This window comes from Alcanivorax sp., from assembly GCF_040118815.1.
Taxonomy (GTDB): domain Bacteria; phylum Pseudomonadota; class Gammaproteobacteria; order Pseudomonadales; family Alcanivoracaceae; genus Alcanivorax.
This window is the reverse complement of record NZ_JBEDTC010000001.1, coordinates 402,325-457,375: the sequence shown is the minus strand read 5'-3', so window position 1 is coordinate 457,375 and position 55,051 is coordinate 402,325. Positions and strand designations below refer to the sequence as shown.

Below are 55,051 nucleotides of genomic sequence, written 5' to 3'. Positions count from 1 at the left end.
AGATACCTTCCTCGACACACTGATAAAGGCCGTACCGTAACCATGTCATCACTCAAAAGGTCGTTCGCAACAGCCCTGACAGGGGCCAGCCTGTCCCTACTACTGATCGGCTGCATCCCCACCGTCCAGCGCCTGTGGGATGCCCAACCCGTCAGTGGCACCATCATCGATGGCGATACCGGCGCGCCCGTCAACGGCGCCACTATCAGCCTGATCACCGCCCCCGAAGAAGCACAGGCGAACGCCCGCACCGCCACCAGCAACGCACAAGGCGAATTCACGCTGCCCGGCGCCTCCCACATCGGTTTCCACATGGCCATGCCGGCCAGCTACATGGCTTCGGAAAAATGGGTAATCAGCCACCCGAACTATCCGGATGCCGTGGCCGAAACCGTCACCATCGCGCCCCCTACCGGCGAGCAACCCCGGGAAATCACCGCACCGCTATTCGCCAACCTCAACACCACACCGGTGGAAGACTGCCCCTACTTCCACTACCAGCAACGCCTCGCTCAATGGGCACAGCAACATTTCAGCGAAGAAGCCCAGCGCCCCTTTCAGGACGCCCTGCTCACGCTCTGCCACGACCCCGAGCGCATAGAGGAAATTCTCGCCCCACAGGAACCCTGATTCCGCCAATGGGTCTGAGCTATACTGAACACTAACGAATGCCGGGGACGACCCCGGCATTCGCCGCCATCGCATCAATCACATAACGGGGACGCCCCCATGACAGGAGACACGTCATGGCATGGGCCCTGGTTATACTCGCAGGCATTATCGAAACCGGCTGGGCACTGGGTTTGAAGTCCAGTCACGGCTTCACCCGCCCGCTCCCTTCGCTACTAACCCTCATCGGCATGATCGCCAGCTTCTGGCTATTGGCCAAAGCCATGCAGACCTTGCCCGTGGGCACCGCCTACGCGGTATGGACCGGCATCGGCACTATCGGCACCGTGCTGCTGGGCATTGTGCTGTTTCAGGATGCGGTGAACGTGCCGCGATTACTGTGCCTGGGGCTGATTCTGGCCGGCATTGTGGGGCTGAAAATCTTCACCCCCTGAGGCCTCAACGGACAGGCAGGCGTGTTCCCGCTTCTGGTTCCCTGTACTATTGCCACTGAACCATGGCGGCCACGCCTCCCGTTTCTCTCACCACAGGTCCCGCATGCTCAATAACGACGTCCTCCGCCGCACCCGATATATCTTCGATTTCGACGACACTCGCATGATCGGCATCTTCGCCGAAGCCGGCGAAACCGTCACCCGGGAACAAATCAGTGACTGGCTGAAAAAGGACGACGACCCGGCCTTCCAGAAATGCACCGATCGCACCTTGGCCATTTTTCTCAACGGCCTGATCAATGCACTGCGCGGCAAGAAACCCGGGCAGCAACCGGAACCGGAAAGCCGCCTCACCAACAACATGATTTTCATGAAACTGAAAATCGCCTTAAATCTGCAGGCCGAAGGCGTACTGGAAGTGCTCGAACTGGCCAACTTCCACATAAGCAAGCACGAGCTCAGCGCCTTCTTCCGCAAACCCGGCCACAAGCACTACCGGGAATGCAAAGACCAGATTCTGCGTAATTTTCTTAAAGGATTGCAGATTCAGTACCGGGACGGGGAATGAGTGGCCGTTTAATGCCGAAAGCCTGACGCCTGACGCACAGGCCTCCGCCCCTAACGCACCGCTTTGATACCGCTCAATGTCTTGAAACACAGCTCTCTGGCGGTGCCGAGAAACTCCTGCACATAGGGCGTTTGTTCATCCTCCGCACGCACCGCTGCATAGAGCGTGCGCCACACCCCCTTCTCCCCCAGGCGCACGGTTTTCAGCAAGTCGTGTTCGGTGTATTCGGTGAGCGCCCAGTTCGGTAGCGCTGCCACACCCCGCCCTGCCGCCACCAACTGTGCGGTCATGGGGGTCAGCTCGGCAGTGCGGATGGTCGCAGGCTCGGCACCCGCCGGGTCCAGAAAAACGCTGAACACATCCAGGCGCTCGCGCTCTACCGGGTAGGTAATCAGGGTCTGGTCAGCGAAGTCTTCCGGGAGAATCCACTTTTGCGCCGCCAGAAGCGATTGCCGCGACACCGCCAGCACCAGCTCGTAGCGAAATAGAGGCACATAGAGCACCGCCTCGTTTTCCACCGGGTCGGAACTGATCACCATATCCAGATCCCCGCGCACCAAAGCCGGCAACGGCGCAAAACTGAAGGCGGCGGACAGGTCCAGCTCCACTTCCGGCCAGTGCTCGCGAAACGCATCCAGGGCCGGCATCAGCCACTGAAAACAGGAGTGGCACTCGATGGCAATGTGCAGCCGTCCGGTCTCCCCGGCGGCCAGGCGCTTCAGCTCTCGCTCTGCCTGCTGCACCCTGGGCAGCACGTCCTGCCCCAGCGCCAGCAACCGCACCCCGGCCGTGGTGAAGCGCACCGGACGAGAGCGCCGCACCACCAGTTCTACCCCCAGCCGATGTTCAAGATCTTTCAACTGATGGGACAGAGCCGACTGGGTAACGTGCAACCGTTCCGCCGCTTCCACCAGTGACCCAGCCTCATCAATTGCCCGCAGTGTAGCGAGATGTCGTAATTCCAGCATTTGATCCTCCAACGTTTCCCATTGTGGGAGCAGTGGTTCCACCGCGATCTGGCATTTTCCTGCGGGCCTGGCGGGTGTTGAGGATACCACCAAAGTGAGCACAGCTCATATAACAATGAAATAATACCAATTTTACTCATGATAAGCATTGAGCATAATGGCCGCATATCACGCTTCGTCGCGTTAGTTACCCAGCGCGACGCAAGCCATGACTCATTATTGACGCGGACGCCCTGGCACCATGAGCAATGAATTTAGCTTCAGCATCAAGCGCATTTGTTTCGATGAGGATTACCGTCCCTCCGACAGCACGCGGATTACCACCAACTTTGCCAACCTGGCGCGGGGTGAGCGACGCAAAGAAAATTTGCGCGACACCCTGACGATGATCAACAACCGATTTAATGCGCTGGCCCACTGGGACAACCCCAATGGCGATCGCTACGCCGTGCAGCACGACATCGTGTCCGTGAATATCGATATTGAAGGCAATGGCGAGACGTTCCCAACCATTGAAATATTGAAAACCACCATCTTTGACCGGCATACCAACAAGCACATAGAAGGCATTGTCGGGAACAATTTCTCCTCTTATCTGCGGGACTATGATTTCAGTATCGCCCTGCTGAACCATAATAAGGATCAGCCTCAATTCAGCATTCCCGATAACTTCGGCGATCTGCACGGCAAGCTATTCAAGCATTTCATTAACTCAAGCGCTTACCAGGAAAGCTTCAGCAAGTTACCCGTGATCTGTATCAGTGTATCGGACAGCAAGGTGTACACCCGCACGGAGAACCACCACCCGGTGCTGGGGTTTGAATACCTGCCCAATGAATCATCGTTAACCGAAAGTTACTTCAAGAAGATGGGCCTAAAGGTGCGCTATTTCATGCCGCCCCACAGCGTGGCACCGCTGGCCTTTTTCTTCTTTGGCGACCTGGTGAACGATTACACCAACCTGGAGCTAATCAGCACCATCAGTACCATGGAAACGTTCCAGAGAATTTATCGGCCTGAGATTTACAACGCTAATTCCGAGGCGGGCAACCGCTACCAGCCCAGCCTGAAGCACTCGGATTACTCACTTACCCGCATTCAATACGACCGGGGAGAACGTAGTCAGCTGGCCGTCAAACAAGGCAAATTCGCTGAACAGCATCTGATTGAGCCTTACCGAACAGTGCTGAATCAATGGTCTACGAATTACGGTTAACTCATATACGGCAGTACAAATAATGAAAAAATTGTTACCCACATCCACGGCAGGCAGCCTGCCCAAGCCCTCCTGGCTGGCCGAGCCCGAAACGCTCTGGTCCCCCTGGAAATTACAGGGCGAGGAGCTCACCGATGGCAAGCAGGATGCACTGCGGCTGAGCTTGCACGAACAACAGCTGGCCGGTATCGACATCGTCAGCGATGGCGAACAAACCCGCCAACACTTTGTTACCACCTTTATCGAGCACCTCAACGGGGTGGATTTCAAAAAGAAGGAGACGGTGAAAATTCGTGATCGCTACGATGCCAGCGTGCCCACGGTGGTAGGGGCGGTTAGCCGTCAGAAGCCGGTGTTTGTAGATGACGCGCGTTTTCTGCGTGAGCAAACCCGGCAGCCGATCAAATGGGCCCTACCCGGCCCCATGACCATGATCGATACCCTTTACGACGCCCATTACAAAAGCCGGGAAAAGCTGGCTTGGGAATTTGCCAGGATCCTCAACCAGGAAGCCAGAGAGCTGGAAGCGGCGGGCGTTGACATCATCCAGTTCGATGAGCCGGCCTTCAATGTCTTCTTTGATGAGGTGAACGACTGGGGCGTAGCCACGCTGGAAAAAGCCATTGAAGGGCTCAAGTGTGAGACCGCTGTGCATATCTGTTACGGCTACGGCATCAAAGCCAATACCGACTGGAAAAAGACGCTGGGCGCTGAGTGGCGGCAATATGAAGAAGCCTTCCCCAAGCTGCAGGCCTCGGCCATCGACATAGTCTCTCTGGAATGCCACAACTCCCATGTACCCATGGATCTGATCGAGCTGATTCGCGGCAAAAAGGTGATGGTGGGGGCCATTGATGTGGCGAGCCACACCATTGAAAGCCCCGAGGAAGTGGCCAACACGTTGCGCAAGGCACTGCAGTTCGTCGATGCCGACAAACTCTACCCATGCACCAACTGCGGCATGGCACCACTGCCCCGCCAGATCGCCAGAGGCAAACTACGTGCGTTGAGCGCGGGAGCCGAGATCGTTCGCAACGAACTTGCGTGAATCCCGGCGGGAGGGTCAGGCGCCGGGCGGCGCCGTCTCTTCCCGGGCTGGAGCGGCTGCCCTGCGCTGGCAAGGGCAAGACTACCCTGGCAACACAATGTGAGTGCCTGCTTCACCCGTTTGCGTTACCCCCTATTGCTGGAATCACTATGTCACTAATAACCAAGGCCATCGATCCTCTGGACTTTCGCAAAGCGCTCGGCCATTTCGCCTCCGGGCTCACTGTGATTACCTCGCACATTGATGACGAGCCCGTCGGCTTTACTTGTCAGTCGTTCTATAGCGTATCGACAACCCCGCCGCTAGTGTCCTTCAGCGTGAAGCGCGACTCTTTCAGCTACCCCAAGATCCGTCGTGCGGGCCGCTTCGCGGTGAACATTCTCTCTGACGAACAGACCGCGGTATCCAACATCTTTGCCCAACAGGGCGCGGACAAGTGGAAAGAGACCGACTGGACCACGTCTCCTCTGGGCAACCCTGTGTTTGGTCGCAGCCTGCACTGGCTAGACTGTGACATTCACGCCGAACACGAGGCAGGCGATCACCTGATCGTGATTGGGGAAGTGCGAGCGCTGAGCCTGCAGCAAGCAACCGCCACACAACCCCTGCTGTACTTCAAAGGACGATACTGCAACTTGGATGCCTCTATCAGCACCTGAGAGCCCTTCATCGCCGATTCATTCTTTCTTTCATCACATCGCCAACGGATGTGGCTTTCCAGGGATTTAGTATGGAATTTTTGCTTTATGTGGTTCTGGGTGCAGTGGCCGGGGTATTGGCCGGTCTGTTTGGCGTCGGCGGCGGCATCATCATCGTGCCGGTACTGGTCTTGAGCTTTACCGCCCAAGGCATCGACCCGCAAATATTGACCCACCTGGCTGTGGGTACGTCACTGGCCACCATCGTCTTCACGTCTATCAACTCGGTGATCGAGCATCACCGCAAAGGGGCGGTGCAATGGCCTATTTTTGCCTGGATGACCGTAGGCATACTGCTCGGTGCCGGGCTCGGCTCGTTGACAGCCTCCATGATCCAGGGGCCGCTGCTGCAAAAAATCATTGGCGTTTTTGCGATCGTTATTGCCATTCAAATGGCGCTCGACCTGAAGCCCAAGGCCAGCGGTGCTGTGCCTGGCAAGCTAGGGTTAACGGCCGCTGGCGGGGTAATCGGCTGGGCCTCAGCGATATTTGGCATCGGCGGCGGCACCCTGAATGTCCCTTTCCTCACTTGGCGCAGCCTGCCCATGCAACAGGCAGTGGCAACCTCGTCGGCTTGCGGGCTGCCCATCGCCGCTGCCAGCGCTTTGAGTTTCATGCTGATTGGCTGGAATCAGCCACAATTACCCGAATGGAGCCTGGGTTACGTGTATCTTCCTGCCATGGTGGGAATCGCGTTCACCAGTATGTTCTTTGCCCGTTTTGGCGCACGCATGGCACACAAGCTGTCGCCACGACTGCTAAAGCGTCTGTTCGCTCTGTTACTGCTGTGCGTGGGGGTAAGTTTTCTTGTTTGAGGCACGCTCCGGTCGACACAGGCTATGCTCCCGCTTCAATGACTTTCAACAACCGGTCCGGCCCTAGCTCCAGGGGCTTGGGTTCGCCGGGCAATTGCCAATGGCCGGCATGGCGTTCAGCCGGTTTACTGTCCATTAACGGCAAGCTGGTGAGGTCGGCCACCGCATCGCGGAACAGGTCCGTGCGATAGCACTGCGCGGCAAAGGTTTTGGTTTCTTCCAGCGAACACTGTCGCCAGCGCTGCATTTCCTGCAGCAGAAAGGCGGCGTCGGAACGCCAGGGAAAGTTGGCGTGAAAACCAGCAAACACATGGAAGTGATGGGCCGGAAACGGCTGCCCGGTCAGCCCGCCCGGCAAGCGCTGACTGAACGGCGCGCGAATGATCTCTTCCGGCACATCCAGCCACGCGGGATGGGCCAGTAGCGACAAACTCTCCACCCGATTTTCATCCGCATAGCAGGCTGCCTTATACAGCGCGCGCAGCAACGCGCGGTGAGTATCCGGGTTGCGTGCCACCCAGTCACGGGACACCGCCAGCACCTTCTCCGGGGCATTCTCCCAAATCTGATAGCCGGACAAAATACAGTGCCCGGCACCGGTCAACGCCGCCAAACTATTCCAGGGCTCGCCCACACAAAAGCCATCAATGTGGCCCATGCGCAGGTGATCCACCATTTGCGAAGGCGGCAGCACCACCAGTTTCACATCGCGGTCCGGGTCCAGCCCGGCCACACTCAACCAGTGGCGCAGTTGATAGGCATGGCAGGAAAACGGAAACACTACTGCGAGTACCAGCGGATTTTCCCCACTGGTGGCACGGGCGGCCACTAGCTTGTTCATGGCAGCGGCGATGTCGTTGGGCGTGGGCCCTTCCGAGAGCGCGCACAAACCCTGAAAAAGCATCGGCGAAACCGTCACGCCATTACCGTTCAGGCCCATGGAAAACGCGGTGGCGAGGGGCTTCTTGATGCAGCCCAGCCCCAGCGACGTGGACAACAGCATCGGCGCCAACATCGGCGCCGCGTCCACTTGCCCCACCAGCAACCGGTCGCGCAGGCTGGCCCAACTCCACTCTGGCTGCAGCTCCACATCCAGCCCTTCGGCGGCGAAGAACCCTGCTTCCAGGGCCACCGCCAACGGCAAGCTGTCTGTCAGCGGCATATAGCCGATACGCACTTTCATAAGGCTTGCTCCGTGGACACGAGACGACGAATGCTGGACGGCTGACGGCGAACACACCGGACGCCGTCTACGGTAGGTGCCCGGCTCACCGTCTTCTCCGGTGTCTCGATCAGGCTGCGCGCTTTCATCAATGGCATCACTCGTCGCATTTTGTCTCCAATTTTTTGCGTCAGGCTGCCGGCGTCCAGCATCTGGCGTTCTTCACCCTTGCGCCTTGAGCATTTCGGCATAATCCAGCACCGACTGGGCCACCTGGATCAGCGGCTGCCCGCTGTTCATGGCCTGGCGGCGCAGGGTGCTGTAGGCATCTTGTTCATTGAGCCGACGGCGCTGCATTAACAGCCCTTTGGCCCGCTCAATAACCTTTCGCTCGGCCAGCGCTTCGCGAGTCTGTTCCAGCTCTTCGCGCAGCGCCTGGTATTCCCGGAAACGGGCGGTGGCCACGCGCATCACGCCGCGCACCCTGGCCAGATCGGTTTCCCCGGCCACATAGGCACTGACGCCGGCACGCAGGGCCGCCACAATCAGATCTTCGTCGTCCTGGTTGCAGAACATGACCATGGGCCGCGGGATATCCCGCTGCACCAGTGCCATGCTCTCCAGGGTGTCCCGGTCCGGCGCGTCCATATCCACGATCACCACATCCGGGTTGCTGGAATGCACCTTCTCCGCCAGCCCGGCAGCACTGGTCAGACGACAGAGAATCTCGTGCCCTTCGTCGATCAGGGCACGCTCCAGAATCGCGGCGCGCGGTGGCTGGTCATCCACCAGCATGATTTTCAGGGCCATAGTGTCGGAAGCATCCAGGGATTGAGTGTTACTGGATTGGTTTGCAACGGTTGTGCCAGTCATTGGTCGTTTAACTCGCTGTTTTTGTTTGCCATTCCATTTTCACCACAACAGCCCCCGCAAAGCGCACCATAGCGGTGCACTCTACGGCGCCAAAACGGCGCTGCCGGGCCTACGCAGCTCAATAGTCCGCTGCATCCATCATGGTGCTGGCCAGCAGGGTGTAGGCCGCGGCCCAGGCCGATTCGGTTTCAGCATCAAAGGCATCCCCCAGGCCCTGATCCAGAGTCCAGAGCAAAGCCTGTCCCACCGTGTTGTAATCCTCTGGTTTGACGCCGTAACCCTTATGGCGCTCCCCCAGCTTCTGTACCGCAGGAACAATGCTGTCGAGCCGGTCGAGCCCCTTTACCGCCACCCCGATCATGCTCATCAGCTTCCTGCCCTGCTCTTCCATGTTGCCCTTGAAGAGCGGCTTCAGTGCCGGGTCCTGGCTAAACAAGCGCTGGTAGAACAGCGCGGCAGCCTGATCGGCAATGCCTTCCACTTGCTGCCAGCTATCCTGAACCCGCGAAATCTGTTCCGGTGTCATGCTATTTCTCCCTTTATCGGGTGAGTGCTTGCACGCGTCTGCGTGCAAGCGGTTGACTTACATCGGTACGCGAATCACCACGCCACCCATCACATCGCCCAGCTCGAAATCCGTTTTGGGAGAGTCCTTGTGGTTGTTATGACAAGCCGCGCACGGGGCGGCCACCGCCACATCCGGGTATACCGCCGTGTAGTAGGTCGTGTCGCCAAGAGCCTCGGTGCCGTAAAAGTTTTTGCCCGGGTTATCGACGATGTACTGCAACCCTTCTTTTTCCAGCTCTGTTTTGGGCGCATTTTGTGAATTGATGGGCCACAGTGACTGCAAGGAATAGGAAAAGTCACTGGATACCTCGGCCACCGCTTCCGCCCCGTAACGGAACATCTGCGCCGGCAGCGGTGCACCGTTCTCCAGGTCTTCCCAGTACTCATGGGGCTTGATGCTGTCGGCACCTGCCGGGCCCAATCGCCCGATGATCATCTTGGTGTAATTGGTGCGGTCTGCGTTCATCACTGCGAACAGGGAATCGGTATAGACCTGTGGATCGATACCGACGGCAGGTTTGCTTTCCTGGCCGCCCCCGCAGGCACTTAACAGTAGTGTGGCCACGGCTGTAGCGAACAACGTTCTTGAATATTGCATGGGTGTTACCTCCTCAGGTTCAGGAACCTCTGAATGAAAAGTCAGTATCAGTACGGTCCTCGCTTTCCTTCCCGGGCCTTGTCTCGTTCCACGGCCATATCCACCGATGGCACATGGTGTTCGGGTTTGCCCTGAAAGTTCTTTTCCACCAGATGCGGATCAGCCAGCGCATCAATGGCGAATTCCAGCCCGTGGCATTGCATGCACACCGGGCGAATCATTTTTTCCACCGGGCGCAGGGTCAGGCTCTGGTTGTGTTGCACCAGCACATCATCACCATGGGTTTCCCGGGGCATATGGCAGGTGGCGCAGGTGACGCCACTGCCCGGGGGAAGCTCGCCGCGTTTTTCCGCTTGCCATAATCGATGGTGGCTGGAGCGCAGGTATTCGTTGCTGTGTTCATCGTTGTGGCAGCCCAGGCAGCTATCCACGGCAGCTTTTTGGGTGTCGAAGTCATGGGCACCATGACAACTGATACAGGTGAGCTCCCGGTGGCTGGCTTCCACATGCATGTTCAGCACCGACTGCGATGGCGTCATCGGTGATAACTCCATGGCCAGTCGCATGCCGTGGCGACCCTGGAAGAAACCCTCACTTTCCTGCTCATGACACTGGACGCACTGCAGCGGCGCCGGCTTGTCGACCCATTGATTGGCAGCACCATGACAGGCAGTACAGGTCACTCCGGCTTCCGCATGGGCGTTGCCATCCCAGTGCTCCGGCACGGTTTTGTCTGCGGGTGGCTTCCCGGAACCTTGTATCAGGGCAACCAGATCCGCGTCGCTCATCCGGCTGGCCAGGTTGCGGGGGGTCAGGCGAGGGCGCTCACTGAGCCAGGGTTCATCGGCATGGGCGAGCAGGAAATCTTCATAGAGCGCCAGGTTGTCATGGAAGTTATGGCAGCCGGCGCTGGCACAGGTATCGAATGCCATGCCTTCGTGGCTGGGGCGATCTTCGGCAATGTCCTGATGACAATGCACACACATATCCATGGGCAGCGTCACCCCCATACCCACGTCCAGCTCAGGGCGGTGCTCCACATGGCAGGACACGCAATAACGGGCATCCACATTGGCCAGCCGGTTAGCATTGCGCGGATCCGTAAATTTGGATTTCGGGTGCGAGTCCCGGGCATCGGAAAGTTGTTCGCCGTGACAATTTACGCAAGCGTTTTGCAGCACATCCTGGCTATCGAAACCATCGTCATGGCAAGCACTGCATTGCAGCTCAATCTGGTGATGGCCATGGGTCATGGCGCCGGGAAGAAACACGCTTTTGGAAGCATCGTTATCCAGCAACAACATGCCAAGCCAGACCGCCAGTGCCAGCGACCCCAGCAGCCATAGCCCCCACCACAGTGTCTTGATCCCCGGCTTCCCCACAGGCATTCCCCTAGAAGTAGTACGCAGACAGGATGTGAAACACCAGCAGCGCAGGTAGCGGCCAGCACACCAGAATATGCAACCAGGTACTGCCCTGACGCAGCCGCCCCATGGCCGGAACCGAGCCCTGCAACCGGGTCAACAGGGCTGCCGTAATCCCCACTATTCCCACGCCCAGAAAGCTCAGCATCAGCCAGCGATTCAGGTTGTCCCCCAGGGAAAAACCGGTGTGCCCGTAAAGCAGCGCCAGCGCCATCGCCCCGAGTGCGGCATGGGCAATACGCCACCCGCTGAATCCCCCCATCGGCAAACCGGGAAAGCGCTTTTTCAATGACATCAGCAGTAAAAGCAGTGAAGCGATCAGCACCGCATAGCCACTCCACTGTCGCCATAGAGGGTTGCGGGAAACCTGCTCGAAGAACCCCATTTCCAATACCGAGGTGGCCGGCATCGGTGGCGGAAGCCATAACGCGACCCCCAGGAAAACAGCAGACAGGGCGGCAATAATGGCCAGGCTTCGACCGCCGGGCACACTCCGTTTGGCAGCGCCCTGCCCGCCACAAAGGCTGTCCAGAAGCGGCTCGCAACCGCCACAGACAGTGGCAGCTCCACTCGCCTGCTTCAGATCCGTCACCGCGGTGACGCCGCGATCCAGATATTCCTGTAACTGCCCCCGGGTCAGGCCACGGCATTGGCACACCACCGTCGCAGTCGGCCACTGCCCCACGGATTGGTCGTTGCTGTCACCCGGATTTCCCGTCAGTACAAAGCGGCCGACCTGCCAGGGCCACAGGCGCTTGCCATCGCGGATGCGATTGAGCACCTGTTGACGTTCCGGCCAGGGCCCCACCGATACCGTGCCGACCACCCGCCCGGTACGCACCATCAGCGCGCGATAGATGCCCTTTTCACGGTCGCGATAAACCAGAGTGCGATGCACCAGGCCACGCTCTTCATCACTGAACAGGCCGGCACTGAAGACTTCCAGCGACAGCACCTTGAGCCAGGTGCTGTCCGCCACCGGCATGTAGCTGACCGCTTCCCCGGCCAGATTGGCCGCTGCCACCCGAGCCTGTTGCAGGGCCGGCATAACCAACCCGCATACCCGATCCTGAAACTGGGCACATTCCCCCACGGCATAGATGTAGGGGTTGGATGTCTGCATGCTGGCATTAACACGAATGCCACTCGCCACAGTGATACCCGCCCGGCGGGCCAGCGCGGTGCGCGGGGCAATGCCGGTGGCAAACACCACGGTGTCACAGGGCAACACCTGGTCGTCCGCCAGACGCACGCCTTCAACCCGTTCACGCCCTTTCACGCTTTTCACGCGGGCATGCAGACGCACATCCACACCCGCCCGGGCAAGGCTGTCGGCCACCATGTCGGCGGCCTCTGAATCCAGTTGCCGGTTCATCAACCGGTCAGCGTGCTGGATCAGGGTAACCTTGGTACCAAAGCGGCACAGACTATGGGCAGCCTCGATACCAAGCAGGCCACCACCAATCACCACGGTATGGGTGCTGCGTAGACGGCGTGCCATCAGTGCTTGGGCATCGTCCATATCACGGAAACGCAGCACGCCGGAAAGTTCTGTCCCGGGAATACCGGGAATATGAGCCTCACTCCCCAGCGCCAGCACCAGCCGGCTGTAGGGGTGGCGTTGCCCAAGGCTGTCTTCAACCCAGCGCCGTGCCGGATTGATTGCAATAATGGCCCGCCCCACCAGATGCTCCACATCCGCATCCAGTTCGGCGGGCAAGTTGGTCAGATCATCAAAACCGGTGGAGCCGGACAGAAAGGTGGATAGTTTGACGCGATCATAGGGCGCCCAGTCTTCCTCGCCGAACAGCTTGACCGGCGTGGTAAGGCCGCGACGTCGCAGCTCTACCAGACACTGCATTCCCGCCGGGCCGTTACCGACAATGATTAACGGCCGCTCCGCTTCGCTTTGCGGTATCTCGCTGTCAGGAAAAAACTGTCGTGCTTCCACCTTTCACCTCCGTAACGGTTTTGATGAAGGTTGCTGACGTCGAGCTCAGAGTTTCAGTTCGGCCCAGGCCCACAGTTTCTGTGTATCGGTGCCGAAATCATCGGCGCTGTAGTCGGCATATTTCAGGCCCACCACATAGTGCTTGCCGATGGGCCGTGCCAGCAGCAGGTTGGTTTCCGTACCGTAGTCACTGCTACCTTCTTCGGCCTGGAAATCGTGATACACCGCCGCCATCTTGAAGCCCGCCAGTTTGGTACCGACGCTGACAAAGCTGTCTTTCAGGCCGTCCGCCGGTGTGGCCAGGAACTGGTCCGCCCACCCGTTGAAGGCATGCTTGGTCGCCAACGGTGTCTGGAAAGCCACCATGCCGTCATCTGAACCAAGCACTTCCTGTGCCACTTTTACCGTTACTCCGGCCACCTCTGCGCCCAGCTCGGCAAAGTAATAGTCGGTATCACCGGCTTCCACTTCCTGCTGAGCCCCTTCCAGCGTGAGCAACAGCTTTACCGCATCCAGATCGAAAGCACCGGCATAACGCACACCGTAGGTATCGTTCTGCGAGTCGGTTACGTTATCGGTTTCCAGCAAGTAGGCGTACGCGGTTAGCGAGCCACCCGGCATGCCCGCCCAGCTGGCATTGAAAAGATTGTTGGTCACATTGGCATCAAACCCCGGCGTAATGCCGTTCACCTGGGTCAGATGGGCCGCAGAGACACTGAAATCACTGATGCCGTAATCGATCCGCGCACCATCAAAGGTCTGTTCATCCTGGCGCCAGCCCACGTTGCCGACGAAGCGAGCGTTGTCGTAAATGATGCGCTGGCGACCATAGGTGGCCACCAGGCCGTCGAGGGCATCGCTACCGGTATAACGGACTGCGGCGCGGTTCAGCTCGGTGACTTCCGGATCGGCGATCACCGGGTAACCCGTCATGTGCGGCGCAAAGTTATCGACTTTTCCAACAATGCGGGTGTCTTCAAACTCCCCCATCACATCAAAACCGTGCAGCGTACCGCTCTGGTAGCCCAGCCGGGTGCGCAGGGTGAGTGCCTGGGCATCTTCTGCGGCGCCGTCGCTATCCACTTCCTCATGGCGCAAGCGCAGGTTCAGCAGCGGCTTGCCTTCTTTCAACGCAGTGATAAACGCATCGTCTTCGGCGTGAACCGCCCCCGAAAAGCCAAGCGTGGAAAGGATAACGCCGGCAGCAATGGCAGAATATTTCATGGTCATTTCCTCGATGTAACGTCTCAAAATAAAAAACAGTGATGTGCTGAAATCAGGCACACCTTCCCCCTGCCCGCTTTTCCGTGTGCGAAAAAAGCAGGCGAATCAAATCAGTCATAAACGGTTATCAGGCCCGTTTTCGCACGGCGCCAGACTCAGCGTCAGTACGCTTGGGCAGCGGCTCCACCTTGCGCTGTTTCTCGTACAGGAATTGCAGCACCTGCTGACGACAACGGACGAAGGTGGGGTCGTCCGCCAGGGCCAGGCGATCCCGTGGACGCGGCACCTTCACATCCAGAATCTCGCCGATGGTGGCGGACGGCCCATTGGTCATCATCACAATGCGGTCGGACAACAACACCGCCTCGTCCACATCGTGGGTAATCATGATCACCGTAGTACCCAGTTGGGCATGGATCTCCATCAGGGAATCCTGCAGATGAGCCCGGGTCAGCGCGTCGAGAGCACCGAAAGGCTCGTCCATCAGCAGCACCTGGGGCTGCATGGCCAGGGCCCGGGCAATGCCCACGCGCTGCTTCATGCCACCGGAAATTTCATCCGGTTTTTTGTGCATGGCGTGCGCCATGTGCACCAGCTCCAGGTTATGCTCCACCCAGTCACGAATTTCCGCTTTGCTTTTGGTCTTCTTGAAGACCTGTTTGACCGCCAGCTCCACATTTTCGAACGAGGTCAGCCAGGGCAGCAGCGAATGGTTCTGGAACACCACGGCCCGTTCCGGGCCGGGTTCAGTGACTTCGTGCTTGTCCAGAATCACGCCACCATCGGTGGCTTGAAGCAGGCCCGCGACAATGTTGAGCACGGTGGATTTGCCGCAACCGGAGTGACCGATCAGAGAGACGAATTCGCCGGACTCAATTTTCAGATTCACATCCTTCAGCGCTTCGAACTGGCCTTTTGGCGTATCGAATTTCATGCCGACATTGGAGAGTTCCAGTAATGCTTTCATGTTTTTTCTCCTCACCTGATGGCTTAACGCTGTACCGAAGATTTGTCCCACACCAGAGCGCGCTGCAGCATGAGCATCAGGCGATCCAGCAGGAAGCCGATCAGGCCAATCACGATCACCGCCACCATGATCCGGCCCAAAGACTGGGAGCTGCCGTTCTGGAATTCATCCCAGACGAATTTCCCCAGCCCCGGGTTCTGCGCCAGCATCTCGGCGGCGATAAGCACCATCCAGCTGACCGTCGATGACCCGGTCCAGCAGGACTTTCCAGTTGGCCTGGGCTTCCAGGGTCACAAACAGGCCTTCTTCCTCGAAGTAGCCTTTCTCGTAAGCGATGGCCAGCGGAGCCATATCGGTGAGTTTGATAAAACCGAACTTGAGATCCGCCTTCTCCGGCCAGCCCAGCGCATCATCCGCCACGGAGGTAGCCGACAGGCCCAACGTCATCGCGGCCAACACGCCACAAAATGTTTTTTTGAAACCGTTCATCATCCTTCCCTCGTCTGCCCGTTTTTTTTCAGGCATAAAAAAAGCGCTCAAAGCCCCCCGCCTTCGTTGGCCGGGTCCTCTGAGCGCCTTTGCTCGAATCTGCTCGTGGCCGCCGTTGGCCACGAAGATGGTTGTCTGCACAGCATTGCCACTGTGCTTACCCTGTCATAACGCAAATGCTGTGCCAGTTTTTAAATGTCTTGGTTTTCATCGACTTAACGGTAAAGCTAACCACCACCCCAATTTCCCGCGCCCGTTTATTGCCCAGCCAGCACCGTTGTGAGTCAGCCCCGGCTCACCAAAATGCATCACCTCTTTGTTGCAACAGCGGTTTGCGCCCACAAACACCGCGCTTTGCCCCGCCCTGGTAAAAAAACCACGCACTGCCTGGGAGCCTTTGCGACCAAAGCCGCATTTATCACTGGGGTGAATAATGAACATCATTCGAATGATGAAGCCGAAAACGCCACGGCCTGTTAGGCTGCGCGCTGGATTATCGGAGAGACCCGGCACATCGCCCTATATTGGTTTTCCCGACTTCGCCTTCCCATTTGATTGCCTGCGAGACACTGCGTGACGACCACCGAAAGAGATCACCTGCTCACTGCGATAGCCGGCGCCTTCAGTCTGGTTATTGCCTTGGGCATTGGCCGCTTCCTGTTCACCCCGGCCCTGCCCGACATGATTGCCGAGACAATGCTCACCGCTGTCAGTGGCGGTTACCTGGCGGCTATCAACTATGGGGGCTACCTGGCCGGTGCCATGCTCGCCATGGCAGTGCCGGCCCACCGGGCACGCACGGCGTTCTGGCTGGCACTGTGGGCAAGCGTAATCACCAGCATCCTTATGGGCCTGAGCACCACCTTCACGCCCTGGGCCATTAACCGGTTTCTCGCGGGTGTGGCCAGCGCCATCATTATGGTCAACGGCTCCGCGCTGGTACTGGGCGCCATGCCCAACCATCTGCGTGCCCGGCTGGGCAATATTCACTATGCCGGCATCGGCCTGGGCATCAGCATCGCCGCCCTCACCGTTGCCTTTATTGAACGCCTGCACGGCAGCTACGCCACCATGTGGCTGGCCTGCGGCGCCCTGGCCCTGATCCTGCTGCCGCTGCTGCGCCGCATCCCCGCCCTGCCCCACGCCAAACACAGCCAGCACGAACGCGCGCCCGTGAACCGCTCGGCCCTGGGCTTTCTGATCGCCAGCTACACCCTGGCCGGTTTTGGCTATATCACCAGCACCACCTACCTGCCGGTGATCGCCAAGGCGCAACTGCCGGGCCTGGACAGCGCCGCCTTCTATACCTGGCTGGCCGTAGGCCTGGCCGCGGTGCCCGCCAACCTGCTGTGGGGCAAGCTCGCCAGCCACACCAGCGAACGCAACGCCCTGATGACCGCGCTGCTGGTGCAAGCAGTAGGCGTCAGCGCCCCCGCCTGGCTACCCGGCCTCACCGGGCTGGTCGTCAGCGGCCTGCTGGTGGGCGGCACCTTTACCGCCGTGGTTGCCCTGAGTATGTACTGCGGCCGCCAGCTCGCCCCCCACGCCGCCAGCGCCGCCCTGGGTGCACTGACGGCATGCTATGGCGTCGGGCAGATACTAGGGCCCGTGGTGACGGCGCGGTTACTGGAAAGTAGCGGCAGTTTTGCGCCCGGGTTGTTGGGGGCAGCGGCGGCGTTGATTGGCGCGGCGGTGTTGTTGGTGCCGTTAGGGAAGGTGCGGTTTTAGGTTTTGAGAAGGTGCGAGCTTATAGGGAAGCTGACTTTAACGTCCGCCATCAGCGCTTGTCGCATGCATGGCATTGTTAGCAGTGTACATGGCTGGCACCTCTATAAATGACCCAAATACGGCAGCACAATAAAAGGAAGAATAACCCCAAAAACCACAGCCAACCCCGTTTGCTTTATGAAGCCTTTCGGCCAACCGATAACCAAAAAAATAATCCACATCCAGGAAACTGAAGCAGACAAAAATCCTTCTGATTTATAAATGCCAGAGACATACATGCCGTAGAATACAATCAACGGCGTCAACTTCAGCATACGCAGAATTTGACGCCCTTCTTCGGCACTCTCTTTCTTGATGGACTCTAAGTGAGATTGTTGCTGGTTCTCCAAATAGACTCTCCGGTTTCACTCGCTAACGCCAATATAATGGGCGCGCGGCTTTTTGCGCGTCCAGCCAGCTTTGCTGGCGATCATTGATATTCTTGTTACAAGGCATCTACTGCTGCCTGTATTTGTTCTTTCCGCAATACTTCGTATTTCCCAAGTACTTCATAAAAAGAAGCCTGCCTAACAAATGGAAATTGAAGATAGTAATGACGAGAGAAGCCGTTGATATGAGTTTTATCTTTACCAAAGATAGCTTGCTCTTCACTCCATTCGTTGTTTTCTCCACGAATTGTCGTTTTATAAACACTTATAGATTGGTCTTTTATATCTAAAATATATGTACCGAACTCGCCTCTAAGAAGCAAATAGCGATTACACTTCGATTGCTCTATACATTTTGAGTGATCAGTATGGCCAATTAAAATTGGTGTATTTTTAAATATATCAAAGTCACCAAAACTGGTCTTAAGCGTAACTCCATAAGCATCACATCCCATTCGAATTTCTCCGAGAGGATTTAATTCAACACCTTCTAATACTGCTTCACGTTTCATGATGGATTATCTTATGCCTTGTAACGCCGCGGACACGCGCTTGTCGCGTGCTCTGCCTTGTTATGAACCACGGATCTACACATAGTGAGAAAGCCAGGCAACTATTCCAGCCAGAATAGCGAGGCCGGTAAGGTCGACGATCAAGCTAGTGGCCCACGGAGCGTCCTCATGGTTTCGTATGTGCTCCTTGGGGAACTTACCGAGCGTAAGAATGCGCCAAACTGGCCAGCCAATCGTCCAGCCGACTACTTCAAATAGTAAATTCCAGCCGATGAACAGCAATGCGCGCAAAACCTTAACGAGGATGCGAATGGCACCCTTAACAAGGCCGTCATCAAATATATCGTCAAAGTCCATTTTCACTCTTCATAACAGCGTATTCAGTCGAACGATTCGACATATCTTTCTTCGACATAATTCTTTTATGAGTTTTGGGGAAAATACTGAAATTCGCTGGGCCGTCAGGCTCTTACAGCGAGGATAAGAACTTTTCTCGTCTGACAAAACTCGAAAAAGCGGCCTATTTTCTGACTTCCACCGATATTCCCCCGTTCAGAAAATCACTCTATATCAACCGTTTAGCTTTTTCTGTAAGCCATATCCTACAAAGCTATCGCGCGTTCTGTTGAGCATGGCAGCACTCAGGGGTAGCGATAACGGGAACGGCTGCTCCCGGTAAGCCGGGAGACCATCGATAAAGCCGATTCGCGGTGGAACCACCGCTCCCACAACGGCGCGAGACAGGCTCAGTCGCTCTGCTATCACGGTTCGATATAAAACCGCATCACACCGATGATCTGGTTATCCCCGGTACGTACTTCTACTCGCCAGCGTCCTTCTGATGGCACAGGAATATGGCGCTTATGGGACCAGGTGCGGAAACCGGATTCACGGCCACCGGAGACCTTCAAGGGAATCCGATCTACCTGTTCGCCATCGTGAAACCAGTAGTGATACACCTCCTGGCCCAGCCCCAGCGGCGCCTTGATAGCCGTGTAGGCATACAGCCCCCCTGCCACTTCATCGGCACTGAACACCTCGCCACTCACCAGCGGCTTGCGCTCGGCGCGATTGAATGACAACGCAACGGCCCGTTCTTGCAGAGACAACGTCAGCGGTGGCACCAGCGGGGCCAGCCAGCGTGGGGACAACGCGATCAGGCACGAGACCAGGATCAGCCCGAGCCAACGAAACCATTTTCGCGGCCCACCAAATCGCCAGAAGCTGGGCAACGCAAACAACGCGGTAAGCCAGCCAGCCCAAGCCAGCGCGGAATCCGTACTCCAGTGAAAGATCAACGGCAACAACACCAACAACGCCACAAACAACGCCCAGGCGTGAAAGCCGAAATACAGCGCCCGGTGCCGGGACAGCCAGAAGTAGACCGGGTCGATGATGCTGATGGCCGCCGCACTGACTACCAGAGTGGTGAAGAAAATATATTCCGCGCCGCCAGACCATTGCAGCAGCACAAACGGCAGGCTGAAAAAGAACGCCTCCTGGTGCACGGCCTGCAACACCAACTTGAGCATGCCCTGGGGTAAGCCATCAAAGCGGGTGCCGATCACCTTGTTCTGCCAAATCCCCTCGGTGAGTAGCAAGAGCCAGCTGAACACCAGCAACCCGGTCAGCACCGCCGCCAGCCAAGGTTGGCGTTCCACCAGGAAATAGCTGCTCAGGCCCAGCGAAAAGCTGATCAGCGCCCAGACATGGCGGATCTGATAAAGCTTTGCAGTGAGGGTTTGTAACGTCAGTGGCAAAAGGCGGCTCCGGCTAAGTGTTGCGTCTTCGACGTACTATAGCCGTGTGGGTTCCCGATGGCAGCAAAGGCCCTCCCGTTTCCAGATGCCCACTTGGCACTTGTAGACGTTCTCTTCCAGGGCACGAACGAAGGCCGCTTTGCACCTTGCCGCCTATTGCGACAACAGAAGAACCGGCAGGATCTCTGACTCTACCGATGATCCGTCGGATCCTTTTCTTCGCGCTTCGCGCGGTTCGCACCTCAAGAGGTGCTCCTACAATGGGATTGGAGAGGAAAGAAGCGCGTGGCGCGGACGCCACGCGGGGGGAAGATCAGCCGGCGAAGTTAAGCAGAACACCGGCGGCCACTGCGGAGCCGATGACGCCGGCCACATTGGGGCCCATGGCGTGCATAAGCAGGAAGTTATGGGGGTTGGCGTCCAGCCCGACCTTGTTGGCCACCCGTGCCGCCATGGGCACGGCGGACACGCCGGCGGCGCCAATGATGGGATTGACCGGATGACGGCTGACGCGGTTGAGCAGCTTGGCCATCAACACGCCGGTGGCGGTGCCAATCATGAACGCCACCAGGCCCAGGGCCAGGATACCCAGGGTTTCCATCACCAAGAATTGGTCGGCGCTGAGTTTCGCGCCCACGGCCAGCCCCAGCATGATGGTGACCACATTGATCAGGGCATTGCTGGTGGTGTCCACCAACCGGTTCACCACCCCGGATTCTTTCATCAGGTTACCCAGGCAGAACATGCCCAGCAGTGGCGCGGCATCGGGTAACACCAGCGCCACCAGAACCAGCAAGAGGATCGGGAACAGGATTTTTTCCACCTGGCTCACCGGGCGCAGTTGTTCCATTTTGATCTGACGTTCTTTTTCCGAGGTCAGCGCCCGAATGATGGGTGGCTGAATAATCGGCACCAGCGCCATGTAGGAATAAGCTGCCACCGCGATGGCGCCGAGCAGATGCGGGGCCAGCTTAGTGGTGACATAGATGGAAGTGGGACCGTCTGCGCCGCCGATAATGCCAATGGCTGCCGCATCGGACAGAGAAAACTCCATGCCCAGGAAATTCAGTGCCAGCGCCCCGAGCAGGGCGGCGAAGATGCCGAATTGCGCGGCTGCGCCCAGTAACAGGGTGCGCGGATTGGCCAGCAACGGACCAAAATCCGTCATGGCGCCCACGCCCATGAAAATCAGCAGCGGGAAGATCCCCGTGGTCAGGCCAACGGTATAAATAAGATAGAGAATCCCGTCGCCATAGTTGGCGTTGCCCGCCAGATAATGCAGCTGGTCTTGCACTGCTGGGCCTGCCGCCTGAGCGGCCGTATAAAGCGCCTCACGCCCTGCCCCTGCATCCATGCCCAACACTTGGGCCATGGAAGCCAGCAGCTCTGTAGAGCCAAAATGCAGCGCCTGACTAATGGCCGATTCCGCCAAGCCAGCCATGGGAATGTTGGCCAGCAGGCCACCAAAGCCGATGGGCAGCAACAACAGTGGCTCGAATTTCTTGTGAATCGCCAGCCACAACAGGCCCAGGCAGACCAACAGCATGACCAGCTGGCCGCCACTCATGTGAAACAGCCCGGTGCTGTGCCAGAGGGTTTGCAGCTTATCCATTGGCGGGCTCCACGCTGAGCAGGGTTTGCCCCACGGTCACGGCATCGCCTTCTTTTACTGCGATCTCCGTCACTACGCCAGCAGCGGTGCTGGACACATCGGTTTCCATCTTCATGGCTTCCAGCACCATGATTTTCTGGCCTTCGCTAACCCGGTCGCCGGGCTTCACCAATACCTGAAAAATATTGCCCGCCAACGGCGCGGGAATCGGCACGCTGTTGGCCGGGTTACCCGAAGACGGTGCTGACGATGTGGCAGCAGAGGTGTCGCCCACAGCGCGCAGGTCGGTGACATCACCGCCTTCGTTAACCTTCACGGTGTACTGCTGGCCATCCACTTCAACGGTATAAACCCCTTCTGACTGGGTTTCGCCGCTGCCGGTGTTTTTACCTTCGCCCGGTGCCGCTTCAAACGCCGTGGCATCGCCCCGGTGTTCCAGAAACCGTTGTCCGATTTGCGGGAACAACGCATAGGTGAGCACGTCATCGGTTAACCGATCCCCTTCCGCCAGTGCCATGCCCTTGTCCTTTGCCAGAGCCAGCACTTCATCACGTAGGCTGTCCATTTCGTTGTCGAGCAAATCCCCCGGGCGACAGGTAACCGGCTCATCACCGTCCAGAGCCCGTTTCTGTAACTCGGCATTGTAGGGTGCGGGGGCAGCGCCGTATTCGCCTCGCAGAATGCCGCGGGTTTCCTTGCTGAGCACTTTATAGCGTTCACCGGACAGCACGTTCAACACCGCCTGGGTGCCAACAATTTGCGAGGTGGGCGTTACCAGAGGAATAAAACCGAGATCTTCACGGACGCCGGGGATTTCCTGCAGCACTTCATCAAAACGGTCTGCCGCGCCTTGCTCTTTCAGCTGGCTTTCCATGTTGGTGAGCATGCCGCCGGGCACCTGCGCCACCAGGATGCGTGCGTCCACGCCGCGCAGGCTGCCCTCGAAGGCGGCGTATTTTTTGCGCACCTCACGAAAATAACCGGCGATGTGGTTAAGCTTTTTAATGTCCAACCCGGTATCCCGGTCCGTGCCTTCCAGCATGGCAACCACCGATTCCGTAGGGCTGTGGCCGTAGGTCATCGACATGGACGAAATAGCGGTGTCCACGTTGTCGATGCCCGCTTCTGCCGCTTTCAACGCGGTAGCGGTGGACAGGCCCGTTGTGGCATGGGACTGCATGTGCACAGGAATACTCAGGGACGCTTTAAGGCGCGTCACCAGCTCGAACGCCACACCAGGACGCAACAAGCCAGCCATGTCTTTAATGGCAACAGAATGGGCGCCCATCTGTTCGATCACTTTGCCCTGCTCCACCCACATGTCCATGGTGTGCACCGGGCTGACCGTGTACGCAATGGTGCCCTGGGCATGCTTGCCCTGTTTCACCACGGCGGCGATGGCCCGCTCAATGTTGCGCATGTCATTCATGGCATCGAAAACTCGAAACACATCCACGCCGTTTTCGGCTGCACGTTCCACAAAAGCGTCCACTACGTCATCCGCGTAATGGCGATAGCCCAGCAGGTTTTGCCCACGCAGCAACATTTGCTGCGGTGTTTTCGGCATGGCTTGCTTCAATTCACGGATGCGTTGCCACGGGTCTTCCCCCAGGTAGCGGATGCAGGCGTCAAAGGTGGCGCCGCCCCATGATTCCAGCGACCAGAAGCCAATATCATCAAGCGCTGCCGCAATCGGCAACATGTCATCCAGACGCATGCGGGTGGCAAACAGGGACTGGTGGGCGTCGCGCAGCACCACATCGGTAATGCCCAACGGTTTCAGGTCACTCATGGGGATAATCCGGTATTTATGACAGGGAAGACTGACGGTGCTGCTGCACCGCTTTTTCAATGGCCTTGATAATCGCCGGTGGCGGCAAGTCCTGCGGGAGAGAGGGCACCGGTTGTGCTGTCGAAGCCTGTGGCTCACGACCGAATTTTCGCACCAGCGCCGACATGGCGGTAGTGACCGCCACGAGCACAATCAGAAAAACAAACACAACGCCCATGCCAACAAGCATGAGTTCAACACCCTGAGCCATCATAGCGTTCATGGAACACTCCTTTTGGTTCCAAAAGCGGATTCAGTCACCGCGTGCGAGAGCGGAGGCTCCGCCGTTTAGGCGGGCATCATGGTGGCCTTGTGAGCCGGTTTATCTCTCGCGGTTAAAGGGCAATGTAGACAGATTGTCGACAATCCGCAATGAGACATACGAGGAACGGGTTGGTGGTTTTGATCAATTGACGGCGTGCAGGACAGATTTATCCAGACCGTAGAGTAAAAAATATCGCTATGGAATGAAGTGCCATACGGCGTCGGGAAGACTGAGGGGGTCGCTACCTACTCGGACAGCGTTGAGCCAGCCAGGCCCGTAACCTGTTGCATGCGGCGTGAAGCCGTGCAGCGGCCGCAGAGCGGCATAAAAAAAGGTTCATCGCGGATTAGCGGGAACGAATGAGGTGGCGGCGGGTGATCCGAGTTAAGTTGTTTGTGCGACCAAGCAACCAGACAAGGACACCGCCGCCATGCTCGATGCTACGATCCCCGGCTTTTGCTGGGAAGGTTTTTTACCTGCCCGATGCACTCACCTCTCTGATTCGCACTGCCTGATTGAGCTGATACCCGACCCCGACAAGCCTCCCCGGTGTCAGCATTGCAGGCAACCCTGCCAGCAGATCCACGACACCACCGTGCGACGAGTCCGTGATCGTGACCTTTTCGAGTACAAGGTTTGGCTGGACGTGCCGGTACGGCGACTTCGCTGTCCTCGCTGTTCAGTCGCTCGGGAACAGCTTGATTGGCTGGCACCGCATTCACGGATCACCCATCGCTTTCAGCAGCATATCGAGGTGCTGCTGACGCTCTTGCCCATCAAGCATGTGGCCCTCCTCAGCGGCCTGCATTGGCATACGCTCAAGGCACTGGACAAGGCTCGCCTGGCCCGGAGCGTGCCCGAGCCGGATCTTGATCAGGTCCGGTTTCTTGTCATGGATGAGTTTGCCCTGTTCAAGGGGCACCGCTATGCCACGGTCGTCATGGATGCCGAGCGAACTCAGGTGCTATGGGTTGGCGAAGGCCGCTCCCGGGAGGCGATACGCCCCTTCTTCGAGTGGATGGGCAAGCATTGCCAACAGATCCAGGCGGTCGCCATGGACATGAATACGGCGATGGATCTGGAGGTAAAGGAGCACTGCCCACAGGCCAAAGTGGTGTATGACCTGTTCCATGTGGTGGCCAAGTTCGGCCGAGAGGTGATCGACAGGGTGCGCGTGGATCAGGCCAATCAGCTACGCCACGACAAGCCCGCCCGTAAAGCCGTAAAGCGCTCACGCTGGTTGCTGCTGCGCAATCGCAGCAATCTCAAACAAGACCAGGAGGCGCAGCTGGAGGCACTGTTGGAGGTGAACAAGCCACTGATGCTCGTCTACATCATGAAAGACCAGCTCAAAGGCTTGTGGTACGCAAAGAGCGAGCGGGCGGCCCGTTGGCGGTTTACCCACTGGATGCGACAGGCTCAGGCCAGCAAGCTGGAGCCGTTGATACGCTTCGCCCGGCTCCTGAAGCCTTATGCCGAAGGCGTTATCGCCAGCGCTTCATATCGACTGAACACCAGTGTTCTGGAAGGGGTAAACAACAAGATCAAGGTCATCAAACGAATGGCTTATGGATACCGGGATAGCGACTACTTCTTCTTGAAGATCAAAGCCGCTTTTCCCGGAAACCCGCGATGAACCTAAAAAAAGGCCCCCAATTGGGAGCCTTCTTTTATTCGTATGGTGCACCGGGAGGGAGTCGAACCCCCGACCTACTGGTTCGTAGCCAGTTGCTCTATCCAGCTGAGCTACCGGTGCAAATCTCGTTGCTGTAACGCCGCGAGAGGCTGCGCATTATTCCGAAAGCCCCGCGGTGAGTCAAGCGTAGATCGGTTAAAAGTTCGGCAATCAACCTTCTGCAGCAGCCATTTGTTTTTGCATGTAATTTTCCAGGCCGACTTTATCGATAAGACCGAGCTGAGTCTCCAGCCAATCGATGTGCTCTTCTTCGGATTCGAGGATATCCTTGAGCAGGTTACGACTGATGTAATCCTGGATGGATTCGCAGTACGCAATCCCTTCACGCAGGTCTGGCACAGCCATCTGCTCCAGCTTGAGATCGCACTCCAGCATTTCCTTGGTGTTTTCACCAATCATCAGCTTGCCCAGGTCCTGCAGGTTGGGAATGCCTTCCAGGAACAGAATGCGCTCGACCAGCATGTCGGCATGCTTCATCTCGTCGATGGATTCGTGATATTCCTTGGCATAGAGTGCCTGCAAGCCCCAATCCTGGTACATCTTGGCGTGGAGGAAGTACTGGTTGATGGCAACCAGCTCATTGCCGAGTGCACGGTTGAGGAACTCAATCGCTTTGGCGTCGCCTTTCATTGGGGGTATCTCCGTCACATGAACTTGGGGTACCCCCTATTGTTCAGCAAGTGTGTGACAGAGACAAGGCAGGAGAGAAAAAAAGCGCTTCAAATACAAGCGCTTATGCAAATGAGAACGATTGTTTATGCGGTTTGTGGCCAGAAAACAACCGCCTCACCGGCAGTAGAAGAGTTCGAGAAAGAGGTCGCCTCGTTTGCGCTACGGGTCTCACGCAAAATTTGGCGGGCGTGACGGGCACATTTACCACACTGACTTCCAACCCCAAGTTCCCGACGAAGATCACGCAGGCTGTCGCAGCCAGAATCGGCCGCTTCCCGTATATGGTTGTCAGTAATGCCCTTACAAATGCATACGTACATAAGTCGCCTTTCCTCAATCTCTGGAAAGGATGCTAAACCTAACGCGAATCATTATCAACTACTTTTAAGAATCTATTCTTCCTGTTCCCCTGCCCCCTCCCCTCATCCTGGCGCTTGCTCCTAACCATGCCACTCCGACAGCCTGTAACAGGCGCTGCTGCACACGAAGGGGCCAGCGTGGATAACATGCTGAGAAAACAGAACCGGGTTCTCGCCACGCTCAGTTTGGGTGTGTCGAATGTGGTCTGTATGAGCCTGAATAGGCGCGTCTGGCCCGACAAGGATCACGCCGCGTTGCGAGGAGACATAAAAAAGCCCCGCAGAGCGGGGCTTTTAGCCTTCAAGCAGTTCCTGAGATCAGGAAGAGGCTTTCTTGGCCGGAGCGCGCTTGCGAGCTGCTTTCTTGGCCGGCGCTTTACGAGTAGCCGCCTTTTTAGCTGCAGGTTTTTTCTTGCTAGCCGCTTTTTTGGCTGGCGCCTTCTTGGTTGCAGGCTTTTTGGTTGCTGCTTTTTTAGCTGCCGCTTTAGGCTTACGGCCGGCCGCTTTCTTGGCAACACTCTTGGCCTTGGCCGCTGCTTTACGAGCAGCCGCTTTCGCTTTCTGCTCGGCTTTCTTCTGCTCAGCCTTGGCTTTTTTGGCCAGCTTGCGTTCGTGATCACGCAATTTAGCTTTCAGGTTGCGCTCTGCTGTGCGCATTTTTTTCACTTCACGGGCAACAACCTTCTTCGCGGCCTGGATCTCGGCACGAATCAGTTTCGCTTCGCCACGGATATCCTGAAGCTTCAGGCGTGCAGTGTTCATGCGACCACGTGCCGTTTCAACGGCGCGCTTGGCAGCGGCAGTGGAAGTCTTCTGCGCTTTTTCACGCTTGGCAGCAACATCCGCACGCAGTTTCGACAGCTTGGCGTTCTCAGCGTCGATCTTGGCACGATGCTTATCAAGTTTGGTTTGGGATTGAGTAACTTTCTTTTCCGCCTGAACTACCGCTTTATCCTGCAGTTTTACCTTGGATTCTGCGTTAGTGACGGACTTGGGAACGGCCGGCGCTTTTGCAACGGCGGCTTTCTTCGCTGCTGGCTTACGAGCCGCAGTTTTTTTTGCGGCGGCTTTCTTTGCTCGAGCCATGATTGATCTCCTCAGCTATGGCGTTGTCATCAATACTGCGACAAGTGGAAAAATAGCATAAAAAAAAATCAGTTGGTACATTATTTGACCAATTGGTTTTTATTTTTCTGAATTTTTCACTGTGCCTGCAAGGGACCTATTTTATTTCTTTTCTTTTTTCGACTTCTTCTTTTAATTTTTTCAGAAGCGTTATGCCTCATTTGGCCAACGCTCTTTCTTTTAGCACGCTTCTTTTTTGCCGTTTTTTTGGGTAAAAAAACGGTTTATTCTATTTTCTTCCCACGCTCCGCATCCCCGCACCAGTACGTAAGGGCAATGCATGACAGCCCCCATATATGGAGAGAAAGCGCTAATTCTCTACAGCTGACTTCTATATATAGAAAGAGGCGTGGGGGAAAGCGGCAACCAGACACCCTGCCTTGAGCACTTTTGTTAGCCAAACTCCTGTAATTGTGTAGAAGCGTTACAGCGTTGCTATCAGAAAGACGGGAATCGATCTCGGATAGAGCACCGTTTATTACTAAAGGAGTGTCGCGGATTTGAGGGGATGATATGCCCGTAGTGTGTTTGCCACAGAATTGTGCTCAGAGAGCCTAACGCCAAGCACCTGTTGCTTGACGAAAAACGGGCGTCGAAAATTGCCTGCATAATGTTTGGTCGGCGATTGATTAGCGAACTTTGCTGCCAAGGAGCCCCTGAAAACGTCCACACGAATGTGGGAAGCGATGCTGGCATCATGAAGGAGCGTGCAATCCATCGGCGCTATTCGTGATGCAAGCATCACTTCCCACAGAAAAAACGCTGCGGGGCGTTTTCACAGGTTCCCCAGTTCGTCCAGCCCTCCAGGGCATCAGGCCTTTCAGTATCTGGGGGCAATTTAACCTCCAGTGGCCGGCTTTATCTGCGGAAGGAGCCAGCCCGCTGCTGGCAACCCCATCGCTTAACGAGAGCCGTCCCTCAACAGTAATGACGCGCTTTGCTCCCCCTTTGAGCCGCACGGCACTACGTGCGTTACCCGCTTTGCTATGTTCTTACAACGGGGGGGGGCTGCCAGGGTTTTGTCTGTATGGCTTTCCCGCCTGGCATTCGGCGGCGAGCGCTCTACACAGTGCGCGATGAACCAAAAAAAACGGGAAGCCTACAAGGCTTCCCGTTTTTTACTACCGCCGCCGAGTCGGCGCGGTTGAGGCGTACTCATCAGCCCTTCAGAGCAGACAGAACCCGGTCGCGAATATCATCCACGGAACCCACGCCAGCAACGCGCACATAGCCAGGCGCTTTTGCCTCTGTGTTCTTGGCCAGGTCCTGATAGAAATCTACCAGGGGACGAGTCTGCGCTTGATACACCTCGAGACGCTTGCGTACGGTCTCTTCCTGGTCGTCATCACGCTGCACCAGCTCATCACCGGTTTCGTCGTCTTTACCTTCCACTTTCGGCGGGTTGTACTTGGTGTGGTACACCCGGCCGGAAGCCGGGTGGACACGGCGACCGCTCAAACGCTCGATGATCTCTTCATCATCCACGTCGATTTCCACTACAAAGTCGATGTCGACACCCTGCTCCACCAGTGATTGCGCCTGGGGGATGGTGCGGGGGAAGCCGTCGAACAGGAACCCGTTGGCACAATCATCTTCCTTAATACGCTCTTTCACCAAACCAAGAATGATATCGTCGGAGACCAAACCACCCGCATCCATCACTTTCTTGGCTTCCAGGCCCAGTGGAGTGCCTGCTTTAACCGCAGCGCGCAACATGTCACCGGTGGAAATCTGAGGAATATTGAACTGTTCCTTGATGAACTGCGCCTGGGTGCCCTTGCCCGCACCGGGTGCACCAAGCAGGATGACACGCATAGGATTCTCCATCTTACTGTCGTCAGAAGAGGTACAAAGTACCTCTGATTTATTCACCCCCATCGCCATGGCCACGCGCTTTGGTGGCCCTGGATACGGCCCACGGCCACCCCATCGAAGAGGGCATAATGCCCGCCACAGACGGCGTAAACTGGCGTAATTTCCAAGCGTATGGGTGTACAAATCAGAGGAACCCAGCCTCCGAAGGGGTGCAACTTTACCTTGAGGCCTTCTTCATCACAAGGGACAGGGGCTGCTACTTAGGTAGCAGCCCCTGTTGCAAGCCCCCTATTGGCGGGACAAATTGAGCGTTGCGGGCTGAACCTGAGGAAGTTGTAACGAAACCGGTACGGCGGTAATCGCCGCCTGATCCACCGAGGCACCCGGTGCCGGCGTGTAGCGAGCGCCAATGACCAGGTCGGCCTGCTCGCCCGGGTAACTCTGTAACCAATCGGCTGCGGTTAGAGACACCGTGATCGGAAAATGCGGCACCACTTTGCGCTGCGCAGCCAGAGGCTGGCCGGCACTGCCGGCCTTGCGCAGGAACACAAACAAGGTGCCACCAGCTGGCAGGCCTTCACCGCTGACAGTGGCAGTAAGGTTGGAAAAAACGCCTTCCCGCTGCTTCTGTTCCCGGGCCCGTTCCAGTCCCCGCTGCAGCAAGTCCGCGGTTTCACCCTCGCTGTGTCGGGACAGCAGGGACGCCCAAGCTTGTTCCGACAGCGCATAGCGCCCGGCCCGATCTGCTGACATGGCCAGCAACATCCAGGCACCATCGTGATTCGGCTCCCGGTCCAGCACCCAGCGAATTTCCTCCAAAGCCGGGTCGGAAAGCCGTGCTTCATTCTTTTCAATCAAGGCCCGTGCCAGCAACAGGTGCATGGCGGCATCGTCCGGGTTCAGTTGCAAGGCCTTGCGGGCCGCTTCTTCGGCCTGCACCGGCGCGCCCAACTGATCATACAGTGCACCCAAGGCATACCAGCCCACGGCCGATGGTGCTTGCGAGAGTTCGGATTGCAGCACCCGAACCAAGGCGCCGGCGGGGACTTCCGAGGCCGCCTTCTCCGGCGGCTGCCCAGCAATAATCTGCCGGGCCACGTCACCGTACTCTTGTTTATGGGCCAACCAGGTAGGGGTATGTTGGTTAAGGCCGATCAGCCCGTAGCCCGCAGCAGTCAGAACCACCATCACCAACGGGATGCCCAAGGCTCCCGACATGTTCTTGCCGGCCTTGCGGCCTTCACGACGCCACAGCATCCACAGCACCGCGGCCATCACCAATACTAGAACCAGCGCCATCACCCACAACATCATTTCGTGCCCTCTTCCGGTTCTTTATCCTGCGCTGTCTGATCTTCTGCTGACGCTTTACGGCTGGCGTTACGCAGCAACAAAACGATCAATACGCCGCCCCCCAGTAACAACACAATGGGGCCTAGCCACAGAATGGACGTGCCTGCATTGACCGGCGGACGATAGCTAACAAAATCACCATAACGAGAGACAAAATAGTCAACGATGTCCTCATCGCTTTTGCCTTCCAGGATCATGGTATGCACTCTCGTTCGCATATCCTGGGCAATACCGGCATCGGAATCCGCAATGCTCTGGTTTTGGCATTTTGGGCAACGCAGTTCTTCAGACAGGATGCGAAAACGCTGCTCCTGCTGTTTATTATCAAACTGATAGACATCAATGGCGGCAAAGGCCGGCATGGTCAGCATCAGCAGAAACACAATACGCAGCATTCTTATCCTCCCTCACCCTGCCCCGGCGTTGGCGCCTGCGCGGGCAATAAAGGCACAAATTTTTCTTTCCAGACACGAGCATTCAAATCACCCGCGTGGCGCAGCACGATCTCACCGGCGGGATTGATCAGGAAGGTTTCCGGCGCGCCGTAGACGCCCAGGTCCAGCCCCAGCTGACCGTCAGCATCCACAATCACATGGGTAAACGGGTTACCCAGATTGGCCAGGTACTGCCGGGCGGCCGGCAGCTCATCCTTGTAGTTTAACCCGGAAATAGCCACACCTTGTGCCGCCAGTTCCAGCAAATAAGGATGCTCCACATGGCAGGTGGGGCACCAGGTGGCCCACACATTCAATAGCTGCCAGCGCCCTTTCAGAGAGTCTTCCGTGTAGGTTTCTTCTGTCAGCAGCGACGCCAGAGAAAATGACGGCACCGGTTTGCCCACCAGCGCAGACGGCAGCTCCTGCGGGTCTCGGCCTAGACCACTCGCCAATAGCACCGCCAGCAGCACAAACCCGACCAGAGGCAAAAATACCCAGGGAGAATTGGCTTTCATTGGGCCGCTCCTGCGTCGTTGGCTGCAAACCGATTGCGACGATAGCGCTTGTCAGTCAGCGCTAATGCGCCACCAAGGGCCATAATCAATGCACCCAGCCAAATCCAGCGAATGCCCGGTTTGAAGTAAATGCGCACCGCCCAGGCATTGCTGTTGTCCAGCGGCTCGCCCAGAGCGACATACAAGTCGCGCCAGAAACCGGCATCAATAGCCGCTTCCGTCATCACCTGCCGGCTGGCGTGGTAGGTGCGTTTTTCCGGGTGCATCACCGCCACCGGGTCACCGTCATGGCTCACGTGGAAATGACCACGTTTGGAATCGAAGTTGGGGCCGTGGTATTCATCCAGGCTGTCGAAAACAAAGGTATAATGCCCCAATTCAGCAGTGTCACCCGGCGCCATACGAATATCGCGCTCAACTTCATGGAAGCTCACCAGCGTGATGCCGGCGATCAACACTGCCAGGCCGCAATGGGCCATGACCATGCCCCAATAACCACGAGTCAGCTTACGCAAACCGGTGACAAAGCCTTGCTTATAGGCACGGGCGCGGCGGACCACATCGTCCACGTGGGCAAACACCAGAAACAACGCCAGCATAATGGCCAGCACACCCTGCCAGGGGCTGGGGTCTGGCAGGCGGGAGCCAAACCAGCCGGCAATAATGGCGGCGGGGGCCAACAACGCCATGCGCTTGAGCAGGGTGTTGCCGTCCTGACGTTTCCAGTTGCTGAACATGCCCGGCACCATCAGCAGAATCAGCACAAAGGCCAATGGCACAAAGAAGCCATTGAAATAAGGGCTGCGGATGGAGATTTTCATGTCCAGTGCTTCGCCGATCAACGGGAACAGCGTCCCCATCAGCACCACAGAGGTGGCCGTAAGCAGAATCAGGTTGTTACCCAACAGGAAGGCTTCCCGCGATATAGGCTTGAACCCGGTATCGCTGCGTAACGCCGATGCCCGGAGGCTAAACAGAATCAACGCCCCACCCGCAACCACAACCAGGAAACCGAGGATGAAGGCACCCCGGGCAGGGTCATTGGCAAAGGCATGGACCGACGTCAGCACCCCGGAGCGCACCAGGAAAGTCCCCAGCAAACTCAGAGAGAAGGTAATGATCGCCAGCAACACCGTCCAGGCGCGGAACATGTTGCGCTTTTCGCTCACGGCTAGGGAGTGAATCAGGGCGGTGCCCGCCAGCCATGGCATCAGGGAAGCGTTTTCCACCGGATCCCAGAACCACCAGCCACCCCAGCCGAGTTCGTAGTAGGCCCACCAGGAGCCCAGTGCGATGCCCACGGTCAGAAAGCTCCACGCCACCGTGGTCCACGGCCGCGCCCAGCGGGCCCACGCCGGGTCCAGATTGCCCATCAGCAACCCTGCCACCGCAAACGCGAACGCCACGGAGAAACCGACATAGCCCATATAAAGCATGGGCGGGTGAATAATCAGCCCGGGGTCTTGCAGCAGCGGGTTCAGGTCGGCACCGTCTAGCGGGAACCAGGGCAGGTTGCGGTCAAAGGGGTTAGAGGTGAGCAGCATGAACAACATGAAGCCCACGGAAATCATCCCCATGACCGCCAGCACCCGCGCCACCATCGGCAATGGCACACTGCGGCTCAACAACCCGACCATGGCCGCCCAGCCGGACAGCATCCAGCCCCACAGCAACAGGGACCCTTCGTGGCCGCCCCAGATAGCAGACAGACGATACTCCAGCGGCAGCGCAGAGTTGCTGTGTCCGGCCACATAGGCCACGGAAAAATCATTGATATAGAAAGAATAGCCCAGCGCGACCATGGCAACGGTCATGGCCAACCACTGCACCCAGGCCAACGGACGGGCATACCACTGCCAGGCAGGCAGGTTGCGATAAACGCCAATCAGGGGAAAAACTGATAGGCACAGGGCAGCAGCCAGTGCCAACCACAGGGAAAGATGCCCGATTTCTACCGCCACGAGAGCTCCTTACTTATACGACTGGATATACGACTTGCGTTTTTGACTGGTCAAGGGGCGGCCGGACGCGGCTATTTGGCGCGATCCGGCGCGCATAGCATCGGTTGATGGTCCGGCAATTGCAAGTCCGTGGCGGTGCCGCAATGAAAAGACCCCCTGAGCGGTACAAGAAGATAGACCACGGTCATTTGACTCCGTTCATCGGTCATTTTCGGTAAAACGGCGCCAAGACATATTTTGAGACGGTTGCTATTCGTATGCTCTCACTTCGCTTTGCTACTATCAGCGCTTACATGACAGGGTGTCACCGCGCTGAAGATAAAACGTCACAAATAATCCATATACTCAAAATGCGCCGCCCTGGCCTGCATGGAGTAAGACTTTGAGCACTACGACAACACAGAAATCTTCCTACTCTCGCGAGGATCTCCTCGCCTGCGCACACGGTGAGCTGTTTGGCCCCGGTAATGCGCGGCTGCCTTTACCTAACATGCTGATGATGGACCGTATCACTCACATCAGCGACCAAGGTGGCAAATATGGCAAAGGCGAGATCATCGCCGAACTGGATATCAGCCCGGACCTCTGGTTCTTTGATTGTCACTTCGAAAGTGACCCGGTGATGCCTGGCTGCCTGGGCCTGGATGCCACCTGGCAATTATTGGGCTTTTTCCTGGGCTGGGTGGGCAACCCGGGACGTGGCCGCGCTCTGGGCGTGGGCAATGTGAAGTTTTCCGGCCAGGTACTACCCACCGCCAAAAAACTGACTTACCGAATCGACCTGAAACGAGTCATTTCCCGCAAACTGGTACTCGGCCTGGCCGATGCCACCGTGTCCGTAGACGGGAAAGACATCTACCAGGCCGACGACCTGAAAGTCGGCTTGTTCACTTCTACCGACGGTTTTTAGGAGCGACTCATGCGCCGCGTAGTAATCACCGGGATGGGCATTGTCTCCTGTCTGGGCAACGACACAGACAGCGTCACCCGTTCATTGCGGGAAGGCCGCTCTGGCATTCGCTTTAAAGAGGAATACAAGGAAATCGGCATGCGCAGCCAGATAGCGGGCACACCCACTATCCAGCTGGACGACTTCATTGACCGCAAGCCGCGCCGCTTTATGGGTGATGCGGCCGCCTACGCCTACGTGGCCATGCAAAACGCCATCACCGATTCCGGGCTCAGCGAAGAACAGGTCAGCAATGAACGCACCGGCTTGATTGCCGGCTCCGGTGGCCACTCTTCCTTTAACCAGGTGGAAGCCGCCGATATTGCTCGCAATCGCGGCGTGAAACGGGTTGGCCCCTATATGGTGCCCCGGGTTATGGCGTCCACCGTGTCGGCTTGCCTGGCCACGCCGTTCAAGATCAAAGGTGTGAACTACTCCATCGCGTCCGCCTGCGCCACCAGCGCTCATTGCATCGGCAACGCCGTGGAACAGATCCAGCTGGGCAAGCAAGATGTGGTCTTTGCCGGTGGCGGCGAGGAAGAACACTGGACGCTCAGCTGCCTGTTCGATGGCATGGGCGCCCTGTCCAGCAAGTACAACGACACACCTGAAAAAGCGTCCCGCGCCTACGACGAGACCCGCGATGGTTTCGTGATCGCCGGCGGCGGCGGCATGGTGGTCGTGGAAGAGCTTGAACACGCCAAGGCCCGCGGTGCCACCATCTATGCTGAAGTGCTCGGTTACGGCGCCACCAGCGACGGCCACGACATGGTAGCGCCCAATGGCGAAGGCGCGGCACGCTGCATGCGCCAGGCGCTGGCGACCATGGATGGCTCAGTGGACTACATCAACGCCCACGGCACCAGTACGCCGGTGGGGGATGTGGCAGAATTGAAAGCCATTCGCGAAGTATTTGGCGATCAATGCCCGTCCATTGGGTCGACCAAGAGCCTGTCCGGCCATAGTCTGGGCGCGGCCGGGGTACAGGAAGCGATTTACTGCATGCTGATGATGCAGAATGACTTCACTGCTATCAGTGCCAATATCGAAACCCTGGATGAAAAAGCCCAAGGCCTGCCAGTGTTAGTGAAAGGCAAAGACAGCGGCCCCACCACAGTACTGAGCAACAGCTTCGGCTTTGGCGGTACCAACGCCAGCTTGGTGCTACGTAAGTGGGAAGATTGAATTAACCCTGTGCAGTAATGGCCGACAACGCCAAAAGCGTTATTCGGCCCTCACCAAAAAAGCCCGGCACTTATCGTAGCCGGGCTTTTTTGTGGGGCCGCAAGGGCCGTTCATTCCCCTTCCCCATTCAGCATCGAACCATGTCGGATTACGCCTTGAGGCTAATCTGACCTACACCTACAACGGCTCGATCAAAACTTGTGGATCATGCCCACAGAAAAAGCCAGGCCGGATTCGTCCACATCATTGAGAGTTCCAGCCGGGTCGTAATCGGTATCGGAGGCAGAGACCAGACCGTAAGCGGTGGTGAAATCACCCAGCTTGTAGTCCGCGCCCACCGTCAACGTGGCCACATCCAGATCCAGATCGCTGCTATCGAGCATACCGGCCTGAGCTTTCAGGGCCACACGCTCTGAAACACCAAACTTGCCGCTCAGCAGGTACGACATCAGGTCGCCGTCGGAGCCACCATAAGGATCCAGATTACTGCGCTCAACGATGGCGCCTACCGCCACACTGCTGTTCAGATTCAAGCCAAAAGAACCACGCAAGGTGTCCAGATCGCCGCCCACTGTGGCTGGGCCAACAGCCACTTCGGTGTAACTGCTTTCATACGCCAGCGCGGCGTAAAGCACATCCTGCTGATAGGTGGCAGACAGCCCCCAGGTATCGGCCAGCCCATCCTTGGTTTCGTTATTGGGTGCAACACCCACCACATCATCTTCCCCGGGTGCCAGCTGGGCCCGAATCACGATGCCGCCCAGATCCATGCTTTCCCAGTTCAGGCTGTTGCTGTTGCGGCGCTGGCCGAGAAACACGGTCCCCATATCCGCCACGGTATCGTTGAACTGGTCGATCTTGCCTTCCGCCAGTTTGACGACACTGTCGTAACGACCGGCGAAAATTTTGCCCACCTGGGTGCCCAGGCCGAGAAAGCTGTTACGTGTGGAAAAAGTCGCGCTGCTGTCGCCGTCTGCGTCGTACCCGACTTCCATCTGATAAATCACCGACAGGCTGTCGCTATACAGTGGCTCTTCGCCTTTTATGCCCAGCCGGGAATTGTTACTGGAGACGAACCAGGCGTCGGACAGATCATCCTGGCTAAACACCAGCGCGGTGTCCGGATAATCACTGGTTTTATCCACGCTCAGATTCAGTTTCCCGTAAAAGGTTGGTGCCGCCATGGCAGACGCAGGCAACATGGCCGTGGCAACAGAAGCCGCAAGCAAAGTCTTTTTCACGTTTCTTCCCCGTTCAATGTGTCGTTCGCAAGATCATGACGACTATATGACTGTTTTATTGCACCAACAAGAAGAAGCCGCTCAAGCACAAGAACCGGTAGCGTGTTGCATGTTGAGAGAATCGTTTTGCGGCCGCAAAATGGCAAAAAAAAAGCCCCCTGGCGGGGGCTCAAAAATACCGTCATAGCTACTCCTGCCTAAGCAGGTCCCGAGCCTGATGACGATAGGCACACTCTGTTGATCCAGTGATCACAAACAAACCGTGATCAAGGCACAATCAGAACCAGCGGGTGTCCATTTCCATAAAGGTGTCGTCGCCGTTGATCAGTTGTTTCGCATCCCATTCCACCCGGGGCAATTCCCAGCGGAAGAAATAACGGGCAGCTTGCAGCTTCCCTTTGGCGAAAGCCTCATCGTCGGGGTTTTCCAGAGCAACCGCCGCGTTGGCCTGACGCAACCACATCCACGCGGCCACGGTGTGACCCATTACCTGCAAATAGGCATTGGCATTAGACAACGCCTCACGCGGACCAGCGCTGGCCATTTGTTTGCCCACCGCCTGGGTAGCTTGTTCAATCAGGGGCAGCATGGCCTGCAGCGCATCGGCCATGGGCTGACAGCGCTCATCGGCGGTGGCCTGCACGTCGGCCATAATGCGTGCTGCCAGCAATTGCAGCCCTTTGCCGTTGGCCATCCACACTTTACGGCCCAACAGGTCCAGGCCGTGCACACCGGTGGTGCCTTCGTGAATCGGGTTAAGGCGGTTATCACGCCACACCTGCTCTACCGGATATTCCCGGGTGTAACCGGCACCACCGAAGACCTGAATGGCCATATCATTGGCTTTCAGACCAAACTCGGAAGGCCAGGTTTTCAATACCGGGGTCAACAGATCAAGCAGTAGCTCTGCCTCTTTTGCGGCAGCCTCTTCTCCGGTCTGTATTTCGTCCACCAGGCGGTAGCCATACAGGCTCATGGCAATGGCGGCTTCCGCATACGCTTTCTGGGTGAGCAGCAATCGTTTCACATCGGCGTGCTCAATAATCGGCACCTGCGGCTTGGAGAAATCCACCTCGCCCGGGTGACGGCCCTGCACCCGGTCGCGGGCATAATCCAGCGCAAACCGGTAACCCCGATAACCCAAAAGCCCGGCACCAAACCCTACACCTACCCGCGCTTCGTTCATCATCTGGAACATATAACGCAGGCCCTGATGGGGCTCACCCACCAAGTAACCATGGCAATCATCGCCATCACCAAACGTCAGGGCGGTACTGGTGGTGCCACGATAGCCCAGCTTGTGAATCAGCCCTGCCAGAATCACATCGTTGCGAGCATCCGGATTGCCCTCGGCATCCAGGCGGTATTTAGGTACCACAAACAGGGAAATTCCTTTCACCCCTTCCGGGCCGCCGGGAATCTTTGCCAACACCAGATGGACGATATTGTCGGCCAGCTCATTCTCGCCACCGGAGATAAAAATCTTGTTGCCCTTGAGCCGGTAGCTACCGTCATCCTGGGGCACCGCACGAGTACGGATATCAGTAAGGGAAGAACCCGCATGAGGCTCTGTCAGGGCCATGGTGCCGGTGAAACGCCCTGCCATCATCGGTTCCAGGAACCGGGTTTTCAGGGTGTCGCTACCAAAATTGCGAATCACATTGGCCGCCGCCGCCGTCAAGAAGGCATAACCGGTAGAGCTGGGATTCACACAGGTGAACATGCCCTTGCAAGCCGCCGCGGCAATTTCCGGCAGCTGCATGCCACCCTCGTCGAAACTGGCCCGCGACGACAGGAAACCGGCATTGATATAAGCGTCAAAAGCCTCTTTGACTTCCGGGCGCATAACCACCTTGCCGTCCACAAAGGTGGGCTCTTCCTTGTCGGACAGCGTGTTGTGGTTAGCGAATTTTTCCCGCGCCAGTTTTTCGGCAACATCCAGAGCCGCTTCAATGGTCTCACGGCTGTGATCTTCAAAACGCGGGCGGGCAAACAGGCTGTCGGTGTCCAGCACCTCAAAAAGCTGAAAGCTCAAATCACGGCGGTCGAGAATCACATCACTCACTTTAGCGCTCCGGTTATTTTGGACAACAGCTTGCCATCGTTATGCCGTCTCTGGCATTGTCGCCTATGACTTATTCATGGTGGAACACGACACATGTTCACGGTAGCAGTATTCGCATTTGATGGCGTCTTTGCGTCAGCCCTCACCGGGGTGGTGGATCTTCTCAATCTGACCGGGGTGACCTGGAACCGCATCCACGGGCAGCCCCTGAACCAGCAATTCAAGGTTCATGTCGTGTCCCGCGACGGCAACCCGGTGCGCTGCACCAATGGTATCCGCATGGCGGTGGATTGCTCCCTGGAACAGATGGATCAGGCCGATCTGGTCGTGGTTCCGACCATCGGCGGGAAAATCGAAACCGTGCTGGCCCAGGAGCAAGACGCCCTGGCCTGGTTGCGCTTTCTGCATCAAGGCGGCGCGGATCTGGCCAGTAACTGCACCGGCGCCTTCCTGCTGGCCGAAGCCGGTTTACTGGATGATAAAACGGCCACTACCCACTGGGGCTTCAGCCAGGAGTTTCGCCATCGCTACCCGCAGGTGAATCTGAATGAACGGGAACTGATTACCCGCGACGGCAATATTTTCTGCGCCGGTGGCGGCACCGCTTGGCGGGATCTGACCATCCTCTTGGTCGAGCGCTTTTGTGGAGCCGACCTGGCCCGAGAATTAGCACGGGCTTTTGTCATCGACGTTCGCAACGACCTGCAAAGTATTTACGCCGGCCTGCCAGCACACACTTATCATCAGGATGATCAGGTGCAGGCTATCCAAGGCTGGATTCATGAACACTACAAGGAAAATACCAGCTTGGGACAACTGGCCGAGCGTGTGCATTTAAGCCCGCGTCAGTTGCAACGCCGGTTCACCACCACGCTTGGCGAACCCCCACTGCAATACTTGCAGCGGGTGCGCATCGAGGCCGCCCGAAAAATGCTGGAGCGTGGCACCAACAACTTGGCCAAACTGTCCGAACAGGTGGGCTATCAGGATGTCAGCAGCTTTTCGCGGTTATTCAAACGGCACACCGGCCTGTCCCCCAGCCACTACCGGCAGCGCTTTGCCCGCACCGGCGCCCTGAACGACTAGAATATGATTCAGCACACCGGTTTTAGCCGTTTGTCGCTTGGCGGATTGCGCAATAGCAGGAAACCACTGACAGTGGAATGACAGAGGCACGTGAAGGTTCTTGACGGAACCTTGACGTTCCCGCGCTGAAGATGATCACAGTCATACAAGGAGAGCCCTGTGAAGAATCTGTCCATTCTACTGGTAGAAGACCATCGCCAACTGGCCCAGACCGTACTGGAATACCTGGAGCAGGAAGGCGCCAGTGTGGACTATGCCGGCAACACAAGGCTGGCCCGGGAGCTGGTTCAGGAACATCACTACGACCTGATGCTTCTGGACGTCATGCTTCCCGGCGAAGACGGCTACAGTTTCTGCCAGTACCTGCGCAAAGAGCTGGCGCTGGATATGCCGGTGGTCTTCATGACGGCACGGGATCAGCTGGAAGACAAACTGGAAGGCTTTGATCGCGGTGGCGACGACTATATCGTCAAGCCCTTCGCCCTGCCGGAGCTGTCTGCCCGGGTCACCGCGCTGGTGCGTCGTCAGCGTAAGGAAGTCACCGCCAATACGCTGCAGATTGCCGATCTGGAACTCGACCCGGCTCGCCAGGAAGTGCGCCGCGACGGCCAGTTACTGAAACTCTCCCCCACCGCCTTTCGTATTCTGCGCATTCTGATGCGCGAATCCCCCAAGGTAGTCAGCCGGGAACAGCTGGAGCACGAACTGTGGGGCGACCTGGTTCCCGATTCCGACGCCCTGCGCAGCCACCTCTATAATCTGCGCAAAGCCGTGGACAAACCCTTTGAGCATGCGCTGCTCAACACCTTGCCCGGTGTCGGCTTCAGCATTCAGGCAACGCCGGAAACCGCACAGTAAAACGCTGTGCACTTGCACATTGGTAGGAACCCGGCTGAGAATAGGGAAAAAGCAACGTTCCTTGTTTATGCCAGCCAACCAAACTGACACACCGTTATCCAGCTATTCTTCCTGCCAGGAATTACTGGACGCCCACCTTGCCGAACTGCAACAACGCTTCGGCATGGCTGTGTGGATGATCACCCGCCTGCGCGATGATGAGCTGGTGATACTGCGTTCCCGAGACGACTACTATGGGCTGGCACAGGGCCAGCGCCTGCAATGGCAAAAAAGCTATTGTGTGCAGATGGTGGAACTGGGCGCTCCCTGCATTGCCACCAATGCTCAGCGCAATTCCAGCTACAACGACCTCCCCATCAACAGCGACCCGACCATCGGTGCTTACATTGGGTTGCCGCTTGTGGACCGGGACAACCAACTGTTCGGCACCCTCTGCGCGCTGGATCCCAACCCTCAGGATCCGTCATTGGAGCAGGCACTGCCCGCGTTGCAACACGAAGCCCGCCTGATCGGTTTTCTGCTCAGTAATGCACTGCAGGAAGCACAACAACAACGGGTCAGTATTTTTGTGGAACACCCGGATCGTTGTGCCGATACCGGCCTGCCCGGAAAACAGGGCTGGGCGGACATCAAAGCACAGGAACAGCAACACAGCCGGGATTTCGGCATGGAATCGTCAACGCTCTATTTGCAGGCGCCGGAAGACAGCGACAGCATGGTGATTGCCGACTCCCTGGCCGCCTTGCTGCGCGAGCAAGACAGCATCGCCCACCTGGGCAACAACCATTTTGGTATTCTGTTGGCCGACACCAACGCAGAAAAAGCGCAGCGCGTGATTCATCGCATTCGCGACGCCCTGAACGCCAAGCAACTGCTGGTGCGCATTGACCCGGCACCGCTGGCTGCAGGCTAGGCGTTTTCAGAAAATCAGCTAAATTGCACCCGAACTTCCGTTCCCTTGCCCGGTTCGCTGGCGACCATCAACTCCCAGTCATAGCGTTCGCACAGGCGCTGTACAATGGCCAACCCCAGCCCATGTCCACCTTCCAGGCTGCCGCCCCGCTCAAACGGTTGTAGCACCCTGGCCAGCTCATCCGCATCCATGCCTGCGCCGTAGTCCACCACCTGCACCGCCTTGTCCATCACCACGATGGTGACATCGCCGGAACCACTATAGTTGATAGCATTACGGACTAGATTGGTCAGCACGATGGTGAGCGCCGCCTCCGGACAGTTCACACTCAGCAAGGCCGTCTGCCTGACCTGCAAACGAATTTGCTTACGCTCCGCCAGGGGGTTCAGGCGCTCAATCAGGTTCACCGCCAGGTCATTAACGATCACATCTTCACTCTGCTGGCTGTGTTGCTCCGTGCGCGCCAGCATCAGCAAAGTTTCCAGGGTCGCTTCCATATCATCGACGGTGTCATCCATACGCCGAATCAGCGGGCGATCGCCCACCTGGGTCACCAGCAATTCCAGATTAGCGCGGAACACCGCCAGTGGCGTGCGTAATTCATGGCTGGCATCACGAGTAAATTGACGCTCACGTTCCACGAAGGACACCAGCCGATCGGCATAGCCATCCAGTGCCGCCACCAATACCGCCACTTCACTGCCAGAATCCGTCGCAATATCACTAAGATCCGGGCGCGCCACACTGGGGTCGTTAACCGGTGTATGCCGCAGAGCATCGGAAAGCTGTACCAGAGGTGAAAGTAAATCGCGGGATTTTTTCCAACCCAGAAACGAGGTGATATAGATCACCAACAACACCCCGGTTAACGGCAGAATGCCGAACAGAAACGCCAGCACCGACACCCGTTTTTCATCAAAAATCAGATAAAGCCGGGCGCCGTCACGGTGTTCGATATAAACAATAGGCCGTTCACCGGCCAGATCCACACGCTGATAGCCATCGGGCAAATCCGCCAACATCCCGGGAATCGAATCCTGCACGGCATCACTACTCAACAGGCCAAGCAGATGGCGGGTATTGGGGCGCGGCTGGGTCGGATTTTCTTCCACAAGCGACCAATAATGGTCGGCTTCCTTTATCAGTGCCTGTTTGACCAGCACATGCTCGATGATATTTGCCGTCGCCCACACGCCCAGCACTGTCGCCAGACTGATCAACAGTAGCTGAACCAGATAAACACGGGTAAGACGATGCTGAACGCCGGTCTTTTTCATGCCTTGCTCGTTTTATGGCTATTCATGGTCGTCCGTGCGAACAACGATCAGTTCGCCTTGGGCTTGGCGAAGCGGTAGTGCGCAACGAACCACTCTTCGCCCCCACCATAGTTAAACAGCTCCGCGCACGCCATGAAAAACATGCGCCAGCGTTGCAGCCATACCTTCCCCTGCCCTTTGCCATAAAGGTCATCCAGCAGCTGGGTCAGCGTGGCCTGCTTCTCATCAGCCAGCACCAGCCAGGCCTCAAGAGTGCGAGCGTAGTGGGTGCCGTTCACAGCCCAGCGCTGCTCCTCATGAAGATCACCGGCACAGTGAGGCAGCCAGTCATAGGCCGGCATCATGCCACCGGTAAAGAAGTATTTGGCCATCCAGTCCTTGCTGCCCTCCGTTTCGAACAGGTAGGTCAGATCCCGGTGACAGAACACATGAATAAAAAGTTTTCCGCCCGGTTTCAGCCAGTCATGGATACGCGACATCAATGTTTTGTGATTACGCATATGTTCAAACATTTCCACCGACACTACCCGATCATAGGGTTTCTGTGGCTGATACACCGAGGCATCGGCGGTGATCACATCCACGTTGTCCAGGCCCCGCTCTGCGGCACGCCCGAGAATAAAGGCACGCTGGGACGACGAATTGGAAATCGCGGTAATGCGACTGTTGGGATACTGCTGCGCCATCCACAGCGTCAGCGAACCCCAGCCACAGCCCATCTCCAGTACGTCTTGCCCATCTTCCAGTTCTGCCCGCTCACAGGTCATCGCCAACATGGCCCGTTCTGCGTTTTCCAAGGTGCTCGACGCATTCGGCCAGTAACCGCTGGAATATTTTAGATACGGGCCCAGCACCTGCTCGTAGAAGCGGGCATCCACCTCGTAATGCTGTTCATTGGCCTCGTCCTGGCCCACGGCCACAGGCCCTTGCCGCAGAGCCTCTTCAAAGGTCTGACGATTGCTGCGTTGTTTTTCCTGTTCCAGACGCTGCCCCAGCAGGCGGCGAATGCCAAAACGCACCAGTCCATCGGGCAACAGCCCGGATTCCGCCATTTGAATCATCATGATTTGGGTCTCCAGGGAAAGAACGCACTGGTTGTGCGCTGATAATCACGGTAGTCATCGCCGCGGGATTTGAGCGCCTGCTTTTCGGTGTAAGGGATGCCCGTGACGAACCACAGGAACACGAACATGGCCAACGGCAATACCCACAACCACCCTGCGTACGGGGCGCCGATGGCGATTACCGGGTAACTGACCCAGTGCAGCCACTCGCAAAAATAGTTGGGATGGCGGCTGTAGCGCCAGAACCCTTCGCGGCAGGTTTTGCCCTTGCTGTCCGGGCGCTTTTTGAAGTCGGACAACTGTTTGTCTGCCAGCGCTTCCCCGGCAATGGCCAACAATCCAATAGCCACGCCCAGCAACACAAAGGGAGGAGTGAACAGATCCTGCTCACCCACAACCCAAAACGTGAGCGCAAAGCCCCAGGCCAGCAACCCCTGGCCCCAGAAAAAGACCAGGAACACAGGCTGCGCTTTGCTGCCCAGCGCCTCGCGCATGGCCGCATAGCGGCCGTCCTCCGACGTTTCCTGGCTAACCCGCTGAAAAATATGACTACCCAGCCGCAACGACCACAACAGCAACAGCACGCCTGCCGCCACACGAGGAACCAAGGCGCCGTTTCCTGTCACCAGAAAACTCATCCCCACAATACCCACCGACCAGGCCCAAAACACATCCACCCACCCGGCGTTGCGGGTTTGGCGTTGCTGTAGCCAAAGCACAGTGGCAACAAGCAGCAAGGCGATCAGCAGCAAATAATGGATATCAGGCATGTTCGGTTTCCTGTTTTGTCATCGTCGCGACCTGCGCCAGTAACGGTACCGCTATGGCCCAACTGATACCGTAAACCATCGCCAGCAGCAGCCAGCCTTGCGGCGCGGTTGCTGCGCCAAGACGAATGCCCATGGTCACGGAAAACACGCCGCCCACGGCACCCAATAAAGCTGCCAGCACTGGCCGGCCACACAACCAGTTCAGGCTATAGCGAAAACTCACCGCAAAGCCAAGCCACAAGGCCCATACCCAATGCGGCGCCCACCAGTGCGGCTCCCAATGGCGGTACTGCAATACGTCCGGCAACAGCCATAACGGTTCCATTAACACACATAATATGCCGCCACTGGCCATCAAAAGCAGGTCCTGGCGCCACTGGCGGGTCAGCGCGACTTGCGCCATAACCATGACGGCCAACACGCCCCATGCCAGCAATCCTGCCCCCTGCGACGCCCCCACCACGGCGGCCGCCCAGAGCAACTGGAACGCAAAAAAATTAACGATGACGGCGCGTGCATGAATATTCATGGCTTCACATTGCGGCATGCCTCGTCAAAGCGCTGTGAATCGTGGCGCAAAGCCTGACGCAAGCTCCCTGCTCCCAAGCCGGACACCGACGAACACAGCTTCACAACCGATTCACCACGCACCGGTCAGAGTTACACCATGAATGCTTTTAAGACGTTATCGTTTTCACTGCTGCTGTTGCTGTTAACCGCATGCAGCAGTGCACCAAAAGGTCCTTATGGGTATACCGACCGGTATCAACAGGCGCTCACGTCTGCCCCCACCGGGCAGCCGGTTGATTCGGCAACACTCGATCGCTTTATTGCGTTCTTCAACCCTCTTGATGCCAGCACCATCCCGGCACAGATCAATACCATTTATGCCGATCCCCTGTATTTCAACGACACCCTGGTCACGCTGACCCAGCGCGACGAGCTGGCCGCCCATTTACAGGCCACTGCCGAAGGGCTGAACAGCATGTCTCTGACCGTCAACCACATCATCAAAGACGGTAGCGATGTGTATCTGCGCTGGGTCATGGAAGCACGCTTCAGCCTGCTCGGAAGCGAGCGCTTGTCTCGCACCATTGGCATCAGCCAGCTGCGCTTCAATGACCAGGGGCAAGTCACCTTCCAGCAGGACTTTTGGGACAGCAGCCAAGGCGTGGACCAGCACCTGCCCGTAATAGGACCGATGACACGATGGCTAAGAGAGCACGAATAATCACGACCGCGCTGCTACTGGCCACAGCGGCAATCACTCCACCCGGTTACGCCAGCGACAGCGATCCGTCTTGGCAGGTTTGCACCCGCAGCGACGTAAAAGCCTTGCGCTTCATCACTGTGGGCGAAGCCACCCTGTCCCGACACGATTGCCAGACCAACGACATACAGACTCCACCGCTGCGGCTGACCTTTCGCTATTTTCGCGATGTACCCGGCGATGCCTTTGCCAAAGCGGCGTTAAATTTTTTGGAAAAAAACCTCGAACCAACCGAATTCGACCAGTACCAGGCCCGTTTCAGGCAATTCAACAGCCATTACCAGGACATCAGTGATGGCGACGCCTACACCCTGACCTACCGCGCAGACGGCCTGACGCTCGCCCTCAATGATCAGCCCCTTGCCAACGAAACTGGCGCCACCTTTGCCCGCTACTATTTACGCATTTGGTTTGGTGAAACGCCCTATTCACGCTCATTGAAAGAGAATCTGCTGGATCAGTGACATCCCGGACCCACTATTGCACGGCATGCACGCAAACGTGATACTGAGAACCCTAATAATCAGCACGTTAATTGGGGATTACCGAGCATGGCCAAGCTTTTCCAAGTGGTAGCGACGTCCGCCAGACTGGTCAGTCGTAGCGACCGCCGTTCCGCCTTGAAAGGCACCGCCGTTATTACCCTGAGTGCGATTCTGGTTTCCCTGATTCTCACCAGCATTGGCATCATGCTGGTGGGCGAGCGTGATTGGCTATCGCCGCTGGTGCTGGCTGCCGCTCTTCCCCTGTTACTGGTTGCCCCACCGCTCTACTTGCTCAGCTGCCGGCTGATCGCCCTGAACCGATACAACCACCAGCTGCAACAGCTGGCCCGTGAGGACCACCTCACTGGCCTGTTCAACCGCCCGCACCTGCTGGGCATGCTGGAACGGGAACTGGCACTGAGCCAACGGCACAACTACACCGTTTCCATCCTGCTCATCGAAATAGCGGATTTCACCCAACTACTGGATCAACACGGCCGCCATACCGGCGAGAAAGCTCTTCGACTGTTCGCCGACTGTATTCGGGAAAAAATCCGGGAAAGTGATCTTTTTGGACGTTTCGATGGTGCCCAGTTTCTGTTGGTACTTCCCCATACCAATTTTGATGATGCCGCCCGCATGGGCGAAGGCCTGAAAGCTTTGGCCGGCAACCTAAAGATATCCAGTTCAAGGACCGAAGCAGAGCCTGGCGCAACCGCCACCGTATCGGCCCGTATCGGTGTCGCCAGCACGGAAAACAGTGGTCGCAGTCTCAACCCGCTACTCAATGAAGCGGACTATGCGCTCTACCAAAACCGCAACGAAGGCCGCGAAAAAGCTCTCCCCCTCTCGCCCTAGTAGTAAGGGCTCACAACGAAACACCCTTCTTAATACTTTCCTACTACAACATTACAAAAAAGAGTCTTCCCGCTACCAAATAAATTCCATATTTGTAAATTTTTTTATTAATCTCAGTAGTGAGGATTTACATGGGAGACAGGCTAGCCAACACTGGCTCAGTGTTTGATCTGCCTACTGAATAAGACAAGGAAGGAGCTTATGAACGCTAAACGCTTTTTAGCGGCGAGCATTGCTTGCGCATCGGTCACCGCGACCACCACTGTCATTGCTGACGACATCCCCGAACAGTATTTCTACTTCGGCGGCCACATCAGTGAAAACTGGCTGGATGTGGGCGACCACATTGACCAAAATACCAGCGAAAACGAAGTGACCCTTCCCGGCGCCCAAATGGGTTACCGTTTTAACCGCGACTGGTCTGTTCAGGGTTGGTGGGAGCGTAACAACTCCAACACCAACATGTTCGGCGACGCAGACATCAACATTGCTCACGGTAGCCTGCGTAAGCACTTTGCCGGCAACTCCGCATTCGAACCCTACGTGGGTATCGGTGCCGGTGAGTTCCGCACCGAGCCGAACAGCAACAGCTCCAACGATTTCAAGGAAACCATCGGTACCATGGAGGCAGGTTTTCAAACCATGCTGCACTCCAACTTCATGCTGGACGTGGGCGCACGCCCTTACTACAGCTTCCGGACCGAACGTTGGGATGCAGAAGTCTATGCCGGCCTGAACTTCCTGATTGGCGGTTCCAGCGAGAAAGAAGAGCCAGCACCGGTTGAAAACGTGGTTACCGACAGCGATGGCGACGGTGTACCGGATGAGCGCGATCAGTGCGCCAACACCCCGGCAGGTGCCCAGGTTGATGCAACCGGCTGTGAACTGGACGACGATAACGACAGCATCGTCAACAGCATGGACGAGTGCCCCAACACTCCGGCCGGTGCACTGGTTGACGACAAAGGTTGTCAGCAGTACCTGGACAAAGACGTAAAAGAGACCCTGTACGTTGAATTCGGTCACGATAAAGCCGAAGTCCGTCAGACCTCTTACCCGTCTCTGGAAAACCTGGCTGAAGGCATGCGCCAGTACCCGTCTGCCAACTTGGTACTGGAAGGTCACACTGACAGCACCGGTTCTGCGGCTTACAACAAGAAACTTTCCCAGCAGCGTGCAGACGCTGTGAAGACAGTCCTTGTTGATCACTTCAACGTAAGCGGTGACCGCATTAGCACCGTCGGTTACGGCGAAGAGAAGCCCATCGCTGACAACAAGACCAGCGAAGGTCGCGCCGAGAACCGTCGCGTTGAAACCATCATGAAAGCCACCACCAAGGAAGCGCAATTCCAGTAAGGAATCACGCTGACTAAAAAAGGGGGCCGGTTTTTACCGGCCCCTTTTTTTGTGCCGCGCTGCGACCGCAACACGGTTCACACAGGCACGCAGCACACTACAAGCCTGGCCAGATCAGACCACCCTGTGGCACGTGCCTAGTACGGAGTTAGCAGGAAGCGAGGCTTGCATCGCGAAAGGCCTGCTTACCCAACAGCACTCATCACGATTTTTTTCGTCGTTCGGCGAAAAAGCCTTTGAGCAGTAGCGCGCTCTCATCTGCCAGCACGCCCCCCTCCACGTCCATCCGATGATTGTAGAAATCCACCGCCGGCAGTTGTAACTGACTTTCGCACACCCCCGCACGTGGCTCACTGGCGCCATAAACAAGGCGACCAATACGGGCATGAACCATTGCACCAAAACACATGGTGCAGGGCTCAAGGGTGACATACAGCGTACTGCCGCTAAGCCGATAGTTATTCTCAGCTTGCGCAGCACTGCGTATGGCCACTATTTCGGCATGGGCACTGGGATCATTGGCAATAATCGGCTGGTTGTACCCCTCGCCAAGCAACTGATCATCCCGGACAATCAGCGCGCCCACCGGCACTTCGCCTTTCTCCGCCGCCTGACGAGCCAACAACAACGCCTGTTGCATCCAGTACTGATCGTCCACCTGCTCTCCTTCCTTATCCTGCCCAACCCCCCGACACGGTCACAGGGCACTACAGTGGCAAAGTGTACCGCAAAGCGCTACCGGCACAGAACGTGGCCGCTGGCGTAGGCTCTGCTTTTCATTACAATCAGGGCACCGAACATATTGAGAGCTGTTATGACTGTCATTGGCACCCCTTTCACCGACAACGCGACCCGCGTCATGCTGCTGGGCTCCGGCGAGCTGGGCCGCGAAGTGGCCCTGGAATTGATCCGCTATGGCTGCGAAGTCATCGCCGTGGACCGCTATGCCCATGCCCCCGCCATGCAGGTGGCACAGCACAGCCATGTCATCAACATGCTCGATGGAAACGCCCTGCGCGCTCTGGTCGAGCGGGAAAAACCGGCGTTGATCGTCCCGGAAATCGAGGCGATTGCCACAGACGAACTGGTCAAGCTGGAAGCGGAAGGCTACACGGTAGTCCCCACCGCCCGCGCCGCCAAGCTAACAATGAACCGCGAAGGCATCCGCTGCCTGGCCGCCGAAGAGCTGTCACTGCCCACCTCCCCCTATCGCTTTGCCGATAACGAGGCGGACTATCAACAGGCCGTGGCCGAAATTGGCTTTCCCTGCGTGGTGAAGCCGGTAATGAGTTCGTCCGGCAAAGGGCAAAGCACGCTTAAAAACGACGCCGACGTTCTACCTGCCTGGGAATACGCGCAGTCCGGCGGCCGCGCCGGCCAGGGCCGGGTCATCGTGGAAGGCTTTGTGGACTTCGACTACGAAATCACCTTGCTGACCGTGCGCCACAAAGCCGGCAGCGAAATCCAAACCAGCTATTGCGCACCCATCGGTCACCGCCAGGAGAATGGGGATTATCAGGAATCCTGGCAGCCTCAGCTCATGAGTGAGACGGCCCTGCAACGCTCACGGGAGGTCGCGCTGGCGATTACCGACGCGCTCGGCGGTCTGGGCATCTTCGGGGTCGAGTTGTTTATCAAAGGCGATCAGGTCTACTTCAGCGAAGTGTCACCCCGCCCTCACGACACCGGCCTGGTGACACTGATTTCCCAGACCCTTTCCGAATTCGCCCTGCATGCCCGCGCCATTCTTGGTCTGCCCGTTCCAGACATCGAGCAACGCGGCCCCTCTGCCTCATCCGTACTACTGGTACAAGGCCAATCTGGGGCCATGCGTTACCACGGCCTGGACGCCGCCCTGACCGACATGGATACCGAGGTTCGCCTGTTCGGCAAACCGGATATCAACGGCAGCCGGCGCCTGGGCGTGGCACTGGCGAAAGCCGACAGCATTGAAACGGCACGCGAAAAGGCAAACACTGCCAGCGCCGCCCTCAAGGTCGATCTCTAACCCCTACTAACAACAAGGAGTCGCACATGCAGAATCAGGACACACACAGCAAAGTGATTGGTTACCTACTGTGGATTTTCGGGTTCATGGGCGCCCACCGTTTTTACTATGGCCGCCAGCTCACCGGTACCCTGTGGTTTTTTACTCTGGGGCTGTTCTTTATCGGCTGGATTATCGATCTATTCCTGATCCCCGGCATGGATGAAGCCGCTGACGCTCGCTACGAGGCCGGCGGTATCGACTATAACGTGGGCTGGATTTTGCTCACCTTTCTCGGCATTTTCGGCATTCACCGCTTCTACATGGGCAAGGTGATTACCGGCATTATATACCTGCTGACTGCCGGGCTGTTCGGACTGGGGATTCTCTATGACTTCTGGACACTGAACGGCCAGATCGCTGAGAAAAATCGTCTGGCCTAACGCCTTTCATGGCCTGGCGCCGAACGCCCGATGCTTGACGAAGAGAACCTGTCGGAATCTTTTTTATCTTTTATCGCCTTGCATCGGGCATCACGCACCCAGCGTAGTAATCAGTTTTTCACCGCATACTTTCCTGCGCCCAGGAAAAAAATAGCCACCGCCGTAAACAAGAAAAATCCTTGCAGCTCCAATGCCCAGCCACCGTTGTTGCTGAGCGAAAACAGTTCCCCCATATGAACCAAAACCAGTGCCACCAGCATATTACCGGCGATCAGCGCAGCGCCAACCCGAGTGTGAAACCCAAGCAGCACCATCACCGGCGCAATAATTTCGCCAATAAACACGCCATAGGCAAGAAACCCTGGCAGGTTATGCGCGGCCAGTTCACTGGCGATCCAGCCCACCCCGGAATGCAGTTTACTGATGCCATGCAGCAACATGAGCAAGCCCAGAGTCAACCGCAGCGTTAATTTGCCAATATCAGGATTATTCAAAAGTGTGCCCTCACAATAGCGTTGTCATTTTGGCCAATAGACTGACAGCATATGGAATGTATTTCTTCGGATAAAGAGAAGAGTGATAACGCTTGGCAGTGACCATGTGAGACCCACACAGCGACAACACAGACCTCCCCTTTCACGGCCGGAACCCACTATGCCCAACGTCACAGTCTGGCAAATCCCCAGAGCAGGCAGTCTGGCCAATTTGTCTCAACAAAACGTACCACTGCCTCCTCTTCCTACCGGGCATCTGCGTGTGAAAGTTCATGCCGCAGGGCTAAACTTTGCAGATATTTTCGCCCTTACCGGCCTTTACTCCGCAACCCCGGAAGGGGCCTTCATTCCCGGGCTGGAATTTGCCGGCACGGTCATCGACACAGGCTCTGACACCGACAATACCGACAGCCCCTTCCAGGTTGGCGACCGGGTTATGGGCGTCACCCGCTTCGGCGGTTACTGCTCCATTATTGATAGCGAACCGGATTACCTGATCCCCCTGCCCGACGACTGGAGCTTCGCTCAGGGCGCCGCCTTCCCGGCCCAGACCCTCACCGCCTGGTATGCCCTGACCACCCTCGGCGCCATCCAGCCGGAACAGCGTGTGCTGATTCACAGCGCCGCCGGCGGAGTCGGCCTGCAGGCCATGAAACTGACGACGCTACTGGGCGCCAATCCTGTTGGAACGGTGGGCAGCTCCGACAAAGCCGCGATGCTGCAAGGAATGGGTTTTGACAATGTGCTGGTACGCCAACCGGATTTTGCCCGTCAACTCACCGAAACCGGCCACCGTTTCGATCTGGTGCTCGACGCCATCGGTGGCACCGTCCAGCAAGCCAGCTTTGCCGCGCTGAACCCCATGGGTCGCCTGGTGGTTTTCGGCGCTGCAGAATTTACCCCCACCGGCAACCGCCCCAACTACCTCAAAGCCGCCTGGCGCTACCTGCGCCGACCCCGCTATGACATTATGGACATGATCAGCAGCAACCGGTCAGTGATGGCCTTCAATCTCATTTGGTTATGGGAACAGAAAGCCAGCATGAAGGCCCTGCTCAGCGAACTACAGACCATCGCCCTGCCCCCACCCCATGTGGGCCATCGCTTCGCCTTCGACGATGCTCATGCGGCATTAGCGCTACTGCAATCGGGTCAATCCGTCGGCAAGGTAGTGCTGGAAGTAGCGCAATAATCAAAACACGACTCATCAGCACAAGGCCTACGCAAAAAGTTTTCTTACATGCTCAGAATTAGAGGGACGCACTACCCGGTTTATTTCCTCGCCATCACGAAGCCGTATCAGCGTGGGCCATAACTTAACCCGAAAACTGCGCCCCAGCGGCCTGCCCGGCCCATCCGCTATTTTTTCATGTGGAAGATCGGGGTGATCCGTAAGTACCGTTTCAATATCTTTTTGTGCGGCAATGCAGTAGCCACACCAATTGGCGCCAAACTCCAGCACCCTCAGACCCTCGCTCTGATCCAGCTGCTCGGATAACACTCTCATCTTCATACTCACGCACATACGCCATCACCATCTCCAACAGCCTCGCCTGCTACCGGCAGACATACCGGCAAGTCTTATGCTTAGATGTTCCCATCTGTAGAGAACCCTACTGTAATGATTCCCCTGTGGCAGACAACCAAGGTGACCTTGTGAGCGACCCGGTTTTAACAGAACAACGCGATGGCCTTTATATCATCACCCTGAACCGCCCGGAAAAACGCAACGCCGTCGACCGGCCCACCGCCGATGCGCTGCGTGCTGCCTTCGACCATTTCGAACAGGATCCGACTCTGTATGTGGCGATCCTCCATGGTGCCGGCGGTAATTTCTGTGCCGGAGCCGACCTGTCGGCCATGGGCGATCCAACGCTGCGAAATGAGGTGGAAGCAACGGGGTCAGGCCCCGGCCCTATGGGGCCGTCGCGCATGCTGTTAAGCAAACCGGTAATCGCTGCCGTATCCGGCTATGCCGTGGCGGGAGGACTCGAATTAGCATTGTTCTGCGATCTGCGCGTGATGGAAGACACCGCCACCTTCGGCGTATTCTGCCGGCGCTGGGGTGTACCTCTGATTGATGGCGGCACCGTGCGTCTGCCCCGCCTGATCGGTCATAGCCGCGCCATGGACATGATTCTCACCGGTCGCCCAGTTAACGCGGAAGAAGCCCTGCTGATTGGCCTCGCCAATCGCGTGGCCCCAGAGGGCAAAGCCCTAGATGAAGCCATCACCCTGGCCCGGCAAATCGCCGCCTTTCCACAACGCTGTCTGCGTGCAGACCGGCTATCCGCCTACCAACAATGGGACAAGGACCAGGAAACCGCCCTGCGTGACGAAGGCGCCGGGGGATTCCCGGTAGTGTTTGAAGAAGCCCTGGCCGGCGCAGAACGTTTCGCAAAAGGAGCAGGCCGCCATGGGCAATTTGAAGAAAACGACACGTAAAACGACAGAAAGTAGGTCGAATTAGGCCAAAGGCCGTAATCCGACATTCAACTGCCACAAAAAAACAGATTGTCGGCTTACGGCCTTTGGCCTAAGCCGACCTACGTGACCACCAAATCATTGCCCACAAAAAAGCCGGCAATGCATGCCGGCTTTTTTGATCCCGTTTCAAGGTTAGTCGATCAACGCACCACCACAAAGAACACGCCGCCGTTGCGGTTAACCCGCAGCAACAAGGCCGCTTCTTTATCGTCCACCGCCTTGCGCAGTTCTTCCATGGTTTCCACGTCCTGGCGATTCACGTTGATAATCACGTCACCATTACGCAGCCCGGCGCGCCAGGCCGGGGAGCCTCGTTCTACCTCGTCGACCAGCACACCGGCGTCGGCATGTTGCAGCTCGCCTTTGCGCAGGTCGCGCAGGTTGGCGCCTTCCAGGAATTTGGAAACAGCTTCACCGCCAGCGGTTTCCCGTGATGATTCACTGATCACGGCGGTGACATCTTTTTTCTTCCCATCACGCAGGATACTCAGCTCGACCTTCTCACCCACCGGCGCCATGCCCACCTTGTTACGCAGGTCCGCCGCGCGATTTACCGGGCGGC

The 55,051-nt window shown here is 57.2% G+C and carries 59 protein-coding genes, 1 tRNA gene and 2 pseudogenes (2 of these 62 running past the window's edge); 23 read left to right on the top strand and 39 right to left on the bottom strand.

Translation table 11 applies throughout. The features are described from left to right. From ABNH18_RS02140 to ABNH18_RS02125, 4 genes are all read left to right on the top strand, one after another. Window positions 1-40, top strand: the final stretch of a protein-coding gene (locus ABNH18_RS02140) for a hypothetical protein (RefSeq protein WP_349381232.1). It extends 584 nt beyond the left edge of the window; the window shows 40 of its 624 coding nt (coding positions 585-624); the start codon falls outside the window, past its left edge; its stop codon occupies window positions 38-40. A gap of 2 nt (window positions 41-42) precedes the next feature. After that, window positions 43-630, top strand: a complete 588-nt coding sequence (locus tag ABNH18_RS02135; RefSeq protein ID WP_349381231.1) for a carboxypeptidase-like regulatory domain-containing protein — start codon at window positions 43-45, stop codon at window positions 628-630. A gap of 116 nt (window positions 631-746) precedes the next feature. Continuing rightward, window positions 747-1,064 carry a DMT family transporter gene (locus ABNH18_RS02130; protein ID WP_349381230.1) on the top strand — a complete coding sequence of 106 codons (318 nt, stop codon included), beginning with the start codon at window positions 747-749 and terminating at the stop codon, window positions 1,062-1,064. 103 nt (window positions 1,065-1,167) lie between these two features. Then, the gene (locus ABNH18_RS02125) at window positions 1,168-1,632 is read left to right on the top strand and encodes a YehS family protein (protein WP_349381229.1); all 465 of its coding nucleotides are present in this window, start codon (window positions 1,168-1,170) and stop codon (window positions 1,630-1,632) included. Between the two features lie 50 nt (window positions 1,633-1,682). Here the strand turns inward: ABNH18_RS02125 and ABNH18_RS02120 are convergent, their stop codons facing one another. Further along, the gene (locus tag ABNH18_RS02120) at window positions 1,683-2,600 is read right to left on the bottom strand and encodes a LysR family transcriptional regulator (RefSeq protein WP_349381228.1); all 918 of its coding nucleotides are present in this window, start codon (window positions 2,598-2,600) and stop codon (window positions 1,683-1,685) included. Window positions 2,601-2,841: 241 nt separating this feature from the next. Between ABNH18_RS02120 and ABNH18_RS02115 the strand changes: the two genes are divergently transcribed. The 4 genes from ABNH18_RS02115 to ABNH18_RS02100 all read left to right on the top strand — a co-directional run bounded on the left by ABNH18_RS02115 (window position 2,842) and on the right by ABNH18_RS02100 (window position 6,377). Further along, window positions 2,842-3,816, top strand: a complete 975-nt coding sequence (locus ABNH18_RS02115) for a DUF1852 domain-containing protein (RefSeq protein WP_349381227.1) — start codon at window positions 2,842-2,844, stop codon at window positions 3,814-3,816. A gap of 22 nt (window positions 3,817-3,838) precedes the next feature. Next, a complete protein-coding gene (locus tag ABNH18_RS02110) occupies window positions 3,839-4,864 on the top strand; it encodes a methionine synthase (RefSeq protein ID WP_349381226.1) in 1,026 nt (341 codons plus the stop codon). Window positions 4,865-5,013: 149 nt separating this feature from the next. Beyond that, complete coding sequence (locus ABNH18_RS02105; RefSeq protein ID WP_349381225.1) at window positions 5,014-5,523, top strand: flavin reductase family protein; 510 nt, start codon at window positions 5,014-5,016, stop codon at window positions 5,521-5,523. Between the two features lie 71 nt (window positions 5,524-5,594). Then, window positions 5,595-6,377 (top strand): sulfite exporter TauE/SafE family protein, encoded by a 783-nt coding sequence (locus ABNH18_RS02100; RefSeq protein ID WP_349381224.1) that lies wholly within the window; start codon window positions 5,595-5,597, stop codon window positions 6,375-6,377. A 22-nt stretch (window positions 6,378-6,399) separates the two neighbouring features. Here ABNH18_RS02100 and ABNH18_RS02095 read toward each other — a convergent pair whose 3' ends face one another. The 11 genes and pseudogenes from ABNH18_RS02095 to ABNH18_RS02045 all read right to left on the bottom strand — a co-directional run. Beyond that, the gene (locus ABNH18_RS02095; protein ID WP_349381223.1) at window positions 6,400-7,560 is read right to left on the bottom strand and encodes a CmpA/NrtA family ABC transporter substrate-binding protein; all 1,161 of its coding nucleotides are present in this window, start codon (window positions 7,558-7,560) and stop codon (window positions 6,400-6,402) included. Continuing rightward, window positions 7,557-7,709 (bottom strand): hypothetical protein, encoded by a 153-nt coding sequence (locus tag ABNH18_RS02090; RefSeq protein ID WP_349381222.1) that lies wholly within the window; start codon window positions 7,707-7,709, stop codon window positions 7,557-7,559. Before ABNH18_RS02090 ends, ABNH18_RS02095 begins: the two co-directional genes overlap by 4 nt. Before the next feature lie 52 nt (window positions 7,710-7,761). Beyond that, window positions 7,762-8,412, bottom strand: coding sequence for an ANTAR domain-containing response regulator (locus tag ABNH18_RS02085; RefSeq protein ID WP_349381221.1), 651 nt, complete (start codon window positions 8,410-8,412; stop codon window positions 7,762-7,764). A gap of 118 nt (window positions 8,413-8,530) precedes the next feature. Next, window positions 8,531-8,938, bottom strand: a complete 408-nt coding sequence (locus tag ABNH18_RS02080) for a globin family protein (RefSeq protein WP_349381220.1) — start codon at window positions 8,936-8,938, stop codon at window positions 8,531-8,533. A gap of 57 nt (window positions 8,939-8,995) precedes the next feature. Beyond that, window positions 8,996-9,577, bottom strand: coding sequence for a Tll0287-like domain-containing protein (locus tag ABNH18_RS02075; protein WP_349381219.1), 582 nt, complete (start codon window positions 9,575-9,577; stop codon window positions 8,996-8,998). A 47-nt stretch (window positions 9,578-9,624) separates the two neighbouring features. Further along, complete coding sequence (locus ABNH18_RS02070; RefSeq protein WP_349381218.1) at window positions 9,625-10,959, bottom strand: cytochrome c3 family protein; 1,335 nt, start codon at window positions 10,957-10,959, stop codon at window positions 9,625-9,627. Window positions 10,960-10,969: 10 nt separating this feature from the next. Further along, a complete protein-coding gene (locus ABNH18_RS02065; protein ID WP_349381217.1) occupies window positions 10,970-12,952 on the bottom strand; it encodes an FAD-dependent oxidoreductase in 1,983 nt (660 codons plus the stop codon). A gap of 45 nt (window positions 12,953-12,997) precedes the next feature. After that, entirely contained in the window at window positions 12,998-14,176 is a 1,179-nt protein-coding gene (locus ABNH18_RS02060) for an alginate export family protein (protein ID WP_349381216.1), read from the bottom strand. Between the two features lie 127 nt (window positions 14,177-14,303). Then, window positions 14,304-15,143, bottom strand: a complete 840-nt coding sequence (locus ABNH18_RS02055; protein WP_349381215.1) for an ABC transporter ATP-binding protein — start codon at window positions 15,141-15,143, stop codon at window positions 14,304-14,306. A gap of 23 nt (window positions 15,144-15,166) precedes the next feature. Next, window positions 15,167-15,382 (bottom strand): annotated as a pseudogene (locus tag ABNH18_RS02050) (ABC transporter permease); the annotation flags it as partial. Next, a pseudogene (locus tag ABNH18_RS02045) lies at window positions 15,363-15,590 on the bottom strand (ABC transporter substrate-binding protein); the annotation flags it as partial. The pseudogenes ABNH18_RS02050 and ABNH18_RS02045, both read right to left, overlap by 20 nt. Window positions 15,591-16,205: 615 nt before the next feature. Here ABNH18_RS02045 and ABNH18_RS02040 point away from each other — a divergent pair. Beyond that, window positions 16,206-17,360 (top strand): YbfB/YjiJ family MFS transporter, encoded by a 1,155-nt coding sequence (locus tag ABNH18_RS02040; protein ID WP_349381214.1) that lies wholly within the window; start codon window positions 16,206-16,208, stop codon window positions 17,358-17,360. Window positions 17,361-17,461: 101 nt separating this feature from the next. Here ABNH18_RS02040 and ABNH18_RS02035 read toward each other — a convergent pair whose 3' ends face one another. The 7 genes from ABNH18_RS02035 to ABNH18_RS02005 all read right to left on the bottom strand — a co-directional run bounded on the left by ABNH18_RS02035 (window position 17,462) and on the right by ABNH18_RS02005 (window position 23,726). Then, window positions 17,462-17,749: a hypothetical protein gene (locus ABNH18_RS02035; protein WP_349381213.1), complete on the bottom strand. Its 288-nt coding sequence runs from the start codon at window positions 17,747-17,749 to the stop codon at window positions 17,462-17,464. Window positions 17,750-17,844: 95 nt separating this feature from the next. Then, window positions 17,845-18,300 (bottom strand): hypothetical protein, encoded by a 456-nt coding sequence (locus ABNH18_RS02030; protein ID WP_349381212.1) that lies wholly within the window; start codon window positions 18,298-18,300, stop codon window positions 17,845-17,847. A 75-nt stretch (window positions 18,301-18,375) separates the two neighbouring features. Continuing rightward, the gene (locus ABNH18_RS02025; protein WP_349381211.1) at window positions 18,376-18,657 is read right to left on the bottom strand and encodes a hypothetical protein; all 282 of its coding nucleotides are present in this window, start codon (window positions 18,655-18,657) and stop codon (window positions 18,376-18,378) included. A 404-nt stretch (window positions 18,658-19,061) separates the two neighbouring features. After that, the gene (locus ABNH18_RS02020; RefSeq protein WP_349381210.1) at window positions 19,062-20,060 is read right to left on the bottom strand and encodes a DUF5924 family protein; all 999 of its coding nucleotides are present in this window, start codon (window positions 20,058-20,060) and stop codon (window positions 19,062-19,064) included. 313 nt (window positions 20,061-20,373) lie between these two features. Further along, a complete protein-coding gene (locus ABNH18_RS02015) occupies window positions 20,374-21,672 on the bottom strand; it encodes a sodium ion-translocating decarboxylase subunit beta (RefSeq protein ID WP_349381209.1) in 1,299 nt (432 codons plus the stop codon). Beyond that, window positions 21,665-23,464 carry a sodium-extruding oxaloacetate decarboxylase subunit alpha gene (oadA, locus tag ABNH18_RS02010; RefSeq protein ID WP_349381208.1) on the bottom strand — a complete coding sequence of 600 codons (1,800 nt, stop codon included), beginning with the start codon at window positions 23,462-23,464 and terminating at the stop codon, window positions 21,665-21,667. Before oadA ends, ABNH18_RS02015 begins: the two co-directional genes overlap by 8 nt. Window positions 23,465-23,480: 16 nt before the next feature. Next, the gene (locus ABNH18_RS02005) at window positions 23,481-23,726 is read right to left on the bottom strand and encodes an OadG family protein (protein WP_349381207.1); all 246 of its coding nucleotides are present in this window, start codon (window positions 23,724-23,726) and stop codon (window positions 23,481-23,483) included. A gap of 472 nt (window positions 23,727-24,198) precedes the next feature. On the opposite strand from ABNH18_RS02005, the gene ABNH18_RS02000 reads away from it, so the two are divergent. After that, entirely contained in the window at window positions 24,199-25,404 is a 1,206-nt protein-coding gene (locus tag ABNH18_RS02000) for an ISL3 family transposase (RefSeq protein WP_349381206.1), read from the top strand. A gap of 43 nt (window positions 25,405-25,447) precedes the next feature. Here ABNH18_RS02000 and ABNH18_RS01995 read toward each other — a convergent pair. The 9 genes from ABNH18_RS01995 to ABNH18_RS01955 all read right to left on the bottom strand — a co-directional run bounded on the left by ABNH18_RS01995 (window position 25,448) and on the right by ABNH18_RS01955 (window position 33,701). Continuing rightward, a tRNA-Arg gene (locus ABNH18_RS01995) sits at window positions 25,448-25,524 on the bottom strand. Between the two features lie 90 nt (window positions 25,525-25,614). After that, window positions 25,615-26,094, bottom strand: coding sequence for a bacterioferritin (gene bfr / locus ABNH18_RS01990; RefSeq protein WP_007150778.1), 480 nt, complete (start codon window positions 26,092-26,094; stop codon window positions 25,615-25,617). Between the two features lie 125 nt (window positions 26,095-26,219). Next, window positions 26,220-26,456, bottom strand: a complete 237-nt coding sequence (locus ABNH18_RS01985) for a bacterioferritin-associated ferredoxin (RefSeq protein ID WP_349381205.1) — start codon at window positions 26,454-26,456, stop codon at window positions 26,220-26,222. Window positions 26,457-26,813: 357 nt separating this feature from the next. Continuing rightward, window positions 26,814-27,581 carry a hypothetical protein gene (locus tag ABNH18_RS01980; protein ID WP_349381204.1) on the bottom strand — a complete coding sequence of 256 codons (768 nt, stop codon included), beginning with the start codon at window positions 27,579-27,581 and terminating at the stop codon, window positions 26,814-26,816. 1,197 nt (window positions 27,582-28,778) lie between these two features. Beyond that, window positions 28,779-29,435 carry an adenylate kinase gene (gene adk, locus ABNH18_RS01975; protein WP_349381203.1) on the bottom strand — a complete coding sequence of 219 codons (657 nt, stop codon included), beginning with the start codon at window positions 29,433-29,435 and terminating at the stop codon, window positions 28,779-28,781. Between the two features lie 288 nt (window positions 29,436-29,723). Further along, entirely contained in the window at window positions 29,724-30,749 is a 1,026-nt protein-coding gene (locus ABNH18_RS01970) for a TPR domain-containing protein (protein WP_349381202.1), read from the bottom strand. Next, window positions 30,746-31,183 (bottom strand): cytochrome c-type biogenesis protein, encoded by a 438-nt coding sequence (locus tag ABNH18_RS01965; protein WP_349381201.1) that lies wholly within the window; start codon window positions 31,181-31,183, stop codon window positions 30,746-30,748. Before ABNH18_RS01965 ends, ABNH18_RS01970 begins: the two co-directional genes overlap by 4 nt. Before the next feature lie 2 nt (window positions 31,184-31,185). Beyond that, window positions 31,186-31,740 carry a DsbE family thiol:disulfide interchange protein gene (locus ABNH18_RS01960; RefSeq protein ID WP_349381200.1) on the bottom strand — a complete coding sequence of 185 codons (555 nt, stop codon included), beginning with the start codon at window positions 31,738-31,740 and terminating at the stop codon, window positions 31,186-31,188. Next, window positions 31,737-33,701 (bottom strand): heme lyase CcmF/NrfE family subunit, encoded by a 1,965-nt coding sequence (locus ABNH18_RS01955; protein WP_349381199.1) that lies wholly within the window; start codon window positions 33,699-33,701, stop codon window positions 31,737-31,739. Before ABNH18_RS01955 ends, ABNH18_RS01960 begins: the two co-directional genes overlap by 4 nt. A gap of 382 nt (window positions 33,702-34,083) precedes the next feature. Here ABNH18_RS01955 and fabA point away from each other — a divergent pair, with 382 nt between their 5' ends. Continuing rightward, window positions 34,084-34,611 (top strand): 3-hydroxyacyl-[acyl-carrier-protein] dehydratase FabA, encoded by a 528-nt coding sequence (gene fabA, locus ABNH18_RS01950; protein ID WP_349381198.1) that lies wholly within the window; start codon window positions 34,084-34,086, stop codon window positions 34,609-34,611. Between the two features lie 9 nt (window positions 34,612-34,620). Next, window positions 34,621-35,835, top strand: coding sequence for a beta-ketoacyl-ACP synthase I (gene fabB, locus ABNH18_RS01945; protein WP_349381197.1), 1,215 nt, complete (start codon window positions 34,621-34,623; stop codon window positions 35,833-35,835). 191 nt (window positions 35,836-36,026) lie between these two features. Here fabB and ABNH18_RS01940 read toward each other — a convergent pair whose 3' ends face one another. The 3 genes from ABNH18_RS01940 to ABNH18_RS01930 all read right to left on the bottom strand — a co-directional run bounded on the left by ABNH18_RS01940 (window position 36,027) and on the right by ABNH18_RS01930 (window position 39,141). Next, window positions 36,027-37,076, bottom strand: a complete 1,050-nt coding sequence (locus tag ABNH18_RS01940; RefSeq protein WP_349381196.1) for a porin — start codon at window positions 37,074-37,076, stop codon at window positions 36,027-36,029. Further along, entirely contained in the window at window positions 37,073-37,261 is a 189-nt protein-coding gene (locus ABNH18_RS01935) for a hypothetical protein (protein ID WP_349381195.1), read from the bottom strand. Before ABNH18_RS01935 ends, ABNH18_RS01940 begins: the two co-directional genes overlap by 4 nt. Before the next feature lie 92 nt (window positions 37,262-37,353). Then, the gene (locus ABNH18_RS01930) at window positions 37,354-39,141 is read right to left on the bottom strand and encodes an acyl-CoA dehydrogenase (protein WP_349381194.1); all 1,788 of its coding nucleotides are present in this window, start codon (window positions 39,139-39,141) and stop codon (window positions 37,354-37,356) included. Window positions 39,142-39,234: 93 nt separating this feature from the next. Here ABNH18_RS01930 and ABNH18_RS01925 point away from each other — a divergent pair, with 93 nt between their 5' ends. The 3 genes from ABNH18_RS01925 to ABNH18_RS01915 all read left to right on the top strand — a co-directional run bounded on the left by ABNH18_RS01925 (window position 39,235) and on the right by ABNH18_RS01915 (window position 41,998). Continuing rightward, complete coding sequence (locus ABNH18_RS01925; RefSeq protein WP_349381193.1) at window positions 39,235-40,227, top strand: GlxA family transcriptional regulator; 993 nt, start codon at window positions 39,235-39,237, stop codon at window positions 40,225-40,227. A gap of 159 nt (window positions 40,228-40,386) precedes the next feature. Continuing rightward, window positions 40,387-41,085, top strand: a complete 699-nt coding sequence (locus ABNH18_RS01920) for a response regulator transcription factor (RefSeq protein WP_349381192.1) — start codon at window positions 40,387-40,389, stop codon at window positions 41,083-41,085. Window positions 41,086-41,152: 67 nt separating this feature from the next. Then, window positions 41,153-41,998: a GAF domain-containing protein gene (locus ABNH18_RS01915; RefSeq protein ID WP_349381191.1), complete on the top strand. Its 846-nt coding sequence runs from the start codon at window positions 41,153-41,155 to the stop codon at window positions 41,996-41,998. Window positions 41,999-42,012: 14 nt separating this feature from the next. Here the strand turns inward: ABNH18_RS01915 and ABNH18_RS01910 are convergent, their stop codons facing one another. From ABNH18_RS01910 to ABNH18_RS01895, 4 genes are read right to left on the bottom strand one after another with little or no spacing between them, the layout of a single operon-like run. Beyond that, on the bottom strand, window positions 42,013-43,275 hold the full coding sequence (locus ABNH18_RS01910) for a sensor histidine kinase (RefSeq protein WP_349381190.1): 1,263 nt from the start codon (window positions 43,273-43,275) through the stop codon (window positions 42,013-42,015). Between the two features lie 47 nt (window positions 43,276-43,322). Then, a complete protein-coding gene (locus tag ABNH18_RS01905) occupies window positions 43,323-44,339 on the bottom strand; it encodes an SAM-dependent methyltransferase (protein WP_349381189.1) in 1,017 nt (338 codons plus the stop codon). Continuing rightward, window positions 44,336-45,109 carry a DUF1295 domain-containing protein gene (locus tag ABNH18_RS01900; protein WP_349381188.1) on the bottom strand — a complete coding sequence of 258 codons (774 nt, stop codon included), beginning with the start codon at window positions 45,107-45,109 and terminating at the stop codon, window positions 44,336-44,338. The genes ABNH18_RS01905 and ABNH18_RS01900 overlap by 4 nt, the downstream gene beginning before the upstream one ends. After that, window positions 45,102-45,638, bottom strand: a complete 537-nt coding sequence (locus ABNH18_RS01895; protein ID WP_349381187.1) for a DUF2878 domain-containing protein — start codon at window positions 45,636-45,638, stop codon at window positions 45,102-45,104. The genes ABNH18_RS01900 and ABNH18_RS01895 overlap by 8 nt, the downstream gene beginning before the upstream one ends. 138 nt (window positions 45,639-45,776) lie before the next feature. On the opposite strand from ABNH18_RS01895, the gene ABNH18_RS01890 reads away from it, so the two are divergent. From ABNH18_RS01890 to ABNH18_RS01875, 4 genes are all read left to right on the top strand, one after another. Next, a complete protein-coding gene (locus tag ABNH18_RS01890) occupies window positions 45,777-46,340 on the top strand; it encodes a nuclear transport factor 2 family protein (protein WP_349381186.1) in 564 nt (187 codons plus the stop codon). Further along, window positions 46,319-46,843, top strand: a complete 525-nt coding sequence (locus ABNH18_RS01885) for a chalcone isomerase family protein (RefSeq protein ID WP_349381185.1) — start codon at window positions 46,319-46,321, stop codon at window positions 46,841-46,843. Before ABNH18_RS01890 ends, ABNH18_RS01885 begins: the two co-directional genes overlap by 22 nt. A gap of 87 nt (window positions 46,844-46,930) precedes the next feature. Then, on the top strand, window positions 46,931-47,722 hold the full coding sequence (locus tag ABNH18_RS01880; RefSeq protein ID WP_349381184.1) for a GGDEF domain-containing protein: 792 nt from the start codon (window positions 46,931-46,933) through the stop codon (window positions 47,720-47,722). 201 nt (window positions 47,723-47,923) lie between these two features. Further along, window positions 47,924-49,078, top strand: a complete 1,155-nt coding sequence (locus tag ABNH18_RS01875) for an OmpA family protein (RefSeq protein WP_349381183.1) — start codon at window positions 47,924-47,926, stop codon at window positions 49,076-49,078. A 202-nt stretch (window positions 49,079-49,280) separates the two neighbouring features. On the opposite strand, the gene tadA is transcribed toward ABNH18_RS01875, so the two are convergent. Beyond that, on the bottom strand, window positions 49,281-49,736 hold the full coding sequence (tadA, locus tag ABNH18_RS01870; RefSeq protein ID WP_349381182.1) for a tRNA adenosine(34) deaminase TadA: 456 nt from the start codon (window positions 49,734-49,736) through the stop codon (window positions 49,281-49,283). Window positions 49,737-49,892: 156 nt separating this feature from the next. On the opposite strand from tadA, the gene purT reads away from it, so the two are divergent. Then, window positions 49,893-51,086 (top strand): formate-dependent phosphoribosylglycinamide formyltransferase, encoded by a 1,194-nt coding sequence (purT, locus tag ABNH18_RS01865; RefSeq protein ID WP_349381181.1) that lies wholly within the window; start codon window positions 49,893-49,895, stop codon window positions 51,084-51,086. A 26-nt stretch (window positions 51,087-51,112) separates the two neighbouring features. Next, the gene (locus tag ABNH18_RS01860; RefSeq protein WP_349381180.1) at window positions 51,113-51,508 is read left to right on the top strand and encodes an NINE protein; all 396 of its coding nucleotides are present in this window, start codon (window positions 51,113-51,115) and stop codon (window positions 51,506-51,508) included. A 110-nt stretch (window positions 51,509-51,618) separates the two neighbouring features. On the opposite strand, the gene ABNH18_RS01855 is transcribed toward ABNH18_RS01860, so the two are convergent. After that, window positions 51,619-52,002, bottom strand: coding sequence for a DoxX family protein (locus tag ABNH18_RS01855; protein ID WP_349381179.1), 384 nt, complete (start codon window positions 52,000-52,002; stop codon window positions 51,619-51,621). Between the two features lie 160 nt (window positions 52,003-52,162). Between ABNH18_RS01855 and ABNH18_RS01850 the strand changes: the two genes are divergently transcribed. Next, window positions 52,163-53,194, top strand: a complete 1,032-nt coding sequence (locus ABNH18_RS01850) for a synaptic vesicle VAT-1 family membrane protein (RefSeq protein ID WP_349381178.1) — start codon at window positions 52,163-52,165, stop codon at window positions 53,192-53,194. Between the two features lie 27 nt (window positions 53,195-53,221). Here ABNH18_RS01850 and ABNH18_RS01845 read toward each other — a convergent pair whose 3' ends face one another. Beyond that, window positions 53,222-53,515, bottom strand: a complete 294-nt coding sequence (locus ABNH18_RS01845; protein WP_349381343.1) for a thioredoxin family protein — start codon at window positions 53,513-53,515, stop codon at window positions 53,222-53,224. A 143-nt stretch (window positions 53,516-53,658) separates the two neighbouring features. On the opposite strand from ABNH18_RS01845, the gene ABNH18_RS01840 reads away from it, so the two are divergent. Further along, window positions 53,659-54,447, top strand: a complete 789-nt coding sequence (locus ABNH18_RS01840; protein WP_349381177.1) for a crotonase/enoyl-CoA hydratase family protein — start codon at window positions 53,659-53,661, stop codon at window positions 54,445-54,447. 182 nt (window positions 54,448-54,629) lie between these two features. Here ABNH18_RS01840 and ABNH18_RS01835 read toward each other — a convergent pair whose 3' ends face one another. Further along, window positions 54,630-55,051, bottom strand: partial view of a DegQ family serine endoprotease gene (locus tag ABNH18_RS01835; RefSeq protein WP_349381342.1) — the end only. It continues 1,012 nt past the right edge of the window; the window shows 422 of its 1,434 coding nt (coding positions 1,013-1,434); its start codon lies off the right edge, out of view; its stop codon occupies window positions 54,630-54,632.

What these genes read in the sequence shown, in the direction of transcription:
- ABNH18_RS02120 (WP_349381228.1), bottom strand. Translation starts at nt 2,600, where the DNA reads ATGCTGGAATTACGACATCTCGCTACACTGCGGGCAATTGATGAGGCT.
- ABNH18_RS02110 (WP_349381226.1), top strand. Translation starts at nt 3,839, where the DNA reads ATGAAAAAATTGTTACCCACATCCACGGCAGGCAGCCTGCCCAAGCCC.
- ABNH18_RS02130 (WP_349381230.1), top strand. Translation starts at nt 747, where the DNA reads ATGGCATGGGCCCTGGTTATACTCGCAGGCATTATCGAAACCGGCTGG.
- ABNH18_RS01900 (WP_349381188.1), bottom strand. Translation starts at nt 45,109, where the DNA reads ATGCCTGATATCCATTATTTGCTGCTGATCGCCTTGCTGCTTGTTGCC.
- oadA (WP_349381208.1), bottom strand. Translation starts at nt 23,464, where the DNA reads ATGAGTGACCTGAAACCGTTGGGCATTACCGATGTGGTGCTGCGCGAC.
- ABNH18_RS01875 (WP_349381183.1), top strand. Translation starts at nt 47,924, where the DNA reads ATGAACGCTAAACGCTTTTTAGCGGCGAGCATTGCTTGCGCATCGGTC.
- ABNH18_RS02055 (WP_349381215.1), bottom strand. Translation starts at nt 15,143, where the DNA reads ATGAAAGCATTACTGGAACTCTCCAATGTCGGCATGAAATTCGATACG.
- purT (WP_349381181.1), top strand. Translation starts at nt 49,893, where the DNA reads ATGACTGTCATTGGCACCCCTTTCACCGACAACGCGACCCGCGTCATG.
- ABNH18_RS02015 (WP_349381209.1), bottom strand. Translation starts at nt 21,672, where the DNA reads ATGGATAAGCTGCAAACCCTCTGGCACAGCACCGGGCTGTTTCACATG.
- ABNH18_RS01980 (WP_349381204.1), bottom strand. Translation starts at nt 27,581, where the DNA reads ATGGCTCGAGCAAAGAAAGCCGCCGCAAAAAAAACTGCGGCTCGTAAG.
- ABNH18_RS01965 (WP_349381201.1), bottom strand. Translation starts at nt 31,183, where the DNA reads ATGCTGCGTATTGTGTTTCTGCTGATGCTGACCATGCCGGCCTTTGCC.
- ABNH18_RS02105 (WP_349381225.1), top strand. Translation starts at nt 5,014, where the DNA reads ATGTCACTAATAACCAAGGCCATCGATCCTCTGGACTTTCGCAAAGCG.
- ABNH18_RS01880 (WP_349381184.1), top strand. Translation starts at nt 46,931, where the DNA reads ATGGCCAAGCTTTTCCAAGTGGTAGCGACGTCCGCCAGACTGGTCAGT.
- ABNH18_RS02030 (WP_349381212.1), bottom strand. Translation starts at nt 18,300, where the DNA reads ATGAAACGTGAAGCAGTATTAGAAGGTGTTGAATTAAATCCTCTCGGA.
- ABNH18_RS01885 (WP_349381185.1), top strand. Translation starts at nt 46,319, where the DNA reads ATGGCTAAGAGAGCACGAATAATCACGACCGCGCTGCTACTGGCCACA.
- ABNH18_RS01910 (WP_349381190.1), bottom strand. Translation starts at nt 43,275, where the DNA reads ATGAAAAAGACCGGCGTTCAGCATCGTCTTACCCGTGTTTATCTGGTT.
- adk (WP_349381203.1), bottom strand. Translation starts at nt 29,435, where the DNA reads ATGCGTGTCATCCTGCTTGGTGCACCCGGTGCGGGCAAGGGCACCCAG.
- ABNH18_RS01970 (WP_349381202.1), bottom strand. Translation starts at nt 30,749, where the DNA reads ATGATGTTGTGGGTGATGGCGCTGGTTCTAGTATTGGTGATGGCCGCG.
- ABNH18_RS01985 (WP_349381205.1), bottom strand. Translation starts at nt 26,456, where the DNA reads ATGTACGTATGCATTTGTAAGGGCATTACTGACAACCATATACGGGAA.
- ABNH18_RS01905 (WP_349381189.1), bottom strand. Translation starts at nt 44,339, where the DNA reads ATGATGATTCAAATGGCGGAATCCGGGCTGTTGCCCGATGGACTGGTG.
- fabB (WP_349381197.1), top strand. Translation starts at nt 34,621, where the DNA reads ATGCGCCGCGTAGTAATCACCGGGATGGGCATTGTCTCCTGTCTGGGC.
- ABNH18_RS01890 (WP_349381186.1), top strand. Translation starts at nt 45,777, where the DNA reads ATGAATGCTTTTAAGACGTTATCGTTTTCACTGCTGCTGTTGCTGTTA.
- ABNH18_RS02115 (WP_349381227.1), top strand. Translation starts at nt 2,842, where the DNA reads ATGAGCAATGAATTTAGCTTCAGCATCAAGCGCATTTGTTTCGATGAG.
- ABNH18_RS01845 (WP_349381343.1), bottom strand. Translation starts at nt 53,515, where the DNA reads ATGAAGATGAGAGTGTTATCCGAGCAGCTGGATCAGAGCGAGGGTCTG.
- ABNH18_RS01925 (WP_349381193.1), top strand. Translation starts at nt 39,235, where the DNA reads ATGTTCACGGTAGCAGTATTCGCATTTGATGGCGTCTTTGCGTCAGCC.
- ABNH18_RS01960 (WP_349381200.1), bottom strand. Translation starts at nt 31,740, where the DNA reads ATGAAAGCCAATTCTCCCTGGGTATTTTTGCCTCTGGTCGGGTTTGTG.
- ABNH18_RS02060 (WP_349381216.1), bottom strand. Translation starts at nt 14,176, where the DNA reads ATGAAATATTCTGCCATTGCTGCCGGCGTTATCCTTTCCACGCTTGGC.
- ABNH18_RS01895 (WP_349381187.1), bottom strand. Translation starts at nt 45,638, where the DNA reads ATGAATATTCATGCACGCGCCGTCATCGTTAATTTTTTTGCGTTCCAG.
- ABNH18_RS02075 (WP_349381219.1), bottom strand. Translation starts at nt 9,577, where the DNA reads ATGCAATATTCAAGAACGTTGTTCGCTACAGCCGTGGCCACACTACTG.
- ABNH18_RS02080 (WP_349381220.1), bottom strand. Translation starts at nt 8,938, where the DNA reads ATGACACCGGAACAGATTTCGCGGGTTCAGGATAGCTGGCAGCAAGTG.
- ABNH18_RS02125 (WP_349381229.1), top strand. Translation starts at nt 1,168, where the DNA reads ATGCTCAATAACGACGTCCTCCGCCGCACCCGATATATCTTCGATTTC.
- ABNH18_RS02005 (WP_349381207.1), bottom strand. Translation starts at nt 23,726, where the DNA reads ATGAACGCTATGATGGCTCAGGGTGTTGAACTCATGCTTGTTGGCATG.
- ABNH18_RS02100 (WP_349381224.1), top strand. Translation starts at nt 5,595, where the DNA reads ATGGAATTTTTGCTTTATGTGGTTCTGGGTGCAGTGGCCGGGGTATTG.
- ABNH18_RS01915 (WP_349381191.1), top strand. Translation starts at nt 41,153, where the DNA reads ATGCCAGCCAACCAAACTGACACACCGTTATCCAGCTATTCTTCCTGC.
- ABNH18_RS02095 (WP_349381223.1), bottom strand. Translation starts at nt 7,560, where the DNA reads ATGAAAGTGCGTATCGGCTATATGCCGCTGACAGACAGCTTGCCGTTG.
- bfr (WP_007150778.1), bottom strand. Translation starts at nt 26,094, where the DNA reads ATGAAAGGCGACGCCAAAGCGATTGAGTTCCTCAACCGTGCACTCGGC.
- ABNH18_RS02000 (WP_349381206.1), top strand. Translation starts at nt 24,199, where the DNA reads ATGCTCGATGCTACGATCCCCGGCTTTTGCTGGGAAGGTTTTTTACCT.
- ABNH18_RS01860 (WP_349381180.1), top strand. Translation starts at nt 51,113, where the DNA reads ATGCAGAATCAGGACACACACAGCAAAGTGATTGGTTACCTACTGTGG.
- ABNH18_RS01850 (WP_349381178.1), top strand. Translation starts at nt 52,163, where the DNA reads ATGCCCAACGTCACAGTCTGGCAAATCCCCAGAGCAGGCAGTCTGGCC.
- ABNH18_RS01935 (WP_349381195.1), bottom strand. Translation starts at nt 37,261, where the DNA reads ATGACGGTATTTTTGAGCCCCCGCCAGGGGGCTTTTTTTTTGCCATTT.
- ABNH18_RS02090 (WP_349381222.1), bottom strand. Translation starts at nt 7,709, where the DNA reads ATGCGACGAGTGATGCCATTGATGAAAGCGCGCAGCCTGATCGAGACA.
- ABNH18_RS02085 (WP_349381221.1), bottom strand. Translation starts at nt 8,412, where the DNA reads ATGACTGGCACAACCGTTGCAAACCAATCCAGTAACACTCAATCCCTG.
- ABNH18_RS02135 (WP_349381231.1), top strand. Translation starts at nt 43, where the DNA reads ATGTCATCACTCAAAAGGTCGTTCGCAACAGCCCTGACAGGGGCCAGC.
- ABNH18_RS02025 (WP_349381211.1), bottom strand. Translation starts at nt 18,657, where the DNA reads ATGGACTTTGACGATATATTTGATGACGGCCTTGTTAAGGGTGCCATT.